This is a genomic window from Pseudoalteromonas rhizosphaerae (genome assembly GCF_028885455.1).
Lineage (GTDB): Bacteria > Pseudomonadota > Gammaproteobacteria > Enterobacterales > Alteromonadaceae > Pseudoalteromonas > Pseudoalteromonas rhizosphaerae.
In genome coordinates this window covers 864,658-922,328 of the sequence record NZ_CP118496.1, presented here as the reverse complement: position 1 = coordinate 922,328, position 57,671 = coordinate 864,658, and the positions used below count along the sequence as shown (strand labels likewise).

Sequence of the window (57,671 nt, the reverse complement as noted above, 5' to 3'; positions counted from 1 at the left end):
TGCAACGCCAGTAATAATACCTTTTGTTGATGGCGTAATTAACACATCGTCTAACTTTTGATTAGCCGTTAAGCCTTCAGGTAATTCTAATCCACAGAAATTACGTACACCTTTACTGTAATCACGCCACATGCTGCCCGTAATGTACTGACGAGCAATTGCTTCTACTTTTACTGTACTGGCTTTACGTACAATCCACACATACGGATGCGGAATATCAACAATGTGATTCCCTGCAAGGCCTGCCTGATCAAATAACTTAAACCAATGAGCAGCAACTGTGTTTAATGCGACCCCTTTACCTGGCACGCCATTTAAACCATTTTCGCCTTGCCATATACAATCAAATGCAGAGATTCGATCCGAAATAATCATGATGGCCAGCTCAGTACCCTTTGGTACTTGGTAAGCTTTTTCGCTGATCAAACGTGTACTGTCTTCGTCTGTTAACCAATAAACTGAACGTACTTTGCCACTGTGAACTGGGCCCTTTGTGCGTATTGGTAAGTCATCGTTTACGTCTAAAACTTTATAGCTAGTCATGCTATCTCCGAGTATATGGCACGCCCTGTAAGGGCGATCGTATGGGTATGGGGTTATAAGCTGCTAATAATAATCGAGACCGAAGGAAATCACAATTAAAGCGCCACGGCAAACTCCAAAAATCGAGGTAACTGCTTTGCATAAGTTAGGGTCTGTTTATCTTTTGAGGTTGATTTTGCAGTAGTGCGTTTGGTTTCTAGGCAAGGCAGAGCCTATATAGTGTGATTATTCACCATAAATGCTAAACGGACTATGCCTGGTGGCGATTAACTCTTTATTGCTTACATAGAGGTAAGTAAGCGGCGTGGGCGGAGCGCAGAAGCTTTGCTCGACTTTTACTTTGGCCACATTTCGCGCCGCGATGAAATCGCCCCTAGATTGAACAATCTTTAATCCTGAAAGGTCAACAGACCCAATATAAAAAAAGAAACTGATAATAAAGGTAATACAATTTTGCTGTTACATGAAAAAAAACGCTATAATATTCAAGTTATTCTAGGAGGTGCAATTGGATTATTTAGCAGCAACAAAGCAAAAAAAATATTTAATGTATATTTCACAAAATTATTCCTATGCTATTTTGCGGCCATTGCAACGTGAAATACTAGCTCATGATGGCCAAGTACGTTGGTTTTTAGAAGGCAATGATGTCAATCCCGATTTTTTAGCACCGGACGAGCAAACCCTCACGTCTATATCAGAAATAAAACAGTGGCAGCCTGACGCTGTTTTCGCACCTGCGAATATTATTCCTACCTTTATTCCGGGGTTAAAAATTGCTATTTTTCATGGTTTTGATGCGGGAAAGCTAAACAGTAGAGGCCAAAATGATCACTTCAAAATACGTGGCTGTTTCGATTTATACTGCACTCAAGGGCCCAATACAACGGGCCCATTCCAACAATTAGAGAAAGAACATAGCTTTTTCAAAGTGATCGAAACCGGCTGGCCAACACTTGATGCTTTTTTTAATCAAGTGTTTGAAAGCCCATATATTGATGCTAATGATCCACGTAAAACACTCTTAATTTGTTCTACATTTTCGAAACGCCTCTCCTTAGCCCCGAAACTTTATGAACAGATTAAATCTTTTAGCGAGCAAGGTAAGTGGCGTATTTTAATGCAGTTTCATCCAAAAATGCCTAGCGGGTTAGTCGCTAAATACCAAGCGCTTGAAAATAATAACCTGACCTTTATTGAAACCGATAATGTGTTACCACTGCTGCAGGCTGCAGATGTCATGTTGTGCGATACATCATCAATTTTACTAATGTTTATTTTGCAACGAAAACCTGTGGTAACTTTTTGCAATCAAGCCCCGGGCAAGCACCTAATTGATATCACTGATCCGGATAAAGTTGAAGCAGCTATAGATTACGCACTAACACACCCACAACCATTGATGGCTGAGATTAACGCTTTTTGCCAACAACTTCATCCCTACCAGGACGGCTTATCGAGTCAACGTGTACTTGCTGCGACCAATGAATTAATATTGACCAATCCAAAACTTAAAGCCAAGCCTCTAAATTTAATTCGTAATTTAAAGATGCGTAACAAGTTAAATTATTGGCGTTGGTAGAAATAGGTCGCAATGATAACCCTTACTGATCTAGTTTTTAAATGGCAAAAACAACAAATCAATCCAACCATCGCTATTAATTCCCTTGAGATTATACAGGGTGAACATGTGTTTTTGCATGGCCCTAGCGGCTGTGGTAAATCCACTTTATTATCGTTACTTGCAGGCATTAACCGCCCTACATCAGGCCAACTGAGTATTTTAGGCTGTGAACTGGGTCAATTAAGTAAAAGTAAATGCGATAAGTTTCGCGCTGAGCATATTGGGTATATCTTTCAAAATTTTAATTTACTACCTTACTTATCACCGATTGATAATGTCACATTAGGTTGCCAATTTTCAAAGCCACGGCAAAAAAAAGCATTAATCAATAGTCCAACCCTTAATCAAGAGGCCTCAAGGCTATTAAATGCACTGGGCTTAGACGAGCAATTACACCAACAAAATGTCGCTAGCTTGAGTATTGGCCAGCAACAGCGAGTCGCGGCGGCGCGCGCCTTTATTGGCAGCCCCGAATTGATAATTGCCGATGAGCCAACGTCTGCTCTTGATGCAAACAATCGCCAGTCCTTTATCAACTTACTTTTTACACAAGCAAATGAAGCGAATAGCACCTTACTTTTTGTCAGCCATGATACCAGCTTACAACCGCTTTTTAATCGCAACATTGATTTACTGTCGCTACAGGAGCAAGGTAAATGATCCTCTTAAAACTTGCTATTAGTAGCTTATATAATCGCCGCGCTAGTGCATTCTTAACTCTGTTTACTATTGCTGTTAGTGTCATGTTATTGCTGAGTATTGAGCGAGTACGGGTTGATGCCAAAAGTAGTTTTAGTAATACCATTTCTGGTACTGATCTAATTGTTGGCGCTCGTACCGGAGATATACAGCTGTTATTGTCTTCGGTTTTTCGCATCGGTCATGCTAATAATGGCGTTAGCTGGCAAAGCTACCAATATATAAAACAGCAACGCGGCGTCAACTGGACCATTCCGCTATCACTAGGAGATAGCCATAAAGGCCAAGCGGTACTGGGCACCTCCGCTGATTATTTTCAACATTATAAATTTGCTAAAAAGCAGCAGCTTAGGTTTAGCCAAGGCCGCGCCTTCGCCCATTTAAATGAGGTCGTACTGGGCGCGCAGGTAGCAGCCAAGCTAGGCTATTCGCTGGGTGATAGTATCGTTATTTCACACGGTATGGGTAATACCAGCTTTCATCATCATGATGATAATCCTTTCACTGTGGTTGGCATTTTAGATGCGACAGGCACGCCAGTTGATAAAACCCTACATATTCCATTAGCGGCTATTGAACTGATCCACAGCGGTAACCACACCAGCCATGAACATGAGCATGAACATGAACATGAACATGAACAGCATGATGATCTAACAGGCGAACCTAAGCAAATCACCGCGTTTTTAGTGGGTTTTGATTCTCCGCTTTATACGTTACAAGTAAGGCGTAATATTAATCAGTACAAACCTGAAGCGTTGCTTGCCATCATGCCTGGTGTAACTTTGCGTGAGCTATGGGAAATGCTGACAATTGTTGAAAAAATCTTGTTGCTGTTTTCTATCGTAGTGGTACTCGTGAGTCTGCTAGGCATGCTAACGACCCTATTGGCCAGCCTTAACCAACGCCGCCGCGAATTGGCCATTTTACGCTCTGTCGGTGCGCGTCCTTGGCATTTATTCACATTGATCAGCATAGAATCACTACTGATAACCTTTTTAGGTTGCCTAGTAGGTTGTGGGTTATTTTATTTATTAATGTCTCTTGCCACAGGTTACTTGCAAAGTAATGCCGGTATCACAATCACCATTGCGATGCTATCGAGCTATGAACTGGTATTGATCGGCGCTATTATGGCGGCCGGCTTTATCGTTGGTTTGATACCAGCCACCCGCGCCTATTTTTACTCATTGTCTGATGGCATGAGCATTAAAATTTAAGAGGAATATCATGCAGTACTTTCAAAAGCTCACTTTGCTTTGCTTAGTTATTTTTAGCTTTGGTTATAATTTTAGTAGTTATGCCAATGAACCAAAAGAAATTTTTTGGGAAGATTTAATTCCTAAGGGACATGTACAAATAGATACTCAAGATCAAGCTAGCCATGAAGGTACAGAGCAAAATTGGGTGCAACCTGATCTAGATGCACCAATTGTTAAGGAACTCAATGGCCAATCAGTCAGCTTACCTGGGTTTGTAGTACCTCTTGAAGGTGACAGCGAAATGATTACTGAGTTTTTATTAGTGCCTTACTTTGGTGCTTGCATCCACGTGCCACCACCACCACCGAATCAAATTGTTCATGTGACAATTAAAGGCGGCGTGCCAATTGAAAGTTTGTACGATGCCATAGTCGTTACCGGCGTCATCAGCACTGAAACCTGGAGTGGCGACATTGCACAAGTGGGCTATAAAATGACAGCCGTCGGCGTTGCACCGTTTGAGCTGTAACTCAGATACATACCTCAGGCGTGTTGTTCCCAGTGCTGCAAATAGCAGCTCTCAAGTGCAACATGCCTTAACTTATTTTTGGCATTGACTACAGTACACTGTACTACGTTGCCCTAAACGAATTTCTGTTAATGCTTTCTTACATACCATACATGGCTCACCTTTGCGGCCATAAACTAATAACTGTTGTGCAAAGTAACCTGGTTTACCATCACTTTGGGCAAAGTCTTTTAATGTCGTGCCACCTTGAGTGATAGCCGCAGCCAAAGTATCTTTAATAATAGGGATTAATTGCTGATAGCGCGCTTGTGATACTTTTCCTGCTTCACGTTTTGGATGAATACCGGCCTTAAAAAGAGACTCGTTAGCGTAAATATTACCCACACCAACCACCACAGCGTTATCCATAATAAATTGTTTGATTGGCACTTTCTTATTTCGTGACTGCTCATATACGCGCTTAGCAGTAAATTCATCAGTGAGTGGCTCAGGGCCCAGTTTGCTCAGTAAGCTATGACATTCTCCGGGCGCTTGCCATAAACAACAACCAAATCGGCGTGGGTCATTTAGTCTCAATGCTTTACCGTTGGCAAATATAAACTCGATATGATCATGCTTTTTTAATGGCTCATTTTGTTCAACAACTCGTAAATTACCCGACATACCTAAATGCAAAATAATGCTGCCCAGTTCACACTCAAGTAGCAAATACTTTGCCCTACGCTCAACAGCTAAAACAGCTAAGTTAGCGATTTTGTACACATCATCCGGCACAGGCCAACGCATATTCGGATTATGAATATTCACCTTTGTAACTGTTTGCTGCAAAATATGTGGGGTGATCCCCATTCGGCTAACTTCAACCTCTGGTAATTCAGGCATACTATTTAGGCTCACTTTGTGAAAAATTAAAACTAGGGAATAAACGCTGCGCAGTTGCTTTATCAAGTGATAACACGCGCTGGTTGCTTTTATCTAATAAATAATAGCCTTGTGGTGCGCTATATAATTGATACAACCAAGGAAGTTGCTCGCCTGCCAACCATACGGTTGCTACAGTCAAAGCTGAGGTATTGTGGAATGCTTGCTGATTATCAGCGACCGACAATTGCATGCTCTGCCATTCATTTACTAATGCCACAAGGTTTGCTGTTGTTGCTTGCCAAAAACTAGCAGGTGCATTATTGATTAATGCAGTGGCGCGCCAAGAAGTGCCTATGCGCTCTATTTTTTGATCGGGAAACTCTAGAGCTAAAATAAAGTTTTGCGCTGGCAATACACTTTGCACACTAGATTGTTCTGAACCACTGTTGAGTTTTGTATGTAATCCATTAAAAAAGAAAATCATCAACAGCATGGAAAAAATAACCACATTATTCCAGCCCCTGCGACCTAACTGCATTTGAGTTCTTCCTAAAAGATTCAATTAGTTAAAGTGTAACCAAAAACATATAAAAATGGCAGTTGAATTTTTTAACTACTGTTAAGACTGAATATTACAAAAAATCACCAACGCGAATGTGTCAAAGTTAAATTACTTTGCTAAAATACGGCAAAATTTAAGGAGTTCCGTCATGTCAATGTATGTAGTGGGTCATAAAATCCCAGATTCAGATTCTATTTGTGGTGCAATCGCACTCGCATATTTGAAAAACCAAATCGAAGAACCAGCAATTCCAACTCGTCTTGGTGAAATATCACCTGAAACGCAGTTTATTCTTGATAAATTCGGCTTTGAAGCACCAGAGCTAAAATTAAGTTATGCCGGTGAAGATGTTTACATCGTTGACCATACCGAAAAAACGCAAGCACCTGATGATATCGATCAAGCTCGCGTTGTTGGCGTTGTTGATCACCATAAACTAGGCGATTTAACCAGCTCTACACCTCTTGAATGCTGGATCCGCCCTGTTGGCTGCTCAAACACGATCATTAAAATGATGTATGACTTCTACAATGTTGAAATTCCAAAAGACATTGCAGGCATCATGATGTGTGCAATTTTAAGTGATACGGTTATTTTCAAATCACCAACCTGCACCACAGCTGATATTAAATGTGTTGAAGCGCTTGCTGAAATTGCCGGCATCGAGGACTTTAAAGAATTAGGCATGGATATGTTCCGTGTTAAGTCAGCGGTTGAGAATACTCCAGCGCGTGATTTAGTAATGCGTGATTTTAAAGACTTCAACATGAACGGTAAACTAGTTGGTATTGGTCAATTAGAAGTTATCGATCTAGCGGTATTTGATGATATTAAAGCAGACCTTGAAGCTGATATTGCTAAGCTTAAAGAAGAAGGTGGACGCCACTCGGTATTCTTATTACTTACCGACATCATGAAAGAAGGCTCACAAATGCTGATCGTATCTGACGATGCAACACTAGTTGAAAGTGCTTATGGTGTAACGCCCAAAGACGGAAAAGTATGGCTAGACGGCGTACTGAGCCGTAAAAAGCAAGTAGTACCACCACTGCAAGATGCATTTGCAAAGCTATAGGCGGTATGCTCTCCCCCCGATAAAGTAGACACGGGGTTTTAATTCATTAATTCGTATTGCATGGGACTCACATTGCCTAGCGTGCCATGCACTCTCACTGAGTTGTAGTAATTTTCAATATAAAAACGACTTTGTATCGTCATTTCACTACGACTCAGTTCATTTAAATTATTCATCCATTCTTTTTTATACTGAGCAAACTGATCCCTGCAGTTTCACTTTCTCGACATGCTAATCGTTACATGCCGTGCTCTTTATTACTTTTTTCAAAAAGTGAAGTAATAAGTCATTTTTGCTAGCTCGTTGGTTTAATGACTATTTCAGCCATTTGTAATAGCAGGCTTTAGACACCGACAGCCATATACATAATTTACATACCATCTTTTTTAGTATTAGCTGCTTGATAAATGTACTCAAACCTTATTCTTTTCGATTGTCGAAGTCGACCTTCGCCTTTTTTTAACACGTCGTTCTCCAACTTCGCATCCTATAGTTGCTTCTCAAGATTGCGTACTTGACGTTTCAGATCTTTATATTAATGCTTTGGGCCCTTTATTTTTAAGTGGTTTTGGTGTTTTACTTGAGGTCATTTTACTTCTCCAGCTAAATAGCATCTCGGGATGAATACCGTATTTTTTGCAACCATTTTGACTGTATCATGGCTAACTAACGACTCTTGCACCACTTTTCTTTTAAATTCTTCTGTATTTTTAGGAAACTCTTTTACTTTCATGGCACCTGGCTCCTAAATAGATGTCTACTTTTATGGAGCCTAATCAGTAAGCCGCAAAAAATAAAATAGAGCGAAGCTATATCAAATGCTTTTCATTAAACTGTGACTACATGTTCAGGTTGTAGTATTAAATCACGCTTAAGGCTTATAACTTCTCTTTCACTTTCAAACCATGTAAAATTTGCGCAATTTCTTAATTATAATGAGCTTTTATAATGTCTATCCCACACAGCCTTTTAAGCCAATTGGTTAAACTTGCCCTTGATGAAGATTTAAATTACCAAACAGCCGAACAAGGCGACATCACCGCGCAATTAATTCCAGCGGCGCAGCACGCTAATGCCAAAGTGATCACCCGTGAAGATTGCGTGTTTTGCGGAAAAGACATTATCTTAGAAGTATTCAAACAAGTTGATCCGAGTGTAGCAGTTAATGTATTGGTAAATGATGGTGATACAGTTAAAGCTAACGATACCTTATTTACAGCAATAGGTTCTGCCCGCGCTATTTTAACAGCCGAACGTACCGCACTTAATTTTGTACAAACCTTGTCAGGTACAGCCACCACCACAGCGCATTATGTAAAAGAGCTCAGTGGCACCAACACCCAACTACTCGATACCCGTAAAACTATTCCGGGCCTACGTGCATTACAAAAGTACGCGGTCAAATGTGGCGGTGGCGCAAATCATCGCATTGGCTTATTTGATGCGTTTTTAATTAAAGAAAACCACATTGCCGCCTGCGGTGGCATCGATAAAGCCGTAGCGCAAGCAAAACTTAATCATCCAACTAAACCAGTAGAAGTAGAAGTCGAATCACTTATTGAGCTAGATCAAGCCATTACAGCCGGTGCTGATATTATAATGCTGGATAACTTTAGCGTTGAGCAAATTCAACAAGCAGTGGTACTGACCGATAAGCGCGCTAAATTAGAAGTATCGGGTAATATGACCCTAGAAACACTGCGCACCTACTCACAGGCTGGGGTTGATTTTATATCCAGCGGGGCACTTACAAAAAATTTACAGTCAATCGATTTATCAATGCGCTTTGAGTAATAATCAAACTAAATAACAAATATTATGTTTCCCTAATGCGTTGACAAACTGATTAAAAAAGCATTAAATACGCCGAAAGGCTTACACTGTAACAAAATGTTAATTTTAGTGCTTTATATAATACGAAATAGTGCTAATGTAAGCTTCTAGAATGAATGAATTAACTTTCAACCAATTCTAAAGAACTACTTTCAGGTATTGTTTTACACCGCACGGCTACTTTGATGAAAGCTGTGAGTTAAATAAACAACATTAATACCAAGTAGTGGGTGAAGAAAGTTTTTAAAATTCGATGAAATGCAGTTAAAGCCGCTTTCAATCAGCTGTTTTAGTGCTAAAGTAGATCTAACAGAGTAATTTTAATAGTTGCTAAAACCTAACCAGCAGTATTTAGCTAGGCACTGGGTTAGGTATTAGTAATTTAACGATTTTAAAAAAACCGTAAGATAAAGCAGTTACAATAGCTAACGTGATTACACACTTTACTAACATAATTTATTTAGCTTACAAAAAACACTATCCTTTAGGAGAGGAACATGGAAAAAATGACACAACAAAGTCAAAAGGGTTTTACCCTAATTGAATTAATGATTGTAGTAGCAATCATCGGTATTTTGGCAGCAGTAGCGTTGCCTGCGTATCAAGATTATACGGCTCGAGCTAAAATGAGTGAAGTTATAACTTTCACAGCATCGGCTAAAACAGCTGTTAGTGAATGTATTATATCAACTGGGAGCTCTGCAAGCTGTACTTCCAATAAAGCGGTAGGGTTAGATGAAAATATCTCCTCTCCATATGTTACTAGTGTGGCAGTTGGAACTGCAGGAAAGATAACTACAACAATTAAAGCTATCAATTCAGATTTAACTGGAGCTACACTAACTTTAACTCCAAACACAACAAATAAAACAAACATTAGCTGGACTTGTGAAATAAGTGCAGCGACGTTAAACAAATATGTGCCACAAAACTGCCGTAAAAGCTAATTAGTTTTTAGTCAAAGAGAGGAGCTCTTAAAAGGAGCTCCTCAATCTATCAATATGATAAAAAAAATATCCCATACAATAATTCCCTCTGTATTTTTAATTTTTTGTTTAATTCCATTTATTGATGAGTATTTTTTGGGTCTATTTAATGAAAAAAGAGCCTTTCAATCTATACTCCTTATTTTATGTGCCTTACTTTATTTTCATTCATTCAAATTAGAAAAAAAATCGAAGCTGATTTTAGTTTCAGTTCTATTCATTGGTTTAATAAGCACACTTTTAAGCGAAAACTTATTATATTCAAGCTTGAGCTATCTTCACGCTACAATGCTAATAAGCCTTGTTTTTTTAGGTTATAAAATAAAAGATAATAACTCTATTTTATTTTATACGATATTTTTCTCTAACGTATTTTTAGTATCTTATTCATTACTTAATTATTCTTTTTTTATTCTATCAAGTGAGGCGCCATTTCCTGATGGCGTTTTATATGGTTTCTATAACATTCGATTTTTTAATCAATTTCAAGTCCTAAGCATACCCTTTGTCATCTATTTTCTTTCACACTCTAAGTTACATAGAGTTGCCAAAGTCACTCTGACTTTTAATTTCTTTTTGCTACTTTTCAGTAGCGCGCGAGGGGCTTCAATAGCAATTTTGATAACAACTTTAATTTATTGCTATTTCATAAATAGAAGCATGGTAAAAGAGATACTCTTTTATGTATTAGCTGCTATTTTATTATTTTTACTTCATTATTTTTATCTTAGTTTTTACCACTCATCCGAATATATAATAAGAACTGGTAGTTCAAAAAGATACGAGTTATGGCTAGAAGTTATCAACAATATAAGCTTTAAAACACTACTTATCGGTAATGGCCCTGGTGGGTATAAATCTGAGACTTTCGATTTTGGCCACCCCCATAATAGCATCCTTCAAATATTGAATAACTGGGGGGTAATTGTTTTATCTATTACTGTTTGGTTTATATATAAATTAATCACTCACTCACTAGCCTTCATTAAGAAAAACAAAGGTAACAATGAGTTTTTAACCTGTTTTACTTCATTCGTAAGCTTACTAATTTACTCACTAGTCAGCGGCGTGATAGTCATGCCAATTCCGCAGACTTTTTTATTTGTTTTAGTTGGGATTTTACTTGGGTATTTAGGTTATAATCTATTTGAAAGAAAAAATAACACACATAAAAAAATAGCACTAATTATTACATTCACAATATCTTTACTTTACGCGGCATTAGTTATACTGAGCTACAGCTGTTTAGACCCTAAACCATACGGCCCTAGCTTTTGGTCTAACGGACAATTATCTTTTGAAAATTGTAAACTTACTTACTTCGAGGATTAATAATGGCAAAGCAACCGGACAAAAAAGGATTTGATACTTTTGAATGGGTAGGCGTGAGTGCTCGCGGGAAGCGCCTTGAAGGCGAAATGACAGGCGCAAGTATAGCTTTAGTCAAGGCCCAATTACGTAAACAAGGTATCACACCCTCAAAAGTTAAACGAAAAGCCAAGCCTTTGTTCGGCGTGCGTATGCAGGCTATTACGCCAAAAGATATTGCTTTAGTTACGCGGCAAATTGCCACTATGTTAATGGCAGGTGTTCCCCTTATTCAATCAATCGAAATGATAGGCACCGGGTCAACAAACAAAAGCGTTACAAAGCTAATGGAAACCGTCGGCGATGAAGTAAAAGCAGGTGGTGCTTTATCTGATGCACTGCGTAAACACCCTCGTTATTTTGATGACTTATATTGTGATTTAGTTGCCTCTGGTGAACAATCTGGCGCGCTGGATAAAATATTCGACCGCGTTGCCCTTTATAAAGAAAAGTCAGAAGCACTGAAATCAAAAATTAAAAAAGCCATGTTCTACCCTATTGCTGTATTAGTAGTGGCTTTAATCGTAACCTCAATCCTGCTTATTTTTGTAGTGCCACAATTTCAAGATATTTTTGCTGGTTTTGGTGCAGAACTCCCTGCATTTACTTTAATGGTCATTGCCATCTCTGAGTTTATGCAAGAATACTGGTGGATTATATTGATTGCGCTCTTTGGTTTTGGTTACGCTTATAAAGAAGCACTACTAAAAAGTAAAAAACTACGCGATGCCACCGATCGCGCTATTTTAAAAATGCCGGTAATTGGTATGATTTTAAACAAAGCTGCAGTGGCACGTTATGCCCGTACGCTTTCGACCACTTTTGCGGCCGGTGTACCACTGGTTGATGCACTGGACTCAGCTGCTGGCGCTTCAGGTAACGCGGTTTACCGTTATGCTATTTTAGATATTAAAGCCGAGGTAAGCTCAGGTAATCAAATGAACTGGGCTATGCGTAATTCAAAAATATTCCCCGATATGGTGATACAAATGGTAGCCATAGGTGAAGAGTCAGGCTCTTTAGATGGTATGCTGGCAAAAGTCGCCACTATTTATGAGCAAGAAGTTGATGATGCAGTAGATGGCCTATCGAGCTTATTAGAGCCGCTTATTATGGCGGTACTCGGCGTACTGGTTGGCGGTTTAATTATTGCCATGTACTTACCTATTTTCCAACTTGGTGCAGTTATATAAAAGCTGTAAGCTGTAAGCTGTAAGCTGTAAGCTGTAAGCTGTAAGCTGTAAGCTGTAAGCTGTAAGCTGTAAGCTGTAAGCTGTAAGCAAGAATGCTCCTAATTTATATTAAGCAATGCAACATCTTTTTTATTTAAGTGATTTATTCACCACAGAGATTAAGAGACGCTGCGCTTTAGAGAAGTAATTGTAAAAATAGGTGCTAAGAAGTGGCTAGGGTGTATTCGAAGCCCTTGGCGCTTTTCTCATTTACTCTCATTCACTGCTCTTTGTGCAGAAAGGTTTTTGATTGTGGACATTACTTGTAGGCGAGAGGCTTGCCACCGCGAAAATAATCTCATTGTCGCGAGATAAACTCGCTGCTACCAATGCGTAGGCGCGGGGTTACCCCGCGCAATTAGATTCAAGTTCTATCAGTGATTAATTCACCACCGAGAACACAGAGAAGAAATAAGTGATTTTTTACTTTGGTCTCTCTGTGTAGCGCGCAGCGCCTTTGTGCCCTCGGTGGTAAAATAGATTTGTCGGTGTAAATGTATAAACAGTCGCGAGGTAAACTCGCTGCTACATACACGTAAGCGCGGGGTTACCCCGCGCAATAGATTCAAGTTCTGTCAGTGATTAATTCACCACCGAGAACACAGAGTTCACAGAGAAGAAATAAGTAATTTTTTACTTTGGTTTCTCTGTGTAGCGCGCAGCGCCTTTGTGCCCTCGGTGGTAAAATAGGTTTATCGGTGGAAATGTATAAACAGTCGCGAGGTAAGCTCGCTGCTACCAATACGTAGGCGCGGGGTTACCCCGCGCAATAGATTCAAGTTCTGTCAGTGATTAATTCACCACCGAGAACACAGAGTTCACAGAGAAGAAATAAGTGATTTTTTACTTTGGTTTCTCTGTGTAGCGCGCAGCGCCTTTGTGCCCTCGGTGGTAAAATAGGTTTGTTTGTGTAAATGTATAAACAGTCGCGAGGTAAACTCGCTGCTACCAATACGTAGCCGCGGGGTTACCCCGCGCAATAGATTCAAGTTCTGTCAGTGATTAATTCACCACCGAGTTCACAGAGAAGAAATAAGTGATTTTTTACTTTGGTTTCTCTGTGTAGCGCGCAGCGCCTTTGTGCCCTCGGTGGTAAAATAAGTTTATCGGTGTAAATGTATAAACAATCACGAGGTAAACTCGCTGCTACATGCACGTAAGCGCGGGCTTTTAGTAGTTTTTAGGTTTTAGGTTTTAGGTTTTAGGTTTTAGCGAATGCAAAATTTCTTTCTCGATATAATCACTGTTATGCAAAACCAATTATGGTTTTATTTACTCACTGTTGGCTTAGTGAGCCTGTGTATTGGCAGTTTTTTGAATGTAGTTATTTACCGGTTGCCGATAATGATGCAACGTGAATGGCAAACAGAATGCCGTGTTTTACTGGCTGACGATTTAAAACCCACAAAAGCTGATAATACAGAAGCTGAGTTTAATCTGGTCAAGCCTAACTCTACTTGCCCAAAATGCAAAACTGCCATTAAGCCTTGGCAAAACATTCCTGTTATTAGCTGGTTATTGTTAAAAGGTCGCTGCGCTAGTTGCAGTAACCCTATTTCAGTACGTTACCCAATTGTTGAAATGCTTACTGCGGTTTTAAGCTTAATAGTGGCCTACACCTTTGGCGCGACTGAGCAGGCACTACTGTATATTTTAATTACTTGGGTGCTCGTCGCCCTGACCTTTATTGACATTGATCATATGCTACTGCCTGACCAACTCACCTTACCTTTAGTCTGGTTAGCATTAATTGCTGCGGTAATGGGCATCACTATCTCCCCAACAGATGCCATTATTGGTGCAGCATGTGGTTACTTAAGCCTCTGGAGCGTATTTTGGCTATTTAAACTGATCACCGGTAAAGAAGGCATGGGCTATGGTGATTTTAAATTACTGGCGGTATTTGGCGCATTGCTTGGCTGGCAATCATTACTCACCATTGTTTTATTATCGAGTGTAGTGGGCGCTATTATTGGTATCGCATTATTGAGTATTCAAGGCAAAGATAAAGCCACGCCAATTCCATTTGGGCCTTATTTAGCCATTGCCGGCTGGGTTACTTTGTTATGGGGCACACAAATCCAAGTATTTTATTTTAATTTGTTAGGTTATTAATATGAATGCATCCACTCATAAAGCGATGAAAAATTGGGTGCTGGGCTTAACCGGCGGTATTGGTTGCGGAAAAAGCGCCGTTAGTGCCATGTTTGAAAAACTCGCTATTACCGTGGTTGATGCTGACATTATTGCACGCCACGTAGTCAAACCGCATAGCCCTGGTTTAGCTGCTATTAGTGAGCATTTTGGTGCCCAAGTGCTAAACCCCGACGGCAGTTTAAACCGGGCGCAATTACGTGAGATTATTTTTGCTGATACAGCGCAAAAAACTTGGCTTAATAATTTGCTGCATCCACTGATCCGTGAAAAAATCCTTACTGATTTACACTCTGCAAACAGCGCATATGTGGTGCTCGTCGCACCACTGTTATTTGAAAATGGTCTTGAGCAATATTGTGATCGCACTTTAGTGATTGACGTTCCTGTAGAAATACAACTCAAGCGTACTATCGCCCGCGATAACACCTCTGAGCAGCAAGCACGCAGTATTATCGCCGCACAAATGTCACGCGAGGATAAACGCCATCGAGCTGACGATGTGATTGATAACAACCGCCCATTGCATTTAGTTGAGCAGGATATAATGCAACTTCATCAAAACTACTTACAACTAACGGCTAAAGTTAACTAATAAAGATGATAACGGTTGTGATAAACAAAAACTTTTTAGCTTTTTGTTGTCAAATTACCTTAAATCGACAAGACTGATGTTATACCATTCTTTTTTCTGATAAATTGCTGGCTATGAAAGGATCTAACCAAGGTGCGCAATGAATATTAATTCACCATTACTTAGAAAGTTTATTACGCTTGGCCGTATTGACGCAGAAACAGTCAAACTCAAACAGCGTGAGTATGGCTCAACAGCAGAGTTGATCGCAAAATGCAGCGGTATTGATGGTCATGAACTTGCCGAGCAATGTATCGACTTATTCCGAGTGCCTTATTTTGATATACGTGAGTTTGACGTCGAGCTGATCCCAAAAGAGCTTGTTAAAGAAAAACTGATCAAAGATCATCATATTCTACCTTTAGTTAAAAAAGGCCGTAAACTCTACATTGCCGCGTCGGATCCTACTGATTATGGTGCTTTTGAAAACTTTGAATTCAGTACAGGGCTTGCTTGTGAGGTGGTCGTTGTTGATTATCGCCAGCTTGAAGCCAAAATAGATCAACTGCTTGATGCGTCGGGCAGTTTAAATTTAAGTGATGAAGAATTTAAAGAATTTAGTGATTTAGATACCGAAGGTCCTCGCGAAATACAAAACAATGGCGAAGACGAAAAAGACGATGCCCCGATTATCGTCTACATCAATAAAATTTTGATGGATGCAATTAAAAAAGGCGCCTCGGATTTACACTTTGAACCTTACGAACATAAATACCGCGTGCGTTTTCGTATCGATGGCATTTTACATGAAATGGCCAGCCCGCCGAACAGCTTAGCCACGCGTTTATCAGCGCGGATAAAAGTAATGGCACGCTTAGATATTGCCGAAAAACGCAAACCACAAGATGGCCGTATCAAACTTAAAATCACCGAACGTAAAAGTATCGATTTCCGGGTAAGTACGCTGCCGACTTTGTGGGGCGAAAAAATCGTAATGCGTATCCTTGATTCATCCAGTGCCATGCTTGGCATTGATGTACTGGGTTATGAACCTGAGCAGAAAAAACTCTATATGGATGCGCTGCAACAACCGCAAGGCATGATTTTAGTTACCGGCCCTACCGGCTCGGGTAAAACAGTATCACTTTACACTGGTTTGAATATTCTTAACCAACCAGAGCGTAATATTAGCACTGCAGAAGATCCGGTTGAAATTAACCTTGAAGGTATCAACCAAGTGCAAATTAACCCGCGCGCAGAGATGACCTTTGCTAATGCGCTAAAAGCGTTTTTACGTCAAGATCCTGATGTGGTGATGGTAGGTGAGATCCGTGATCTTGAAACCGCTGAAATTTCTATTAAAGCGGCGCAAACTGGTCACTTGGTATTATCGACCTTACATACTAACTCTGCACCTGAAACCCTAACCCGTTTACTTAATATGGGTGTACCTGCTTATAACGTTGCCAGCTCGATTAGCTTAATTATCGCACAGCGCTTAGCTCGACGTTTATGCCCTAAATGTAAAGCACCTGAAAGCTTGCCGGACGAAGAGTTACAACGCCAAGGTTTTAGCCCTGAACAAATAACTGAACTCACTTTATTTGCACCCAAAGGCTGCGATAGCTGCACTGATGGCTACAAAGGTCGTGTGGGTATTTATGAAGTAATGCAGATTACTCCAGAAATAGCGCAAATCATTATGCGTGGCGGTAATTCACTAGAAATTGCTGAAGTATCGTTAAAGTCTGGCTTTAATAACTTGCGTTTATCAGGCCTCAGAAAAGCTGCCGCCGGTATGACTTCATTAGCCGAGATAAACCGAGTAACTAGTTTTTAAGATCCTAAAACCTAGCTTTCTAGGTTTTAGAGTTATAAATCGTAAACAATATGTATGAGAAGATGTTATGCCAACAGTTGTAAGCTGCCCAACGTGTAAAAACCAAGTCGAATGGTCAGAAAAAAGTCCGCACCGCCCTTTTTGTTCAAAACGCTGTCAGTTAATTGATTTAGGCGAATGGTCGTTTGAAAACAATAAAATCTCTGCACCTATTACCTCTGCAGATGATTTAAGCCAAGATATGATTGAAGATATTGAAGCTATGCTTGCTAAAAACGACGATGATTTTTTCAAGTAAGCCTGAAGTAATTGAAAAATAGGAGCTAGGTTTTAGGTAGTAGCTAGGTTCTAGTATTCGAAGCTCGCAGCCCGTGGCGAGGTAAACTCACTGCTACCAATATCTAGCCGCGGGTTTACCCCGCGCAAACTCCAATTAACTACTTTGCTGTTAACCAAGCTTCCAAACCAAAAACACCAACGCAAAGCCAACTAAATAAATCAGTCCTAACCAGCTCAAGCTTTGTATTACTTTGGAATGCTGAATACTTGGCACTGAGCGAACTAAGCTGAAGTTCAGCCATGCAAAAATCGGCGTGGTCAAAAATGCTAGCGTCATGGCAAAAGTAAGCATAGGGCCAAGGGCTGATTTAAAGAATAAGATCACCGCCATCCCCGCCAAAGATTGTACTATCAACCAGATATTTAAGCTGTGCTTACTTTGTTTAAAACCTAATAACTTGTGTGATTCGTTTAATGTGCGGGCGTAGCCATCAAGCACGGTTAAAGTTGTGCCAAACATACACAAAAACGCGATAATTGAAACTAATGGTCGTGCCCATTCACCTATGGTAAGGGCATACATATCAATAAGCTGTTTAGCAAATGCCACGCCGCCGAGCTCTATATTCGCGCTTTGCCCATATTGCACTAGCACACCAAGTGAAAAGAATACTAATGCCAGCCCTGCGGTTAACCAATAACCTAAATTAAAATCAAACAACCCCTGAGCCTTAGTCACGCTTTGCTGACTTTGCTTTTCTTTAAGCCACAATGAGCTTAATGCTGAGATTTCAATCGGTGCAGGCATCCAACCCATCAATGCCACCATAAAACCCAGCATAGCAAGTTCATAGGGAGATGGGCCAACGTAATCAGCAGGTGCCATTGGGCCGTTACTAAATGCAATAGCTAGGGCAATGACTGTTGCTAGTGTAAGTAGCCCCATAATAGCCTTTGCGACGTTATCGAGTGCTTTAAAGTGCCCGAGTAATAAAATGACTAAGCAAACGGCGAGGATCAACCAACACAGTAAAGTCACTGAAATAGCAATGGGTAAAGCGTAGTGTAATAAACTGGCCGTTAATAGCAGCACACCAGCGGTATTGACCACCGCAGCAATAATATTTAACCCAATAAAACTATAAAAAAACCATGGGCCTTTACTTTGATAGCCTTCAACTAAGCTTTTTTTTGTGGCTAGCGTGTACTCGATACCAAAGCGGAAAAACGGATACTTAAGCACGTTAACAACGAGGATTAACCAAAATAGCTGCCAGCCAAAAATAGCCCCTGCTTGCGTTGATGCCACTAAATGTGAGCCACCAATTGCAGCGGTTGCCATTAAAATACCGGGACCTAGTGCGTTTAAACGAGTTTGCCAAATTGATACTGCTGACTGCATCTGTGTACTTATTACTTATGGTTAATAATAAGCAAGTTACAGCGTTTTAATTAAGAAATAAAGAGTAAAGCGGAGGTTTAGAGGACTAGTCCTTTAGATGTAAATCGCTAGATCCTAGTTGCCTAAGATCTAGCGTCTTTATTATTTAACGTAGGTCCATTTCTTGAATAATTTCATGAGCAATTTCAGGTGTAGTGCTCACCGGTTTTTCATGTAAATTGGCTTTAATTTGGCCTTTACGATGCTTTAGTGCTGCATCGAGTTTTTTAGCCGCGTTTGCAATAGCTGGATAAAGAACTTCGTTCTCACCTTTAACGGATAAACGCGCGCCTTCGTATATGGTACTGATTTCTGCTTGGAGCTTATGATGCTCTTTTGAAAGAATGATATCTAGTGCGATCAGAGATGGAAAATGACTCGCAATTTTTGAAAATTTTTCGTTGATGTGCTCTCTAATAGAGTCAGTAACGTCAACATGGTGACCAGAAAGATTAATTTTCATAGGGTATCCTTTTTTATGTTACCTCATAACTAGTATTGGGGGCTATTTAGATTAACACAAGGCAGAAAAGCATAAATATGAAATTTATTTGTTATTACAGCTGATGTAGATCAATTTAGTCACATTAAATATGCAAAAGCCCGCGCATGGCGGGCTTTCAGCGTGACACTTAATTTGTATGTTAAGTATACGAACAACAGTAATCAGCAAAGTCAGTCACTTTTACTTGAAAGGTAACGTTAGCATCAACATTAAAAGACTCCCCTGCTGACATCGTTTGCCATTTCGTCTCACCAGGGAGTAATACATCCCACTGGCCGCCGTTTAATTCCATCAATTCTTTTTTGCTCGTAGCAAATTCAAACTCACCCGGTTGCATAAAACCTAACGTTTTAGTGCTGCCATCAGCAAAAACTACGGTACGACTTGATACTTTACCGTCAAAATATACGTTCGCTGTTTTAACAACACTTACATTATCAAACTGAGACATCCTCACTCCTGTTCTTTGATTTATAATTTAACTGCGACCACATTGCCTTAAGGACGCATAGCATGCAAGTGTAGTGATGTGAAAAATACTCATGGGCATCTGATAGCTGACGGCTTAAAGCTTACAGCTCTGTATAAAAAAGCCCGCACTGCGTTTAACACAGTGCGGGCTTTTTACATTTTAACCTTTAAGGTTAAAACAATTCGTTTGCTTTGTTTACGATGTTTTCTACCGTGAAGCCAAAGTGCTCAAACAGCTCATTAGCTGGTGCTGACTCACCAAAGGTGGTCATACCTACTACAGCGCCGTTTAAACCTACATATTTATACCAGTAATCAGCAATACCTGCTTCTACGGCTACGCGGCGTGAAACTGCAGCTGGTAGTACACTTTCTTTATAAGCAGCGTCTTGTGCATCAAATACATCGGTCGATGGCATAGAGACAACACGTACTTTTTTACCTTGCTTACGCAGTTCAGCGGCTGAATCTTGTGCTAATTGCACCTCAGAGCCAGTTGCGATTAAGATAAGCTCAGGCTCGCCGTCACAGCTCAGCACATAACCACCTTTTTTCACGTCGCTTAATTGCTGCGCTGAGCGAGTTTGTTGCTCAAGGCCTTGGCGAGTAAAGATAAGTGATGTTGGACCATCTTGGCGTTCAATCGCTTGTTGCCATGCAATAGCAGACTCAACTTGGTCACACGGGCGCCAGTTAACTAAGTTTGGCGTTAAACGCATGCTAGCAATTTGCTCTACTGGTTGGTGAGTTGGACCATCTTCACCTAAACCGATTGAATCGTGGGTGTATACAAAAATGCTTGGCACTTTCATAAGTGCAGCCATACGAACAGCATTACGTGCATATTCCATAAACATTAGGAAAGTTGCGCCGTAAGGAATAAAACCTTTATGCAATGCAATACCATTCATAATCGCCGACATCCCAAACTCACGCACACCGTAATAGATGTAGTTACCGCTGGCATCATCGCGTGTTAAGCCTTTAGAGCCTTTCCAAATAGTCAGGTTAGAACCGGCTAAATCAGCTGAGCCGCCCATAAATTCAGGCAGTAATGGACCAAATGCATTCAGTGCGTCTTGCGATGCCTTACGTGATGCTGGGTTTGCTGGATTTGCGTCTAGTTGCTTAATATATGCTTGTGATTTTTCAGCCCAATCTGCTGGCAACTCACTACTAGTACGGCGTTTAAATTCAGCGGCTAGTTCTGGGTGTGCAGCGGCGTACGCGGCAAATTTTTCATCCCAGTTAGCTTCAAGTTGTTTACCCTTTTCTTTGCCATCCCATTGTGCATAAATATCAGCTGGGATTTCAAATGCTTCACCAGTCCAACCAAGGAACTCGCGTGCTGCTTTGATTTCGTCTTCACCTAGTGGTGCGCCGTGACAATCATGGCTACCTGATTTATTTGGTGAACCATAACCGATAACTGTTTTACAACAAATTAGTGTTGGTTTGTCGGTGATGCTGCGTGCTTCTTCGATGGCTGCGCGGATAGCGTCTGAGTCATGGCCATCAACGTCACTTACTACATGCCAACCGTAGGCTTTAAAGCGTGCAGGTGTATCGTCGCTAAACCAACCTTCAACTTCACCATCAATTGAAATACCGTTGTCATCCCAAAATGCAACAAGCTTACCTAGGCCTAATGTGCCGGCAAGTGAACATGCTTCATGAGAAATACCTTCCATTAAGCAACCATCGCCTAAGAAAGTATATGTGTGGTGATCAACAATATCATGACCTTCGCGGTTAAATTGCGCGGCTAATGCTTTTTCAGCAATCGCCATACCTACCGCGTTAGTGATCCCTTGACCAAGTGGGCCCGTAGTAGTCTCAATACCTGGCGCATACCCATATTCTGGATGGCCAGGTGTTTTTGAATGCATTTGACGGAAGTTTTTAATTTCCTCAATTGGTAAATCATAACCACTTAAATGCAATAGAGAATAAATAAGCATTGAACCGTGGCCATTGGAAAGTATAAATCGATCTCTATCTACCCACTCTGGATTTGTTGGATTGTGGTTTAGATAATCGCGCCATAGTACTTCTGCGATATCAGCCATGCCCATAGGGGCTCCAGGGTGGCCTGATTTGGCCTTTTGTACTGCGTCCATTGATAAGACGCGAATAGCATTTGCAAGTTCTTTGCGAGACGGCATGGATTCTCCTACCTTTACTGTATTTGCGCTGGTTATTGTGTGTATTCATTTGAAGATCCATTCTTACTTATTGTAGGGGCTGTATGCAATTAAAAACCTGATTAAATTGGGCATTATGAATTTTTTTTAAGAACAAAAAGTTATTAGTAATTTTATTTAGACGTCTAGGCGTAAAAAAACTATGCAACTATCGTTGTTTTAGATAAAATACGCCCCTAAATTTTTTAGCGCTCTTACCGACGTTTGTGAAGCGCAATATTTGTGAGCAAAGACAATGGCAAAACATTTATTTACTTCTGAATCTGTTTCTGAAGGTCATCCGGATAAAATCGCGGACCAAATCTCTGACGCGGTACTAGATGCCATCTTAGAACAAGATTCTCATGCCCGTGTTGCGTGTGAAACTTACGTAAAGACTGGTATGGTTATGGTTGGTGGTGAAATCACTACTAGCGCATGGGTTGATATCGAAGAAATCACACGTAAAACTGTACGTGAAATTGGCTACACTCATTCTGATATGGGTTTTGATGCAGACTCGTGTGCAATTTTAAACACGATTGGTAAGCAGTCTCCTGACATCAACCAAGGTGTTGACCGTACTAGCCCAGAAGAACAAGGCGCTGGCGACCAAGGCCTAATGTTTGGTTACGCATGTAACGAAACTGAAGTATTAATGCCTGCACCAATCACTTACTCACACCGTTTAGTGCAGCGTCAAGCGCAAGTACGTAAAAGCGGCGAGCTTAACTGGTTACGTCCTGATGCAAAATCACAAGTTACTTTTGCATATGAAAACGGCAAGCCAGTAGGTATTGACGCAGTGGTACTTTCTACTCAACACAGTGAAGACATTTCACAAAAAGATTTAGTAGAAGCTGTGATGGAAACAATCATCAAGCCAGTACTGCCTGCTGAGCTTATCACTAGTGCAACTAAGTTTTTCATTAACCCGACTGGCCGTTTTGTAATCGGTGGCCCAATGGGTGACTGTGGTCTTACTGGTCGTAAAATTATCGTTGATACCTATGGCGGCATGGCTCGTCATGGTGGCGGTGCATTCTCTGGTAAAGATCCATCAAAAGTTGACCGTTCAGCTGCGTACGCTGCACGTTACGTTGCTAAAAACATCGTTGCTGCGGGCCTTGCTGACAAATGTGAGCTACAAGTTTCTTACGCAATCGGTGTTGCAGAGCCAACGTCAATCAGTGTTGAAACATTTGGTACCAGCAAGCTTGAAGAATCACGTTTAATTGAATTGATTCGTGAACACTTTGACTTACGTCCATATGGCTTAATTAAAATGCTTGATCTTGAGCGCCCAATTTATCTACCAACTGCAGCTTACGGCCATTTTGGTCGTGATGAATTCCCTTGGGAACGCACAGATAAAGCAGACGCACTTCGCGCAGCAGCTGGTCTTTAATATCAGCCACTGTGTGAATACAAAAAAGCGCCAATTGGCGCTTTTTTTTATGCTTGCTGATTATATTGTTGTAAATGCCTAGGTTATTGTCGCGAGGTAAACTCGCTGCTGCCAGACGTAGGCGCGGGTTTACCCCGCGCAATTAAAGCTAGGTTCTAGAAAGTGATACCAATCGTGTTAAGTTACTGACCATTTATAGCGACAGATAAATACAGTGATAACAAGGCGTAAATTTTGACATGTAGTTGTTCTACTTGAAAAAATTATAACGCAGTTAGCGCTTTATTTAGCTCGCTAGAATGGTTAAATATTTAAGTCGATTGGTATAACTAGGAGCTTGGGTGTATTCGAAGCTTGTCGCTCAAAGCCAGTGACGTTTTACCTAACTTCCTAACCTATCAATGTAAGTATCTTTTCATACCCAGCCACAGCCCATACAATAAACAACACTATCAGTGCTAATGTTACAGCCGCTGAAGCGATATCTTTCGCACGCCCTGATAGCACGTGGTATTCAACACCAACTCGATCTGTTAATGCTTCAATTGCTGAGTTTAGCAACTCAACAATCAACAATAACAAAAAGCTGATTACAAGAAGTGCCCAGTGCTGCAATGATTGTGCTAGCCAAAATGATAACGGCAATAATACTAGCCCTAGCGCAAGCTCTGTGCGAAAGGCTGACTCTTCCTTAAATGCGGCTTTAAATCCTTTAATAGAACATTTGGTTGCTTTTAAAATACGCCCAACCCCTGTGCCATTGGGTTTGTTTACTAAATTAATCTCTGGTTTAGTCATTGTATAATCTTTTGCGTGTAAGTTTTGCTTATCTAGTGATGAATCAATCATATTACTTTAATCCATACCTTGAGTTAATAAATGCCAGGCTGTCGCCATATACTGGGTATATGCTTGCTCTGTCTGTGCATCAATTTCGACAAATTGCGGTGGTGTTGTCGGTAAAAGCTGAGTTTTATCCAGCTCATTGACCCTATAATACTCATAAAGTGCCGATAAATCACCACGCCAAAGCTGCTCATTGTGACGTATTGTTTGAAAACCAAATACCCTTCGATCTGGCGCTGTATTAAATAATGATTGTCCCATGCTATAAAACTGAGTATTTGCTGGCGCAATTAAATCTAATAATGTTGGAGCGATATCCATATGGCTTGCCACTTGCTGTGCTGGCACTAAATCTGCGCTAACACCTTTGCCATAAATCACCATCGGCACATGAGTTAACTCATATAAATTTGGACGCTTGTGAAAGTTACGACGACTATAATGATCCCCGGTAATGACAAATAATGCATCTGGATAGCGTTGCTCCATCTTAGCCACAAACTCACCCAGCATTTTATCTGCATACCACAAGTGCCCTAATACATACGGATCTAATAACTCCCCTTCTAATCTATTTATCTCTGCAGGGTAATCTGCAGCCGACTTATAAGGGTAGTTATATTTGTCTAAATCGAGATTAAACGGGCCATGATAACTACCCGAGAGAATCACATTAAAACTTTTCTGTGTGGTTTTTTCTGCCACTAAATCAAATAACTGACCATCATCAATGCCCCAGACTCCTGCACTACCTTTACCGCCAGCATCGGTAGCTGAATAGACCTTATCAGCACCTTGAGATAGAACGTACTCACCGACATTCTGCCATGATAATAAACCACCATAAAAAAACTGGCTGGTGTACCCTAACTGCTCTAATTGATTAAATAACGATAACTTGCTGCTTGGTTTTTGTGGCCCAATCAAACTCATATTAACCCCTGCATAAGGGATCCCAGATACAATACTGGATAGCGAATTCATAGTACTGCTAGCTGCAGGTAAAACGTTATCTAGGTAAATACCTTTACTAGCTAGATTTTTTAACTGATTGGTTAAATTAAGCGAAGCATACTTCTGTTGTAACGGCCAAGAATCATAGCTTTCCATAACAATCACGAACACGTGTGACGGTGCAGCTAACAAAGGTGCTGTAGTATATTGACTAAATGCGTTTAAAGGTAAGACATCAAGCACTGAGTTATGATTTAAATATGGATTTTCGCCGTCTACGCCATGACTTTGTAGATCGTTGTAATCTTTAATGGCATATAAAAAGCTGCGAAATGGATTGATCACTAAATTATTAATAAATGGGTCCGGCGTTACCGCAGACCACTTCCGTGATGCCGGACGTGACTCAAAAGAACCTCGAATAGCACAGATAAATAACACCACTATGATGCTAATTAACAACGTACGCTTCCATTTAGAGTCAGTAAAAATGCGCTGTAAAAAGCTATTCGACTGCTTATCAACGCGATGACATAACTTAAATGCAACCACTAACAGTGTAAATAACCCTAGTAAGCTTCCCCATGGCCGATATTGTTCAATCACGGTTAAAGCAATTGCTTGCTGATCATCGTGCAACCCTTCAAACATAAAGTAATTGAATTGACTGCCGTACTCTGAAATATACGTAATACTAGTTATACAGAGTAAAATAGCGACTACAAAAAAGAGTTTACCTGTAAAGTTACGCACCATTCTTACCCAATGACCTAAGCGCATCGGCTGTAAAATACAATTTAATAAAAAGGGGATGCTAAAACACACACCACTGGCTGCTGAGTCAAAAGCAAATCCTGTTTCTAAGGTGTTTAAAATGACATCAAGATCAATTGGTGTAGTGATTCGGTCATGAAAGTAGACTAAAAAGAAAATCCGAAAGCTCATAAACAATAAAACACCCGCTAGCCATAATGTAGCGATGCGCCAACTTTCGTTAACAAATGAAAACCAACGGCTTGAGCCTGCAAGTGATGAAGCTAACACTATACTGTCCTTAAAGTAGTATGTTCCCAGCGCAGGAATATTACCGATTTAAGTTACATTAACAATATTTTTTTTGTAATTATTTGTAATAAATATTTAATAAAAAAAGTAGCAAGAAATTAACTAGCCATCTAGATTATGTCGATTGTTAGCATTAATACGCTATTGTTTATTGGTATGACTACAATTACCAACTTGGCTTACTTGCTGATTTGTTTGATAGGTTTTATTGATTAAGCGTAATTTAAGAGCAAGCAAGGTATGCATCGCACTTTTTAATCCCACTTTATTGCTTAGCCAATAAGGAATTGCACCACCAGGATTGGCGTATATTTCATATGTTATGGTTAACAATGATTGCCATTCACTGCTATGTTGGGTTAATAACCAATGTGCTTTTAGATCAGTGATACGGATCACAGCTTGGCGCTTTGCAAGCTCCCCTGTTTTTGCTGCAATCGTTAACTTCGTCTGAGTGTCGTTCAGTTGTTGGTAACATGAGTAACTCACCATATCGCGATCAGCGAGCGGCCACGGCGAGTCAAACTCGGTATGTACAATAGTTTCTGAGGGGCTTAGTCGTTCCAACACTTTCACATGGGTAACATTATCAATCCATAACGGCGCGCTGTCAGTATCACTTAGCAATGTCATAAAGTCATTGGCCGTGACGCCTTCAACAGTGATCTCTGCCTGCACTTCAAAAATACCATTGTCATGTTTTTTGTAGTACACACTTGCACCATCACGCTGTTTCCAGAGTTGCCAATGCTGAACATCACTGAGCACATCGGCACTAAAGAGCAGCATTAGTAATAATACCCGCCGTACCATGTGTATTCCCTATGTACTGGCTTAAAGGCGATTACTGCCAGTAAGGTGATATTTTATATGAAGCTAAGCGGCTTTGTTCCATTGCGTCGACCAAGAATTCAGACTTTCTTTCAAGCCAGCTTTGAATTTTTGCCAGCTCATCATCATCTTGTCCTGCACATAACTGCTTTAAATACTCAAGCGTACTGAGCTCGTACATGCCGTGTGAAATATCTAACCATGGGATACGAAACTCACTGCGTTCATCTTTTTCGAATAACGAACCTAAACAGTTACCACTGAGTAAGCTGTTTTCTAAACGCATACGTAAATCTAAGTAATCCTTAACAGTCAGTGTTTTTTGTTCTGGCAGTAACTGATGAAGGTCTTGCCAATCTTTTTCAAATAATCGATTAGCAATCTCAGCGACTGGTTTTTCAGCTGCTTGAAACTGTACTTGCCCCCAACTTTTACGCCATTGCTTATCCACCAGCCAGGTGGTTAAAGACAATAATAAGCGGTTATAGCGAGCGCTATGAAACAACCGATTAATATCATCAATACTTGGCTGTAGCTCTTTTAAGTCATTAATAACTTGCGTTAACTCAGGTGCACTGTTGATTTTTTTATAGTATGCGTGGCGCTTAGATGTGTAGGTTTTTAGTTGAATCGCGTTTTCAACCCATGCTAATTCACTTAATAGCCATTTTAGCTCGGTGCGTAATAGCTCGGTGGTGCTTTTATCAACAATATCGTCAAACAACCAGAACGTATGACGGATTAAACTAATACCATCGGTCACTCGTTTCAGTGTCTTTAAACTCGGTTTATCGAAATAACACTGTTCATGTTTTTGTACAAAACGAATACCAAAGCCAATTGCGGCTATAAGTGCTTGCTCTTGCGTTGCATGTTTAGGTAATGACACAAAGCCAATTGATTTACTTGGCTTAAGTGGTTTTTCATCCGCAAGGCGATAACCACGAGCCGCTTTAGAATATAACCCTAAGCGAATATTACTTTGACTCACTAACTTATCTGCTAAAGCAAATAATTCATCGCGGCTGCCTTCAACCAGTTCAATTTCAAGCTCACAAATTGGCTCCATTAAACCCGATGCAGATACTTCGCCTTTATCTAACACGACCTCAATTTTAGCGCCACTGTCGGTTTCAATAAGCCAGGTACGACGAATAAAATTAGTACTAAAAATAGGATAAAGATTAGCGGCAATTGCACTTATTTGCATACCATGCGGCCAAATACTGGCATCAAATGCAGTTATATTTGGTCGGCTACTTTCCAGCGGTAAATTATATTCAGGTCGTTGATGTAACCCGCCCATAACTTCTCCAGCAAGCTTGATAGTTTGCTCACATTGATTATCAGCACAGCGGGTACGAAAACCGATATCGAGCGCTCTTAATTCACGGCTTGGCGTGTCAAAATAAGCATTTTGTAAACTACGCGAAGGTTTATTAGTAACCGTTTTTGCAAATTGAGTAATTAACGCGGGGATCAGTGGGATTACGGCGTCTGACACCAAAAACTTCAGTTCTATCTCAGTATCCATTAGGCTTGAGGATTACCTTTAAAATAAATAAGAGCTCAAAATAAACAAAGCTGCTCAACATTGCAAATTTTTTAGCTTATTTGAATCATGAAACAGCAGCCATGATTACAATATCAGTCTTGCTATTAGGGCGCTAAATCCATACTATCTCAATACTTAACTATGAATAATACGATTGCTGTCCCACAGACGGTTACATTAACAGGGTAGATTGATGTTTAAACATTCTTTATTAGCTTTGCTATTCGCGGCGGCCGCATTTATGAGTCACGCAGAAGAAAGCAATTCAGCTAGCGATGCAAACACCGCTTATATAGTCGATAATCTTTATACATTTATGCACTCTGGCGCGAGTAAAAATTACCGCATTGTTGGCTCTGTTGATGCTGGTACAAAATTAACCCAGCTATCTGCTGAAGAAAATGGCTTTGTTAAAGTTATTGATGATAAAGAACGAGAAGGCTGGGTAGAAGCTAAATTTGTTTCTAAAACTCCTGGTATTCACCAACAATATCGCACGCTCAGTGCTGAAATGGCATCAATGCAAGAGCAACTTCGTCAAGCACAAATTGAATTGCCGCAGCTGCAAGAGCAAAGCCAAACTTTAACTGATCAAAATAGTGCTCTATCAGAGCAGATTGCTAAATTAAAAAGTACCTTAGAAGTTGAACGCACTGAAAAACAACAAGCCGGTGCAAAAGAAAAACGTCAGCTACTAACTTATGGCGGAGCAATTGCCTTCATAGGTTTATTTTTAGGTATTATTTTGACTATCGTATTATCGCGCCGTAAACGTTACGACGGCTGGGCTTAATCGATAACCACTATATTTGATATTAAAAAAGTACCCTTGGGTGCTTTTTTAATGCGTGGGGTAAACCCGCGCCTACGTATTGGTAGCTGCGAGTTCAAATTTAAGTATCGAGTCTGAGCCCTGTGTCTTGTTTAATTTTTTCGATCACCATATAAGTGTGGTGCGTACCAACACCCGGTATATCGACTAAATCACCAAGCACTTGACGGTATTCATCCATATCCGAAACCCGAATCTTTAATAGGTAATCATAGCCACCAGCAACCATGTCGCACTCAACCACTTGCTTGATTTTTAAAATATGTTCACGGAACACTTTAAATACCGCAGTATTTGACGTCACTAACGACACTTGCACATGCGCCACTAAGCTTTGATTAAGTTTGGCTTCGCTCAACTTGGCAAAGTAACCTTCGATATAACCTTCTTGTTCAAGCCGTTTTACTCGGTCAAGACACGGGCTGGGACTTAAGTTAACCTGCTTTGCGAGGTTAACATTAGATATTCTGCCGTTTTTTTGCAGAACGTCTAAAATTGCTAAATCGATACGATCGAGCATGCGTAATCTATTCGGACTTGTCATAACAGAATTTTATGCGGATAAGTTTAAAGTATGCCCTGTAAATTATCGTAAAACGCTAAATTTAACCAGCATATTCTGCTGGATTTTAATTAGAATGCACGCATTACGTACATAAAAATCGGGCAGCGAAATTTTTTAGCTGCAAGACTCCATACACCAGAGGGTTGCTTATGTTATTTGACGGCGATTTGACAACAACGTGTCCAATCAGACAAAAAATCCGTGACTTTTATCGCATTGACGAAAATGCTGTAATTGATCATATTTTACCGCTTGCTGAAGTAGGCGTAAAAGCTCGCAGCCGTGCTTGGGAACGTGCTCGCCAGATAGTTCACACTATTCGTCGCGATCAAGATGGTCAAAGCGGTGTTGATGCGCTACTTAATGAGTTCTCACTCTCTAGTGAAGAAGGTGTGGTATTGATGTGCTTAGCTGAAGCATTGCTTCGCGTGCCAGATAAAGCCACTCAAGACACGCTAATTCGCGATAAGTTAGCCAAAGGCGACTGGAGCTCTCACTTAGGCAGCAGCGACTCACTATTCGTTAATGCGTCATCTTGGGGTCTATTAGTGACCGGTAAAATGGTTAACTACACTGATAAAACCAAAGAACAGCAGTTTGGTGTACTGAAAAAAACCATTGGTCGTTTAGGCGAGCCGGTTATTCGTAAGTCAGTAAACTTTGCCATGAAGATCATGGGTAAGCAGTTTGTTATGGGTCGTACAATTAACGAAGCCATCGAACGCGCTGCAGAAAAAGAGCAAAAAGGCTATGTATATTCATACGATATGCTTGGCGAAGGCGCTCGCACCATGAAAGATGCACAGCGTTACTTTAATAGCTATATGAATGCGATTCATGCTATTGGTAAAGCGGCAAATGGCCGTGGCCCAATTAAGAGCCCTGGTATTTCAGTGAAACTGTCTGCGATCCATCCTCGTTATGAGTTCACTCATAAAGAACGTGTCATGAACGAAATTGTGCCTAAGCTTAAAGAGCTGGCCATGGCAGCTAAAAGCTACGATATTGGCTTTACTGTTGATGCTGAAGAAGCTGATCGCCTTGATATTTCACTTGATGTAATCGAAGCAGTATTTAGTGATGATGACCTAGCTGGTTGGCATGGTTTTGGTTTAGCTGTGCAAGCGTATCAAAAACGCGCAATTTTTGTGATTGAATGGTTAACTGAGCTTGCCAGCCGTGTTGGTCGTAAAATGATGGTGCGTTTAGTTAAAGGTGCCTACTGGGATACCGAAATCAAAACCACACAACAAGATGGTTTAGAGCACTTCCCAGTATTTACTCGTAAGGCAACAACCGACGTATCTTACAAAGCATGTGCTATCAAAATGCTAGAAGCACGTGATGTACTTTATCCACAGTTTGCAACCCACAATGCCTACACTGCGGCAACAATTTTAGAAGTTGCTAAAGGTGATAACCAAGGTTTTGAATTCCAACGCCTGCACGGTATGGGTGAATCATTATTCGACCAAATCGTAACTGAAGAAAAAATTCAGTGTCGTGTTTATGCCCCTGTTGGTCAGCACGAAGATTTATTGGCTTATTTAGTGCGTCGTTTACTTGAAAACGGTGCTAACTCATCGTTTGTTAACGCCATTGTAGATACCACTAAACCTGTTGAATCGTTATTACCGGATCCGGTAGAAACACTGCAAGGTTTGCGTAACAAGTACAACACGCAAATTAAGATGCCAATTGATTTATACGGCGCTGAACGTGCTAACTCAAAAGGTATGGATTTAACCGATATCAATGTGATCACGCCATTCAAGGAAAATCTTGATAACTGGTTTGCAGAGCACCGTATTAGTGAAAGCGATATTCCTGAAGGTTCAATTGCAGTTAAAAACCCTGCCAATCATCAAGAGATTATCGGTCATATCAAGCTACAAAATAGCGATGATATGCTCACTCTACTAAGCAATGCAGAAACCGCCTTTGAGTCGTGGTCACAAACGCCAGTTAAAGAGCGCGCAAACCTATTACGCCGTATTGCTGATATTCTAGAACGTCATCACGACGAGCTTGTGGCTATCTGTATCAAAGAAGCCGGCAAAGTAGCACAAGATGGTATTGACGAAGTACGTGAAGCGGTTGATTTTTGTCGCTACTACGCTGCTCGCGCCGAAGAGCTAAGTGAAGATGAGCGTTTTGAAGCCCGTGGTGTGATTTTATGTATCAGCCCATGGAACTTCCCACTAGCAATCTTCTTAGGTCAAGTTGCTGCAGCAATCGTAACTGGTAACACTGTTATTGCAAAGCCAGCTGAACAAACTAGCTATATTGCACTGCGTACTATTGAGCTTATGTTATCTGTTGGTTTACCAGAGCATGTGGTACAGCCTGTTATCGCACGTGGTAGTGAAGTAGGAAAAACCATTGTTCCTGATGAACGCATTCAAGCGGTTATGTTCACAGGCTCTACTGAGACCGGTACCATCATTTCTCAAACACTTGCTGCACGTAATGATCTTCAAGTACCGTTGATTGCCGAAACAGGCGGTCAGAACTGTATGATCGTAGATTCAACAGCACTGCCAGAGCAAGTCGTTGACGATGTGATCAGCTCTGGTTTCCAAAGTGCTGGTCAACGCTGTTCTGCACTGCGTGTATTGTTCATTCAAGAAGATATCGCAGATAGCGTAATTGAAATGATCAAAGGCGCGTTAAAAGAGCTACACATTGGCGATCCATCATTACTATCAACCGATATCGGCCCTGTAATTGATGAAAAAGCCTTGAAGAACTTAAACGAACACGTTGAGTACTTAAAAGGCAACGCAACACTGCATTATGAGTGTGATATTCCAGATAACAGCGAAAACGGAGCGTATTTCTTTGCGCCACGTTTATATGAAATCAAAGATCTATCTGTACTGAAACGTGAAGTATTTGGCCCATGTGTGCATATCATTCGCTTTAAAGGCACAGAACTTGATAACGTGATTGACCAAATAAATAACACTGGGTTTGGTTTAACCATGGGTATCCATTCACGCATCGAAGAGCGTTGTGAATACTTAGCAAAAATGTCGCGTGCCGGGAACGTCTACGTTAACCGTAATATGATTGGCGCGATTGTTGGCGTACAACCGTTTGGTGGTCGTGGTTTATCTGGCACCGGACCTAAAGCAGGTGGCCCTAACTACTTAACTCGTTTAGTTAAAGAAAAAGCATCGCCTGAAAACGTGCAAATGACTAACTTGACGCCAGACGAGCTTGACACTCACCACTATTCAGGTGCTGCTGAGCAAGTCGAGAAGTTAATGGCAAATTCAATGCGCGATGAAAAAATTTGGCGCGCAACACCACTGAACGATCGTGTTTCAGCGGTACGTCAGCTATTAGCTAAAGTTGCCACAGTCGATATTATCGATGAACTAGCCGACGATTTAGCATTGACACTTGCCGATGCACGTGCCCAGCTTAATCGCCTTGAAAAGCACATGCGTAAGTTTACTACTTTGCCGGGGCCAACAGGTGAATCAAACACCCTTCACCTTGAAGCGCGTGGTTGTGTGGTTTGTTATGCAGATAAGAGTACCTCGTTTAACTTCTGGGCTATTTCGATCATCACAGCTCTTGCTGCTGGTAATACCGTGATCACCGTAGCATCTGAGTTATTCTATGACGAAGCGGTAGCCTTTAAAGATAAATTTATCTCAACTGGTATTGCTGAAGGGGTATTCCAAGTAGCTAAGCCGAATCAGTTACAAGCTATTTTGGCGCACCCTCATTTAGCAGGTGCTGTTGTTGCAGCGCGCTCATCGCGCTTAGGTTACTTCAGTCAACAGCTGGCACAACGTAAAGGAGCTATCTTGCCAGTGATCAGTGCTGAGTACTACGACACGCTAATCAAACGCTTAGTAACAGAAAAGACCATAAGTATTGATACAACTGCTTCGGGCGGTAATACATCACTAATGACTTTAGTTGAAGATGACGAGTAGAGTTTAAGTAGATATTAACAAAGGGCGCTAATTAGCGCCCTTTTTACTACTTATCCAGTAAAAAGTTTGCTAGTTTTGTAGTACGTTATTTATTATGAAGTAAACACATTGAAAATTATCCCAATCGATCAGCTTATGCCAGGTATGTTTGTGCATAGCGTAACTAAACAAACTGGTAAAATTAAAATCAAAAACCAAGGTTGGGTAAAAACGCAAGCAGGCGTGCAGCAGCTTATAAAAGCCGGTATCTTAGAAATCGAAATTGATCCTGATAAAACCATCGTTGAACTCACTCCTACAGCCACAACAAACGATATAAAGGTTGAACCGCCTAAACAACGTGATCCTTGGTCTACAACACACAGTGTTGAGCAAGAGATGGACAAAGCATTTAAGCTCTACAGCGAAGCAAAACAACTGCAAAGCAAAGCATTTACCGATATAAAAGCCGGTAACACTATAGATATTGCCCCCTTTAAAGAATTAGCTAGCGGCTTTATTGATTCGGTATTTCGTAATCAAGATGCCCTAGCATGCATCACCCGTATGCGTGAAAAAGACGCCTACCTACTAGAACACTCGATCAACGTCTCGATCTTAATCAGTATTTTTGCCAAACACTTAGGTTTTGAACGAGCGCTTATTGAAGAACTTGCCACCGGTGCGCTGTTACATGATATTGGTAAAATTCAGATACCGGATGACATTCTTAATAAGCCGGGTAAGTTAACCGATCAAGAATATAAAGTGATTCAGGATCATGCGCGCTTTAGTAAAGAAATTTTAGAACTGGCGGGCCTTAAAGGCATTGCTGTCGATATTGCAGGCTTTCATCATGAGCGACTAGATAGCACGGGTTACCCGTTTGGCAAGCGAGCTGATGAAATAAGCCAGTACGTGCGTATGGCATCGATTGTTGATGTCTATGACGCACTTACCGCAGAGCGTGTTTATAAGGCCGGCATGGAGCCAATCAAGGCCTTTAAAATACTCAAAGACGGTTGTCCAGATAGCTTTGATGGCGAGTTACTGACTAAATTTATTCAGTGTATTGGCGTTCATCCAGTTGGCACGTTAGTTAAACTGTCGAGTCAAAAAGTCGGCCTAGTGACCAAAAGCAACCCTAGCAGCCCTCTTAAACCTCAAGTGAAAACTTTTTACAATGCAAAACACGCTCACTACACACAAGTTCAAGATATAGATCTGGCGCACAACCGAACTCAAGATTCGTTAGAATCCGCCATTAAACCAGCGGATTTCAACATTGATTTAATTAGATTTTTCAAAAATTCAATTTTGCCGTAATAATCGCCGAAAACGAAATTGGCCTGCGCGAAGTAGCTATCTAATCTTCACTCGGGCCAATCTTGCAGCGCTTTTAAGCTAAATTCATAATCATCAAAGCTCAGCACCGTTTGCTCTGGAGTGATCTCTAATACTCTTAAGTCCCCAATGCTATCCCCCTCATACAACTCCCGATTATTGAGCTTAACCCAACGTTTATCAGGTGATGATGAGTAAATATGCGCTTGGTATTTAATTTCTGGCATCAATGCCAACAAAGCATCAGGTAGTAACTCAATCGGCTCAGCATAAGATGAATTTTTAGTGCCTTGCGTTACTTGATGAGATTGGGTGCTTTGAGTATCTTCGATAGCGCGAGCAAAGGCATTTTTAAGCGCCGTTGGCACAGTTTCAAGTTCTTCATCGCTTACCGTTGCAACCGGCTTTGATTTCTCACTAGTCGGTTCGCCAAGAGGCTTCCCCAATACTTTGTATTTACTCATATCGATATTGCTAGCGCTATTGTTAATCATTGGCTGCATTTGCACTGCATTAGGATTATATTGCTGCTGAGGCGCTGCATATACTTGCTGATAACCATTAGGTGTTTGCACCAGTATTGGCTGACCTTGCGGATAAGCTGGTGCAGTATTTACTGGCACTTGCACCCACTGATATTGCCCTGTTGCTTGTTGGTATTGCTGAGGTTGAACAAATTGCGGCTGAGACATCGGCTGCGTGCTAGCAACTTGCGCTGGGCTAGTTTGTACTGGATTTGTTTGCACAGGTATCGATTGCTCAGGCTTCACTGTGGCAGGCACAGGTGTTTTGTCACCAACAGGCTCCACTGATTGATCCTGAACACTCGTTACCATTTGTTCAGGGGTATTTAAATGATTTTTTTGTAACCATTTACCAATTGAAAACCCTGCCATCAAGGTCAGTAAAAAAGCAACCAACAAGCCAAGCGAAATCGCAATAAAACGATAACGCTGTAGTTCTTGCTGCTGTTTTAATTGCTCAGCGTTTCTGTCATGTGCTGACGCTTCATCATGTTGTTCTGATTGTTTTAAGGCATCTAATAAATACGACATATATGACCATTAATTAAAGAATGAACGACAAACCAATACCCAGACTGAGCACAGTTAAAAATGCCAACGGATAGAGCCAATTAAACGACGACTGCTGCTCTATGCTAACGGAACTTAATGCACTCGGCGGTAACGCTTCTTGTGCTGAGCGCATTACTATATCACTATCAATCATCGTTAGCTGCTTAGAAAAAGCTCCCATTAAACAGCGTTCACATAATAAATTTACTAAACGCGGAATACCTGCAGTAACTAAGTGAATCGTTTTTAACGCATCATTTGAGAATAGTCCCCGATCACAACCTGCAACATACAAACGATGTTTAACGTAAGCAAAAGTTTGTCCTTCAGTTAACGGTAGTAAATGATAACGAGCAGTGATCCGCTGCGCTAACTGACGCAACTCATTACGCTTTAATAAAGCCTGTAATTCTGGCTGACCAACCAATACTATTTGTAGTAATTTTTTATGATTTGTTTCTATGTTAGTTAATAAACGAAGCTGTTCTAGTACGTCAGGGGCTAAAAGCTGAGCTTCATCAATAATCAAAATAGTGTGGCCACCAGCTTGATGATTTGCTTCAAGATGCTTTTTAATTGCATCAGTTAAGGTTTTTAACGTCCCATTTTGCTCGTCATAAACAATATGAAATTCATCGCAAATACTCGCTAACAGTTCCAATTGTGACAGTGCTGGATTATGGATCAACGCCACTTGTGTGTTTTCAGGTAACTGCTCTTGCAAACTGCGGGTTAAGGTCGTTTTCCCTGTTCCCACCTCACCGGTTAACAATACAAACCCACCGGCTTCACCTAAGCCATAAGTTAAATGCGCCAACGCTTCTTTATGGCGTTCGCTTAAAAATAAGTACTGTGGATTTGGCGCGATTGAAAACGGTTTCTCTGACAAGCCAAAATAGCTTAAATACACCCTAAATTTCCTTACTGATTAAATCACGGCCTATAATGGCAAAAAAACAGCGTAAGTGAAAACCTTGTTAGCGTTTTATTAGCTAAATAACGTAAAATAGTTTGCACAGTTAATATTCAAGGGAAATTATGCAAGTTTATTTGGTCGGTGGAGCAGTTCGTGATGAGCTATTAGGGCGAATCATCAAAGAACGCGATTATGTGGTGGTCGGTGCAACTCCTGAGCAACTGATCAAACAAGGCTATCAACAAGTTGGTAAAGACTTTCCCGTTTTTTTACACCCAAAAACTAAAGAAGAATACGCACTAGCTCGTACCGAGCGAAAACAAGGCCAAGGTTACACGGGCTTTGTCTGCGAGTTTTCAGCAGATGTTACCTTAGAAGACGACTTACGCCGCCGCGATTTAACCGTTAACGCTATTGCAAAAGCACAAGATGGCAACTTAATTGACCCTTATGGCGGCAAGCAAGATTTAGACAACCGCATTTTGCGCCATGTATCTGACGCATTTAGCGAAGATCCACTACGTATATTACGCGTTGCCCGTTTTGCAGCTCGTTATCATTATCTTGGTTTTACGATTGCCGAAGAAACCCAGCAATTGCTAACACAGATGATCAACCAAGGTGAGTTACAAACACTCACCGCAGAACGCATTTGGCTAGAATGTGAAAAATCATTAACGGATGGCGCATTTGCTGAGTTTTTGAATATTTTAGCGCAGTTAGGCGCGCTTAGTGCAATCAGCCCTGCCTTAGCAGGTAACTGGAGCGATGAGTTATATCAACAACTAAAAAACCGTTACGCTTACGCACAAAGCCAAAATATAACCGATCAGGCATTATTGTTTGCACAAGCCACTGCATCATTGACGCAAGAAGAGATTAAAATTCTCAGTCAAACTATTCGTTTACCAAATGACGTACGCGATTTGGCATTACAACTTAATGCCCACCAAGCAACCTTAAGTAGCCAAACAATCACCGCACAGCAACTACTCCGTTGCTGCAATCAACTCGATTTATGGCGCCGCCCTGAACGGTTTGAGGCAGTTCTTAAAGCCGTTGAGATTAACCAAGCAGCATCACTGGCTAATCAAAAATTATTAACAGCAACCAAAGCAGCTAAAGCAATTAACCCGCAGCAATTTATTACGCAAGGCATTAAGGGCGCAGCAATAAAAACCGCGCTAGAACAAGCGCGGTTAGAGATATTGCAGCAGTATTTCAATTAACTAAGCTAGCTACTTTTCATAACGTACTAGACGTAGGTACACAAATGAGGTTTTATCGTGCAAACTGTTAAGGCCTCTGTCAAAGGTGTATACCCAAGCTGAAGTTTTATCGGCAATACCTGAAGTATTTGTCCAATAGTTTTCACTTTTATTACCTAAAAATACAGACTGATTAATACTTGGGGTAACACAGCTGTGCTCTAAAATACTAGCAAGCTCTTTATTATTAGGTACTTGCCAATCTGTATATGCACCTGTTCGGTCATTCACAGCGGCTCTTAGCGCCTCTTGCCAATTTACTTTTACAGCACTATTAATACAGCTGTTGGTGGCAACATCATAACCTTGTCCATAACTACAGGTTTGCCACATTAGCCCGGTTACACTGTCGCTAACGGTGCCATCAACACTAACTGTAAAACGGGTTGCGGGTGTTGTTTCGGTCACACCAGTGTAGCAAGTCTGCACAGCCATCACGGCAGGACTAAGTAGCAGTAAGCCAACTAATAATGATTTCATTGCGATGCTCCTGCAGTTCTAACCAAGCGCACAAAGGCGGTATTACCTTTTGGATAAGCCAGATCATTGCCGTTACTCATATCAAAAACATACGCTTGCGATAAACTGGTACCATCGGCCGAAGTTTGTGAGGTCCAATAAATTAGTCCATCCTCTAATAAGTTGCTATTAGGCGTATTAGGAAAATAATTCTCATCAAGCAATATTGATTGTCCATGCTTGCCATAATTAAGTAGCGTTAATAACTCTGTGTAAGTAGGCACTCGCCAGTTGGTACCACCACAATAATCGAGTGTATTGACGGCATTAATATACACCTGCAAATTACAGTTACTACTACTTGGGCAAGTACTATTCGGTGTCCCTTGTACACTCCCCGTTTGTACGCCATCGCCACTATTTAAATACCATGTGTAGTGATTTTGACCTTCACGCAACGCCGTATTTGGCAAAGTGCCTGTATTAGGGCTTTTTACTTCCCAAATCAAACCCGTTACGTTATCGCGAATACAACTAAAGTTGCTTGCAGAATCACTCAGTTCATCTGCGAACTCATTTAATTTAGTAAAATCAAAAGCCAATTCACCTTTACCGACTTTTTCTATATGTGTAGTTGCGACGCTGTCACGACCCAAAACAGCATCTTGGCGAGGAAAGTCAGGGCTCGTACAGGCTATTTCTTGGGTGTTGTTGTAACATTTATCCATACCGGTATCATTGAGCAAACCAAGCGGTTTTGATTTAACCACTATATTGACGGTGTCTGTATCTGTGCGCCCTTTGCTATCAGTCACGGTTACTTCAAAGGTATGCGTGTTAACCGCTTCGGTCGCTGGTGCAGTAAAAGAGGTAATGCATTGTTGCTGATTATCAAGTATTGCATTGCCAGATATTTGTTGCCAATAGCATTTAAAGGTGTCTGTTACTGTTTCTGAACCTGTAGCATCTAAGGTCACTTTTTCCAGCTCAATAGCACTCTGATCAATACCAGCATTGGCAATAATCACATCGCTGGTTTTATTTAAGGTATGTGAATATTGCGTGCTTGCTTCTCCCCCCTCATCATCGACAACTGTTAACAGCCAAGTGATCTGCGTGTTGGTATCAAGTAACGGATGAGTGAAACTAATTGTTGCATTGCTATTACTATCTACAGCAAGCGTTGGTCCTGCAATTTGTTGCCAGTTATAGCTATTAATTTGGCCATTTTCATCCGGATCAACTGAGCTGGCACCACTTAAGGTAATTGTATCTTTATAATCAGAAGGCAGTGTTTCGGGTGAAGTTTGAGTAACAATAACCTGAGGAAGCTGATTATTTGACTCAATTTCGATCAGTAAGTCATCACTTACTAATTGGCCATCTGTGGTTTGATAACTAACACGCAATAATAATTCGCTGTTTGCTTTAATATCGGGGGCGGTAATTGTTTGTAGTGCACCATCAAGGGGGAAACTGTCAATAATTGGTCCACTTACTCGCTGCCACGTAAAAGTACCATCAACAGGCGAACCTTTGGCTTCAATAGTAAATTCACTTTTTTCAATAATGCGCTGATCATCGCCAGCAAAAACGGATGCTGCAACCACGGGATTATCGTTGCCGCCTCCGCCGCCACCGCATGCTGTCAATACAGCTAATAACGGTAAAACTATCAAGGGGGATTTCATGCACTGATTCCTCATTTAAAACTGAAATTACATAGCCTTAATGTTAATAGCCACGCCAATCAATAAATTAAGCAACAACAATGCCAGATACAAAAGAGAGGATGTTATAAATAGCTATCTTGGTGAATACGGACAAATAACTTTGTGCCTATTTTACTATAATCTATCTTATACTCACGGCCATCTAACGCCTGAATAAACAGCAAGCGTTTCTCTTCACCAAATACATCAGCACTACCTATGTAAACCATATCGAGGTAGCGCTCTTTAGCTTCGCGACGGTTTTTTGGCAACTCTTCTTTAAATGGCTCTAAACCATGTTGAGTTACCTTGATTTTTGGGTGTACTTCAGAATTCACGATCACTAAATCGAGTTTTTTATCTTTATGGATTATGGTATTTCTGCCACTTTTAATAAAAGATCTATCTTGACTCATCGCTTCATCCTACTAACTAACGCCTATATTTAGGCGTTTTATTCTCTAATTGAGATGCTATAAATACGACAGGGTTATTCCGCCATGCATTTAAGCTGTGGCTAAAATCCCAAATACTTCTATCCAATACACTTGCAGGTAACAGTAAATCATATCCTGTTAATTGTCGTAGATGTCGCATTCTATTAGCAAACATGGCTATAAGGCCATTAAAACTGCGACCATTCACAGAAGTGTAATGATTATCCTCAACTAACCATTCTGATGGGCAATTGCCATTTTTGCAATGTTTTTGAATTACTTGCATAAATAAATGCCGTTGTTCGATCAATAATTTACCTGCAATTCTTGGTCCTAGTTGTAATAAAAATTCATCGGTGTCGTTAAGTTTGATACCTACAGCATTTAACTCAAGTTGCTCAAGTCCTTGTTCTACTTTAGGAATACCACTGTAATTTAGATTTTCTTGCTTAACACACCAGCAGCCATACTTATGCTGGTAAGTAAGCTCCTTTTCTGTAATAACTAAACTGTAAAATGGCTCTTGGGTTTTTAAAAACCCAACAAAAATGGCAGCCAAACATAAACTCACCAAGAAAATTTCGAAAATGCTAATTTCGTCGGGCCGCAGTAAATTAACTAGCATTATAAATAAAAGCCCAACCGCACCGACAGTGAGAGTTTCGATACCATTGCGCGCACCTTGTGCACGCAATTTCAAAACAGCGTTTTTGCGTTTAACCATAACGATAAAAAACAATATAAAAAGCATACATAATTATAGCCCAAATTATCAATTTACGTATTTTCATACAACGCGGACATTTACTCGTTAACTTCATAACTCTCTCACACACAAACATAAAATGGGAACAAACTGAAAAACAACTGAACTTTTACGCCTAACCTACAGATTTATGAGATACGCGGCCGCCAATTCACGCTGTAATTTTGTACACTAGAGGCAATTAATTCTCCGGTATTTTTAACAATGTATGCAAAGCAATCAGGCAAAGCGCTCTTTCCATTTATTATTACTCTACTTTTGGGGCTATGTGTTTATCTTTATTTACCAAGCAGCCAAGGTGAGCAATCTGACTTCACAGCTAATGCAACGCAAGTAACCGCTCACACTGTTGCAAGTGAAGAAAATGCTGTCCTCATTGAGGCTATCGGCAGTGCCCGCGCTAATCAAGCAATTTATATACAAAGCGCACAAAATGATTACGTAACTGACATTTATTTCAAAGACGGTGATTTAGTCAGTAAAGGTCAAAAGCTCGTACAATTGCAATCGCAGCAAGAAGAGCTCACTGTTAAAGAGCTGGCAATCAACTTACGCGAAGAAAAACGTCAACTTGAACGCTTAACAGAGCTTTCTCGCTCACAAGCAACTGCAAAGTCATTACTCGAAGAGCAACTTTCTCGCGTTGATGCAACCGAAGCTCAGCTTGAAAACGCCAAAACAAAATTATCTGAAATGACTATTACCGCGCCTTTTTCAGGTATTTTAGGTAAGCGTCAGATCTCAGTAGGTGCTTATGTAAATAACAGCACAATTATTACAAGCTTAGATGATATAAGCATTATTAAAGTCGATTTTAAAGTCCCAGAAAAATACCTTGCGCAATTAAACGTTGGCATGAAAGTAATGACCCAAAATGATGCTTACCCTGAAAAAACCTTCACCGGTAAAGTAACGCACGTTAGTGCTCGGATTGATTCAATCACCCGCAGTGTTGAAGTCACAGCAAGCTTCGCGAATAAAAGTGGTTTATTACGCCCTGGCATGTTGCTCAAGACCGCGTTACAACTTAGCTCGAATCAAGCGATGATGGTGCCAGAGAAAGCGGTGATCCCACAACAAGATAAACATTATGTTTTTCAAATTGAAGACGGAATAGCCACTAAAGTAGAGGTTCACGTTGCAGGTCGTCACAATGGCTGGGTTGCCATTGATGAAGGTATTAGTAATGGGCAACAAATTGTTACTGAAGGAATTATTAAAATTCGCTCAGGCAGCAAAGTTACTGTGAAGGGGTAAACTGTGAAAATTACTGATACCAGTGTCAAACGTCCCGTTTTTGCAATTGTAATTAACCTACTGTTACTAACCTTTGGCTTAGTGGCTTTTTCGATGTTACCGCTGCGCGAATATCCTGATATTGAATCACCCATAGTCAGTGTAAGCACTGAATATACGGGAGCGTCAGCCGAGATCATTGAAACAAAAATTACCCAAGTGCTGGAAAACCGTATTTCCGGTATTGAAGGCATTAAAAGCATTAATTCATCAAGTAGAAATGGCCGCTCAAATATTACCATTGAGTTTAATATCAGCCGTGATATTGATGCCGCATCAAACGATGTCCGTGAACGTGTTGCGCGCGCACTTGATAGTCTACCTGAGCAAGTACGCCCGCCAGAAGTATCTAAATCTAACAGTGATGAAAGCCCTATTGCATGGTTTTTACTCAATAGCGACACAATGGATTCATTGCAACTGTCTGATTATGCACAGCGCTTTATTGTCGACCGTTTAGCTGTGGTAGATGGTGTTTCCAATGTACGTGTTGGTGGTGAACGTAAATATGCCATGAAAATTTGGCTCAACCGCCAAGCAATGGCTGCTCGTGGCATAACCAGTAGTGACATAGAAAACACCCTACGAACTGAAAATGTTGAGCTACCTGCAGGTGAGATAGAATCTATCGACCGTGACTTTACAGTTCGAACAACGCGTAGTTACAAAGAGCAGCGTGATTTTCAAAACCTAGTAATTAAACGTGGCGACGATGGTTACTTAGTTCGTCTTGGTGAAGTCGCTGATGTAAAATTAGAAGCCGCTGACGATGAGAGCTTATTCCGAGGTAATGGCCGCAATATGGTTGGCCTTGGTATTGTTAAACAAGCTAAAGCGAATACACTTACCGTGGTTGATAATGCCCGTGCTGAACTTGAAAAAATCAAACGCAACCTGCCAGAAGGCACAACTATTCAAGACAGCTACGACTCGTCAATATTCATTAAAGAATCAATTAACGAGGTTTACAGAACCTTGGCTATTTCTATGGCCTTGGTGGTATTAATTATCTTCTTATTTTTAGGGAACATTCGCGCCACCTTGATCCCAGCGGTAACAGTCCCAGTTGCGCTGGTCGGTAGCTTTATGTTCTTATTGGCGATGGGTTACTCAATTAACTTATTGACACTACTGGCGCTGGTGCTAGCAATTGGCTTGGTTGTTGATGACGCGATTGTAATGCTAGAAAACATTCACCGGCGTATCGAACTGGGCGAACCTGCCCTACTAGCCGCTTATCGTGGCGCCCGTGAGGTTGGCTTTGCAATTATTGCCACCACCTTAGTTCTGATCTCGGTGTTTGTCCCCTTGGTATTTATGGATGGCCGTATCGGCGCATTATTTACCGAGTTTGCGATGGCCGTCAGCGCCGCGGTATTCTTCTCAAGCATTACCGCATTAACACTCTCGCCAGCGTTGTGTTCATTAGTACTTAAACCATCCTCAAAAGAGAGTAAATTCAGCCAATGGATGGACCGTATCTTTAGTAAGATTGAGCAAAGTTATAAAAACTCTTTACGCTCAAATATGACGCGTTCAGGTGGTTTAACAATCACCCTACTGCTGGCTGGTTTTGTTAGTTATTTACTGTTCCAACAAATTCCTTCAGAACTTACGCCAAAAGAAGACCGTGGTACTTTCTTTATCATGATGAGTGGCCCTGAAGGGGCAAGTTATGAAAATAACGCCGCCAACATGGCAAAAATTGAAGAACGTTTAATGCCTTATTCCGAAGCGGGCGAACTAAGTCGAGTGCTGGTACGCGTTCCTGGCTGGGGTGGCAGCGGTGGTGTGGCAATTGTTGGTATGGCAGACTGGGATGAACGTAAACGTTCAACTTGGGAAGTAATGGATGAGATCAGTGCAAAAATGACTGAAGTCACCGATGTGCGCGCGTTTGCTATTATGCGCCGTGGTATTGGTGGCGGTGGCTCATCACGGCCCATTGAGTTTGTCCTGCAAGGTAATGATTATGCACAATTAGCTGATTGGCGAGACCGGATCATTGAACGTGCAGAGAAAAACCCAGGACTGGTGCGTATTGACCATGACTACAAAGAAACCTTCCCGCAGTTTTTGATCAGTATCGATAAAAACAAAGCGGCGGATTTAGGGATTTCAGTTTCGGATGTTGGCCGCACCCTTGAAACCATGTTAGGCCAACGCCGTGTTACCACCTTTATTGACCGTGGTGAAGAGTACGATGTGATCTTAAAAGGCACTAAAGCTGATTTTGCTGATCCTACCGATATATCAAATATTTACTTAAAATCACGCAGTGATGAACTGGTTCCTCTAGATAGCTTAATTAGCTTAAAAGAAGAAGCCACTGCATCAAGGCTAAATCGTTACAACCGAATGCGTGCTATTACTTTGAGCGCTAACCTCGCCGATGGTTATACCCTTGAAGAAGCGCTTAACTTTTTAAATAAAGTGGCAATGGAAGAAAACGAAATTGATGGCGCCATTGATTATAAAGGTGAATCGCAATTATATTATGAAGGTGCCTCAGCGATGACGTATGTTTTCATTCTAGCGCTTACTGTTACCTTCTTAGTTTTAGCCGCTCAGTTTGAAAGCTTTATGCACCCCTTTGTGATCATGCTCACTGTGCCACTGGGTTTGATGGGCGCAATGTTTGGTTTATGGGTTGCAGGACTAACCATAAACATTTACAGCCAAATAGGCATTGTAATGCTGATTGGTCTTAGTGCTAAGAACGGTATATTGATTGTCGAATTTACCAATCAATTGCGCGATAAAGGCGTAGAGTTTAGTGAAGCTATTTTACAAGCAGCAACCCAAAGATTGCGACCAATTATTATGACCTCTTTGACTACGGTAATGAGTGCGGTGCCACTAGTGCTAGCCTCAGGCCCTGGTGCAGAGAGCCGTATGGTAATTGGTGTAGTGGTGTTTACTGGTGTTATTGTCGCAACCATACTTACGCTATTTGTTGTTCCTGCGGCGTACTATGCGCTGGCTCGCAATACTCAGTCTCCTGAGTTTTTACAACAAAAGCTCAACCAACAAGAAGCTGAAAGGCCGCTAAAAGAGCTTTAATCTCATCGTAGCGTTGCAAACCTATAGCAACGCTACTTTTCACTTCAACACACTTCCCTGCCGTAATTAAATGAAATAATAAACCTCCTTGCTCGTTCTTCTGTTACGCTAGATAATCCGTGTAATTTAACAGCTTTAAGGAACAACTAAATGAGTATAACAAATGAAACTGCAACATTTGGTGGTGGCTGCTTTTGGTGTATTGATGCCGCGTTTAGGCGCGTGAAAGGCGTTTTACAAGTAAGCTCTGGCTATACTGGCGGCGAAACAACTGAGCCTACGTATAAACAAATTTGCACTGGCATCACCGGCCACGCAGAGGTTGTACAGATTAAGTTTGACAGTAGCCAGATAAGCTATGAGACCTTACTGGCGATGTTTTTTACCCTGCATGATGCCACTCAGCTAAACCGCCAAGGTAATGATATAGGCACCCAATATCGAAGTGTGATTTATTATCATGATAGCGAGCAGCAAGCGCAAACTAATCAATATATTGCAAAATTACAAAGCCAAATACGCGAAGATATCGTCACTGAAGTTAGCCCTGCAACCACTTACTACCCAGCAGAGCAGTATCACCAAGACTACTACAACGAAAACCCTGAGCAACGCTATTGCAGTTTATTGATAGCACCTAAGCTGAAAAAGTTTGAGAAAGACTATAAACAGTTTTTAGTAAACTAAGCAAAGTGCTAAATAAGCATTTTCATCTGAATATAAAAAAGCCCGACAAACAAAAGTGTCGGGCTTTTTTATTTAAGCTAGAACGAGATCAGAGCTGGTAACTTGCGCCAACAAAGAAGCGACGGTCAACTGTATTGTAGTAAAACACTTCGCCAGTTGCATAATCCATACTTGAGTCAACCGCGTTGTATTGCTTATCAAATAAGTTTTCAACACGAGCAGAAAATGAAAGCGCACTGTTAAATTGATAATTTGCAGTTAAGTTCCATAACGTATAAGAACTAAGCTCTGTTACTTTACCTTTTCGATCACTACGGTACTGCATATCAAAACCGGCATCAAAATCGCCCCACTGCTTCGCAACAGACCAGTTCACAGTACGTGGTGAAACATAAGTTTGTGCTACACCCGTTTCGGTATTTTCAGCATTTAAATAAGTAAAATTAAACTGATTATCAAAACCAAGTACTGTATTGGCAAAGCTAAACTCAACACCCTCATGGCGTGCTTCATTTATATTTTCTGGCTGCCATTTACCAGCTGCATTAGGTGCCCATGCAATTAGGTTTTCAATATTATTTCTGAATATTGATATATCAAGCTTTGCCTGAGAAAAGTCTAAACTCAAACCTAACTCTTGGTTAGTTGATGTCTCTGGTGCTAAATTTGGATTACCTGGAGATAAAGGGTCAGGAAAATAAAGATCATTAAATGTTGGCGCTTTAAAGCCCGTGCTTTGGCTCAATCTAAGTGTTGCACGCTTATTTAAGTGATAACCAACAGCTGCGGCGTAAGTTGTTTCATTACCAAACTGCTCATCATCATCTAAACGCAATGCTAAATTTGCAATGAATTTATTATCATCAAAATAGCCCCCAAGAAATGCAGCTTTAGCTACTTTGCTATCCGCTAGATAAGCCTTACCATTAGTAAATATTTCATCTTTATACCAATTAAGCCCGCCATTAACGGTTAAAACTTGGCTTGCATTATAACTGCCGTGGTAATCAAATTGTTTACGTTTTGTTTTATAACTATTAGTAATAATCGCACCAGTGTAATCATAGCCTTTGTTGTCAGAATCGTCGGTTGCAATAGCAACATTAATTGAGTGCTTATGATCGGTAAAGGATTTATCCCAATCCAGCCCTAGCTGATAATTTTCAAATTCATTATTTTCTACGATACTATCAATAGGCGAGAAAGCATTGTCGTATTGTGCATTACCTTCACTGTATTGACCCAGCGCTTTAAGCTCACCTAACAGCTCATCTGCATAGCGAATATTAAATCCTAAATTTTTGTTCTCATAACCATCTTCATCCGATGCTACGCCTTGCAATACGTCAAAGCCATCCGTTTTTTCAAACCCAGCATTAAACGACGCTTTAACAGCATCAACTACCGTTGTACCTGCAACTTGATAATTTTGATAAGCATCAGTACCAAATGTTGCATCTAGGCTGACGGATTCCTTTGTACGAGTAATAATATTGATCACACCAGCGAGCGCGTCAGACCCATAAACTGCAGCACGAGAGCCTTTAACAATTTCAATGCGCTCTATTGAATTAAGAGGAATATTACTAATTGATTTATAACCAAGGGTTGCAGAGCCCGTACGTACGCCATCAATCAAAATAAGTGTATGTCGCGAGCTTGAACCGCGAAGTGACACGCCAGAACTTTGCCCAAAGCCACCATTGGAATTTATTTGAAAACCAACTTGGGTTGCTAGTAAACTCGGTAAATCACGGACATTACTTGTTTCAATATCACTGCGCTCAATAACAGTTACACTGGCAAGTACATCAGTAATTGATTGTTCAAATTTATTAGCGGTTACCGTCAGGCGTTCTATTGATTGCTCTGCAGACACAGAAAAAGACAACGCAGCGGCAATTGCTACGCATAGAGTAGATTTGTTTAACATGATATCCCCTGACCCGCGCCCACCGCACAAGTGATAGTAAATTGACTTCAAGGCCGGTCTCCGGACTTAACATAACTTGCTAATAAATTTAGCTAAAAGTATGTATCACCGTTGCGGGGGCAGTGTTGGACTTCGTTTATATCCTATAAACGCCACCAACTTCCCGATTATCTTGCTTTACTTAATCAACAACCTTGAAAAGTAACCACAAGCACCTTGAAAATAGGTCGCTATTGTGATTATTTTAAGCACAAAAGTCAATGGACGGCTATACATCTAAACACTCTAGGTTCTAGGAATAATCATAAGTTCTAAACTAAAAAAGCCAAACTACATTGCTGCAATTTGGCTTTTTCTAGCACCTAGAAACCTAGCTCCTAGCTTTCTAATCTCTAAAGTTTTTAAATTGAAATGGCTGCCCTAAATCGGCACTGCGCACTACTTGCATGGCTTCTTGTAGGTCATCACGCTTTTTACCCGTTACACGTACTTCTTCGCCTTGGATCGCGGCTTGTACTTTTACTTTAGAGTCTTTAATGGCTTTAACGACTTTTTTAGCCATATCTTTTTCGATACCTTGCTTTAGCGCAACATTACGGTAAACATTTTTTCCCGCACGTGAAATATCTTGCAGCTCTAAACTTGATACGTCCATACCGCGTTTTGATATTTTGCTCGCTAAAATATCAAACAACTGCATAACCTGTGAATCAGCTTCTGCTTTTAGTTTAATGGTTTTATCATTAAGCTCTATTGACGCATCAACGCCTCTAAAGTCAAAGCGAGTTTCAAGTTCACGGTTAGCGTTATCAACAGCATTTTTTGCTTCGTTCATTTCGACTTCCGAAACAATGTCAAATGAAGGCATAAGTCTCTCCTAACAAGATATTTTTAATTCAAATTTATATTGTCGATAATTATACTATATAAATTTTATAAATCTTTACACTTTTCTATGCTTTGTTCAGGTGCGATACGAAATTTGTTTGATATACTGCGGTTCTATTTTTAAACGATTTAGGATTTTTCGTGACTCGGCGTGTTTATCAAACTCTATTTTTAATCAGTATTCTGGTATTTACCTTTTTGTTTGCCCGCGATTTTAGGGGCGTTGGGGTATCGTCACTGCCTCATCTAGATAAGTTAGTGCATTTTATTATTTTCTTTGTTCTGGCAGCCGTCATGGTCAGAGCGTTCAAGCTACCTGTATTCGTTCACCTCGTGTTATTAGCATTTTATGGCATCGCTATTGAGCTAATGCAAAGCACAATCCCTTATCGTAGCGCATCTGTTGCTGATGTTGTTGCTGACTTTTCTGGGGCTGCTAGTTTCTTTTTGTTGTTCGGTATTTATTCTCGTTTTAAAAAGAATCAAAATGGCTAATATATTCGTCGTTGGCGATGGTGCCATTGGGCTGCTCTATAGCCATTATTTGAGTCAACAGCACAGGGTTACCCTACTTACCAAGCATGCTATTGACGAACCTCGTTTTTATCAACAAGCAAACGCGCCAAAACAAGCAATTAATTGCCAACTGACAAACCTGACTCAATTATCTGAGCACGGCCAAGTCGATGTTGTTATTTTTACTGTTAAAGCATATCAAGTTGCCACCGCATTTAGGCAACTAAAGCCTTTTTTAAGCGCTCAATGCCAATTGATTTTATCTCACAATGGCATGGGTAATGTAGATGAAATAAATAGCGAACTTACAAAACAACAAGGACTATATTTTTTAACAACACGTTTAGCGGGCTACAAAGATGCACCTTTTAGTGTGTTGCATACTGGTATCGGGAGCAGCATTTTAGGTGATTGTAACCAGCAAGCAAAAACACAACTCGCTGAAGTTAAAAATCTACTAAACGCTATTCCTGAATTAACAACCACAAATAATATACAACAATTACGCTTTGAAAAATTACTCGTTAATATTGCTATTAATCCACTCAGTGCGCTGCACAATGTGAAAAATGGCGCACTGACTGCACCACAGTTTAGTGGCATAATTTTAAATATCTTAAACGAAGCGTGTACCGTAGCAAATAAACTAGGTATTAATGTGCGACTTGCTGAAGCATTAGCGAACGCCTATCAAGTGATGAGTGATACCAAAAACAATTACTCATCAATGCATCAAGATGTCGCCCATAATCGCATCACAGAAATTGACGCGATGTGCGGTTATATTTGCCAAAAAGGTAATCAACTAGGTATTAATACCCCTCACAATCAATCTTTACTCGATGCTATCAGACATAAAAAAAGCGCGATTTAACTCGCGCTTGTTATTAATAACTATCAACCTTACAGGCGATAAACTTTAACATTGGCAAAGCCATTTTCATGTAAAATAAGCGCCTGTAGCTGACTCATTACACCTTTAGTGCAATATAAGTAGTAGTCTTTGTCTTGCGGTAGGTCTGCAAATTTGGTCGCTAAGCGGAAAAATGGCAAATGCACAACTTCTATCCCATCAATTTCAAGCGGTGCTGCATCTTCTTCTTCCGGCGAGCGAATATCAACAACAACTGCATCAGCTGGTAAATCAGAAACTGACTCTGCCTCTTTTAGCTCTTGTTTAGCTTCGACGTCAATGTCACGAATATCCATAATACGTGCGTTTTCAATAACAGTATTGAGCACATCAAAATCAAACTTTTGCTCTTCAGCTTCTACTACGGCAATTTTAGCTTTAACTGTAGGCTTTTTAGAAATCACACCACAGTATTCCGGCATAGTTTCGGCCATTTCTGCGGTGCCGATTTTACGAGCGATGTTTATAATTTCTTGTTTGTCGTGTTGGATCAGCGGGCGTAATATAAGCGTTTCGGTAACACGGTCAATCACACTTAAGTTGGCTAATGTTTGACTTGAAACTTGGCCTAGACTCTCACCGGTAACAAGCGCTTGAATCCCCATTTTTTCAGCTATTTGGCTGCCTGCACGCATCATCATACGTTTGAGAACTACACCCATTTGACTGTTTTCAACATTTTCTAAAATTTCGGCAACAACGGGGTCAAAGTCAACACTGATAAATTTAACTTTATGGGTTGAGCTAAACTGCTTCCAGATATAGTAGCTGGCTTGTTTAACTCCAATCTCGTGCGCTGCACCACCTAAATTGAAGAACAAAAAGTGCGTACGAGCGCCTTTACGGATCATTTGATAACTAGCAACGCCCGAGTCAAATCCACCTGACATTAACGACAAGACATCTTCTTGCGTTGGTAATGGGAAACCGGCCATACCATGATGGGTGTGCGTTACTACGTAAGCTTTATCATCTTTAATTTCAAGGCGAATAGTTACTTCAGGATTTTTCAGTCTTACGCTGGCGCCATCGACGTGTTGATTTAACCCACCCCCAACATAACGCTCTACATCGGTAGAAGTGAAATCATGCTTACCTTGGCGTTTACAACGCACACAGAATGTTTTGCCAACAACAGTGTGACCAACCATATCTAGCGCTTTTTCGTAAATATCGTGCAGGTTTTCGTAGTTAGTTTCGGTCACTTCAATAAACTGCACGATACCTGGGATCCGTTGTAAGCCATCGATAAAATCAATACGCATTTGCGCGTCATCTAATTTAGTTACGACGGATATATTGTCCCAGTTATTTTGTACTTGTACTTTTTCGTCAAGCTTGCGTAATACAATTTTAATGTTGTTCTCTAACAACTTAGTAAAACGTTTTCGCACAGAACGGCTTTTAATGGCTATTTCAGGATGGAGTTTGACGATAAATTTAAGCATAGTTTACTCGTTAGACAATATTTAGGATTCACGCACCCACGTGTTGGGCGCGGGATTATAACAAAAAATCTAACGTCTAGGAAATAAACAACCGCTGCGTTTAATTAAACAGGCTCTGCTTGTGCCGCTAATTTACTGTATTTTTCGCGTAACAAGTTAATTTTTGGGATACTTTGCTCGGTGCCAAATGCTTTAAAAAGTGCTAACACTTTTAAGATACCATTATAAATATCTTGCTGAATTAACTCACCGCTTAACCGTCTAGCTTTAATGTAAGGAGTCCAAAAACTGACAGTAATTTTTAGCATGTGAGCAAGCTCAACAGCATCTTCATCGTCAATTGCGATCATACCAACTTCACGCAGGCCAATTACAATTTCGCGCACTTGGCTTAACAAAGCTGCTTGGAACTCAATATAGTCTTTTTTCAGTACTTCGTCGCGAGATAAAATATCACCCAAATTGTCATAGAAAAAATGAAAACGCCACATCAACTCAAACAAAGCATCAAGATACCCAGTTAAGTGTGTCAATGCTTCATCCTGCTTTTCCATTGGCACAAACTGAGTGTGCAAATGCTTACTATATAATGCAAAAATATGGCGAATAATGTCTTCTTTATTTTTAAAGTGATAATAAAGATTACCTGGACTGATGCCCATGTGAGAAGCGATATGATTGGTTGTTATCGCGCGCTCGCCATGTTGGTTAAATAGCATTATGCTAGTTGTAATTATTTTATCTTTGGTACTCATATCCTGCGACTCTGATTATTTTTATTAGAGTAAATGACCATAATTTACTCAGTATTATTAGCCGCGCAGTATATACAAATATAATCCAATAAAATACTACCTTGAAAATTTCTAATCCATAATTCGTAGTTATTGTTTCTTATTGAAATAAACTCATTTACAAATGAAAATATGCAGTCGCAATTTGCAGGCTGATCTGGACAACAAAGACTGTTAATATAACCCTCAAAATAACACTAAGATGATATTTATGAAAGTCACCGCAATTTACCCTGGTACCTTTGATCCATTAACCAATGGACACACAGATCTGATCCAGCGGGCAGCTAAAATGTTTGATACTGTAATTGTTGCAGTTGCTCACAACCCTAGTAAAAAACCCTGCTTTAGCCTTGATGAGCGGGTAGCAATTGCCAATAGTTTACTCACTCATTTAGATAACGTCAGTGTTATTGGCTTTTCTGGATTATTAGCTGATTTAGCACGCGATCATAGTGCGAATGTGTTGATCCGCGGTATTCGTGCTGTGTCTGACTTTGATTATGAGTTTCAGCTTGCCAATATGAATCGTCGTTTAAATCCTGATTTAGAGAGTGTTTTTTTAACCCCAGCTGAAAAAAACTCATTTATCTCTTCAACCCTCGTTAAAGAAGTAGCCCGTCATAAAGGCGATGTCAGTGAGTTTGTACACCCTATTGTAGTAAAAGCATTGCAGGAAAAGTTACACGGATGAAGTTAAATATCTATTTAAGCGCCTTAATTGCCATTGCTACACCGGCGTTTGCAACACCTTGGATTGAAAGTGACGACCCTTTATTACGCGCTTCAATTGAAATGCTCTTTAACCAAGGTGTGATTAAACAACCGATCAATAGTTATCCCCTAATGTGGCAAGGTATTGCCAGAGATTTAAGTACAATTGAAAGCAGCAGTTTATCAACACAGAGTCAATTTGCTTATCAACACGTAAAACATGCCTTAGATAGAGCTAAACAAGGCAGTAGCTCTGGTGTCAGGCTTAACTACAATAGTGAGCCAGCTTTGCAACAAAGCTTTGGTAAGCGCGATCAACAAAAAAGTGGTATAAATAGCTATGGCTCTATCACTGGCGACCGTGTTAGCGCCAAAGTCAGTGTTAATTACGCTGATGAGGCACTAGATGATGAACACATAAACTATCATGGCAGCTACTTGGCAGTATTAATGGGCAATTGGTCTGTTAGCGCCGAACAAGTAAGCCATTGGTGGGGGCCTAGTAACGACAATGCGTTACTACTGTCAAATAATGCCCCACCAATGAAAGGGCTAAGAATTAACCGTGCTAACACACAATACGTGGGACCAAGCTGGCTATCATTCATTGGTAACTGGCAGTTAACTGGGATTTACGCAAAACAAAAACCACATTTAAGTAATGGTGAAAAAGGCGACTACTGGGCTATGCGCTTTGCCAGCACTCCACTTGCGGGGCTTGAGGTTGCATTTAGCTCAGCGGGCTCTGACTATTTAACCAGCACAGAAATAGCTCCCAATTCGCTCGAACTGATAACAACTAAGCAACGCTTAACCAGTTTAGATGCTAAGTACTCAACCAGCATCGCCAATCAACCGATTGCTTTTTATACTGAGCTAATGGGTAAAAATGACAGTGGTATTGCGCCCAGTGATCCTTTTTATACCCTTGGTGTAGAGAGTTTTTTTGGTGATCAAAAACAGTTATTAAAAACCTATTTTGAATATTCAAATACCCAACAAGATTGTACGGCCCAACTTAGCTGTAATGAGGCTAATGAAAGCTTTACGAACTATGCCCAAGCCTATAATCATAAAGACCGCTTAATTGGCTCTGCAACACCACAACAAAGTAAATCAGCAGTATTAGGTGCGCATTATCATACTATAAACGGTTATGGCGGCTATGCGAAGTTACGTTGGTTTAAAACTGACATCACCGACTTGACTCAAGTCGCTGAAACGTTTGAACGCTTACAATTAGAGCTTGGTTATCAGCAGGCTATTTTTAGTGGTTTATGGAAGATCAGCGGCTCAGTGTATAAAGACGAACTTGCTAACGAGTCTGATACCAACAGCGCATTAAAAACCAGCTGGGAATATCGGTTTTAAGTGTTCTAAACAAGGGCCTGATGTTTATTTAGGCCTTTGATTATCAGAGCCTTTCGTAATAATTTGCTTAAGCCTAAAAAATCTTTATTTATAGCTAAGGCTGTTATCATCATCACATCGCATATATTAACGCCAAAAGAATAAACTGACCAAAGCCACCAAGGCTCAGAATTTGATCGCACATAGATATCGCAATAAATTGCGGTAATTAAAATGGCATTTAAGATAAGCCCACACACAATATAGCAATTAACTGGAGAGGGGCTAATCTTTTGATATCTGATCAATAACCCAATGCATGTAAGAGTGAGTAAATCGTATATAAACCAGTTCAAATAAGTTGAATACACTAAATATAAGTGCTCGCTCGTTATATAAGAAACGGCCATTATAAATGAAAGTATTACTATGCTTTTATTGGGGTTATTTATGTACAGTACCCAATTTAATAAAAAGACCATTAAGAATCCCCACTCGATAAATACACCGATGTACGGACCAACTACGTCATTTATAAACATAAGCTAAATGGAGTGTTTTACGTGATGTGTTTTAAATAATGCTTTAATTGCATTTTTAAGCCTAATTAAACCTAAAATGTCACGATCGACAATCAAGGCTACTATCATTGTAAAATCAATGATATTCACACCGAAAGAATATATATCCCACAGGAACCAAGGTTCTGTATTTTCAATAATATGAAGATCGTAATACATACAAAAGAAAAGAAATGTATTCGTTGAAAGACCTGTTATAACATACGTAAATGCTGCTGACTTTAAGCCTGAACGAGCCAAAAGAGCACCAAATATAATTACTGCCAATGTTGCAATATCATAAAGCGCCCATTGAAGATAAATTCCCGAAGTTTCAAACCAAGTAAATAGATGATCACTTATAAAATAAGATACAAAAGCAACAAAAGATGTAATTAATAAAACATTATCTCTTTTTAAATCAGCTACCCATAAAAAAAGATTGAAAAAGAAAGCCATCATGAAACCCCAAACGACAAGGGCACCTAAAGATAAACCAAAATGTTCTGTTAAATACATCTGTCACTCATAGTTATCTATCTAGGGCGTTTATCAGGATCTAATACGATAATCCCACCACCGCGTTGAATTTCAGCTTCGCCTTTTGATGCTAACAAAGCCTCATTAGATATAGACACTGTATCAGATTGTAGGGTTTTATTACTAGCGCTTTGTTCAAGTGCTGGCTTTGATTGTTGCATATTATTATATGCTTGCATTTGTAATTGGCTGTTAGCTGTAACTTGCATAAGATTAATCCTTTCAATAAATGTTGAATAAAATGACTTATTAAATAAGCCACTGTTTTTAACGCTCTGATAACAGCTTGGCGCTTTTAAAGATGAACTCACGCTGAGCCATCTTACACCTAAGTAATAAGCAATTACTGATCCAACATTTAAAAAAACGATCTTTTTTGATCTTTTATTTGCTACAGCTAACCAATACAACAGGTCATACCAGATGTAGCAAAACATAAAAAAACGCACAGGGATAACCGTACGCTTTTTATATCCAGGGATTTTAAGCCACGTTTTTACACGGGATCTCCGTACTCGTACTTAGCTTTAAAATAAATTCCATTGCGACTTCGTCACAATTGTCTCTGCGTAAACACAGTTCACAATCTTTCATTACCTTTTCCGGTAAGCTGTCTTTAGTACAGAATGTGAAACCTTGTTTCTCAAAGAAATCAGGTACTCGCGTCAAAACAATGATGCGATTGAGTGCCAATTTTTTGGCTTTAACTAATAAATGTTCAACTAACTGACGACCTTGCCCAGTAATACCTGTTTCAGGATCTATCCCTAGTGAACGAATTTCAGCAAGACCAGTATCATAAATATACAATGATGCGCAGCCCGCGACTTCTCCAGCGACTTCGGTAACTGCAAACTCATTGATTGAATGTACCATGTCGCTTTTAGCACGCGGTAAATTTTCACCTACCGTAGCCCAGTGCTGGATCAATTTAGCAATTGACTCTACATCGTCAAGATTAGCGTCACGAACTGTTATTTGCTGTTTTTTTTTGGCATCTTTAACTGCAACTGTAACTTGCTCTAAAGATGTACCACCA

Annotated in this window: 50 protein-coding genes, 1 pseudogene and 1 riboswitch (2 of these 52 only partly in view); of the genes and pseudogenes, 25 read left to right on the top strand and 26 right to left on the bottom strand. The window is 40.5% G+C overall.

Features of this window, described 5'->3' with window-relative positions; translation table 11 throughout:
* Positions 1-543, bottom strand: the beginning of a protein-coding gene (locus PVK79_RS04080; RefSeq protein WP_145234716.1) for a phosphoribosylaminoimidazolesuccinocarboxamide synthase. It extends 564 nt beyond the left edge of the window; the window shows 543 of its 1,107 coding nt (coding positions 1-543); its start codon is at positions 541-543; the stop codon falls past the left edge of the window.
* A 508-nt stretch (positions 544-1,051) separates the two neighbouring features.
* Between PVK79_RS04080 and PVK79_RS04075 the strand changes: the two genes are divergently transcribed.
* Genes PVK79_RS04075 through PVK79_RS04060 form a run of 4 tightly spaced genes read left to right on the top strand, consistent with a single transcriptional unit; the run spans position 1,052 to position 4,597 of the window.
* A complete protein-coding gene (locus PVK79_RS04075) occupies positions 1,052-2,125 on the top strand; it encodes a CDP-glycerol glycerophosphotransferase family protein (protein WP_257325353.1) in 1,074 nt (357 codons plus the stop codon).
* Positions 2,126-2,137: 12 nt separating this feature from the next.
* A complete protein-coding gene (locus PVK79_RS04070; protein ID WP_145234714.1) occupies positions 2,138-2,827 on the top strand; it encodes an ABC transporter ATP-binding protein in 690 nt (229 codons plus the stop codon).
* Positions 2,824-4,086 carry an ABC transporter permease gene (locus PVK79_RS04065; RefSeq protein WP_182819856.1) on the top strand — a complete coding sequence of 421 codons (1,263 nt, stop codon included), beginning with the start codon at positions 2,824-2,826 and terminating at the stop codon, positions 4,084-4,086. The genes PVK79_RS04070 and PVK79_RS04065 overlap by 4 nt, the downstream gene beginning before the upstream one ends.
* A 10-nt stretch (positions 4,087-4,096) precedes the next feature.
* Entirely contained in the window at positions 4,097-4,597 is a 501-nt protein-coding gene (locus PVK79_RS04060; RefSeq protein WP_149983159.1) for a DUF3299 domain-containing protein, read from the top strand.
* A gap of 72 nt (positions 4,598-4,669) precedes the next feature.
* Here PVK79_RS04060 and mutM read toward each other — a convergent pair whose 3' ends face one another.
* Positions 4,670-5,479: a bifunctional DNA-formamidopyrimidine glycosylase/DNA-(apurinic or apyrimidinic site) lyase gene (gene mutM, locus PVK79_RS04055; protein WP_145234708.1), complete on the bottom strand. Its 810-nt coding sequence runs from the start codon at positions 5,477-5,479 to the stop codon at positions 4,670-4,672.
* Between the two features lies 1 nt (position 5,480).
* The gene (locus PVK79_RS04050) at positions 5,481-5,999 is read right to left on the bottom strand and encodes a hypothetical protein (protein WP_145234706.1); all 519 of its coding nucleotides are present in this window, start codon (positions 5,997-5,999) and stop codon (positions 5,481-5,483) included.
* Between the two features lie 172 nt (positions 6,000-6,171).
* Here PVK79_RS04050 and PVK79_RS04045 point away from each other — a divergent pair, with 172 nt between their 5' ends.
* Entirely contained in the window at positions 6,172-7,098 is a 927-nt protein-coding gene (locus PVK79_RS04045; protein WP_145234704.1) for a manganese-dependent inorganic pyrophosphatase, read from the top strand.
* Between the two features lie 38 nt (positions 7,099-7,136).
* Here PVK79_RS04045 and PVK79_RS04040 read toward each other — a convergent pair.
* Positions 7,137-7,831 (bottom strand): annotated as a pseudogene (locus PVK79_RS04040) (transposase).
* Positions 7,832-8,046: 215 nt separating this feature from the next.
* Between PVK79_RS04040 and nadC the strand changes: the two are divergent.
* The 8 genes from nadC to yacG all read left to right on the top strand — a co-directional run bounded on the left by nadC (position 8,047) and on the right by yacG (position 17,383).
* Positions 8,047-8,892: a carboxylating nicotinate-nucleotide diphosphorylase gene (gene nadC / locus PVK79_RS04035; protein ID WP_145235208.1), complete on the top strand. Its 846-nt coding sequence runs from the start codon at positions 8,047-8,049 to the stop codon at positions 8,890-8,892.
* Between the two features lie 536 nt (positions 8,893-9,428).
* Positions 9,429-9,878, top strand: a complete 450-nt coding sequence (locus tag PVK79_RS04030) for a pilin (protein WP_257325352.1) — start codon at positions 9,429-9,431, stop codon at positions 9,876-9,878.
* Positions 9,879-9,932: 54 nt separating this feature from the next.
* Positions 9,933-11,249, top strand: coding sequence for an O-antigen ligase family protein (locus PVK79_RS04025; protein ID WP_257325351.1), 1,317 nt, complete (start codon positions 9,933-9,935; stop codon positions 11,247-11,249).
* 2 nt (positions 11,250-11,251) lie between these two features.
* Positions 11,252-12,478 carry a type II secretion system F family protein gene (locus PVK79_RS04020; RefSeq protein WP_257325350.1) on the top strand — a complete coding sequence of 409 codons (1,227 nt, stop codon included), beginning with the start codon at positions 11,252-11,254 and terminating at the stop codon, positions 12,476-12,478.
* A 1,254-nt stretch (positions 12,479-13,732) separates the two neighbouring features.
* Positions 13,733-14,632 carry a prepilin peptidase gene (locus PVK79_RS04015; RefSeq protein WP_274804052.1) on the top strand — a complete coding sequence of 300 codons (900 nt, stop codon included), beginning with the start codon at positions 13,733-13,735 and terminating at the stop codon, positions 14,630-14,632.
* 1 nt (position 14,633) lies between these two features.
* Positions 14,634-15,266: a dephospho-CoA kinase gene (coaE, locus tag PVK79_RS04010; protein WP_257325349.1), complete on the top strand. Its 633-nt coding sequence runs from the start codon at positions 14,634-14,636 to the stop codon at positions 15,264-15,266.
* A gap of 139 nt (positions 15,267-15,405) precedes the next feature.
* Positions 15,406-17,085: a type IV-A pilus assembly ATPase PilB gene (gene pilB, locus PVK79_RS04005; RefSeq protein ID WP_145235193.1), complete on the top strand. Its 1,680-nt coding sequence runs from the start codon at positions 15,406-15,408 to the stop codon at positions 17,083-17,085.
* A gap of 67 nt (positions 17,086-17,152) precedes the next feature.
* Positions 17,153-17,383, top strand: a complete 231-nt coding sequence (gene yacG / locus PVK79_RS04000; protein WP_182735849.1) for a DNA gyrase inhibitor YacG — start codon at positions 17,153-17,155, stop codon at positions 17,381-17,383.
* A 150-nt stretch (positions 17,384-17,533) separates the two neighbouring features.
* Here the strand turns inward: yacG and PVK79_RS03995 are convergent, their stop codons facing one another.
* The 4 genes from PVK79_RS03995 to tkt all read right to left on the bottom strand — a co-directional run bounded on the left by PVK79_RS03995 (position 17,534) and on the right by tkt (position 21,946).
* Entirely contained in the window at positions 17,534-18,706 is a 1,173-nt protein-coding gene (locus PVK79_RS03995) for an NRAMP family divalent metal transporter (RefSeq protein ID WP_145235524.1), read from the bottom strand.
* Between the two features lie 205 nt (positions 18,707-18,911).
* Positions 18,912-19,268, bottom strand: a complete 357-nt coding sequence (hpf, locus tag PVK79_RS03990) for a ribosome hibernation-promoting factor, HPF/YfiA family (RefSeq protein WP_145235189.1) — start codon at positions 19,266-19,268, stop codon at positions 18,912-18,914.
* A 181-nt stretch (positions 19,269-19,449) separates the two neighbouring features.
* Positions 19,450-19,761, bottom strand: a complete 312-nt coding sequence (gene ppnP, locus PVK79_RS03985) for a pyrimidine/purine nucleoside phosphorylase (RefSeq protein ID WP_145235187.1) — start codon at positions 19,759-19,761, stop codon at positions 19,450-19,452.
* 193 nt (positions 19,762-19,954) lie between these two features.
* On the bottom strand, positions 19,955-21,946 hold the full coding sequence (gene tkt, locus PVK79_RS03980) for a transketolase (protein ID WP_257325348.1): 1,992 nt from the start codon (positions 21,944-21,946) through the stop codon (positions 19,955-19,957).
* 274 nt (positions 21,947-22,220) lie between these two features.
* Between tkt and metK the strand changes: the two genes are divergently transcribed.
* The gene (gene metK / locus PVK79_RS03975) at positions 22,221-23,372 is read left to right on the top strand and encodes a methionine adenosyltransferase (RefSeq protein WP_149981353.1); all 1,152 of its coding nucleotides are present in this window, start codon (positions 22,221-22,223) and stop codon (positions 23,370-23,372) included.
* Positions 23,373-23,762: 390 nt separating this feature from the next.
* On the opposite strand, the gene PVK79_RS03970 is transcribed toward metK, so the two are convergent.
* The 4 genes from PVK79_RS03970 to PVK79_RS03955 form a co-directional block, all read right to left on the bottom strand.
* Positions 23,763-24,170: a diacylglycerol kinase gene (locus PVK79_RS03970; protein ID WP_257326432.1), complete on the bottom strand. Its 408-nt coding sequence runs from the start codon at positions 24,168-24,170 to the stop codon at positions 23,763-23,765.
* Between the two features lie 57 nt (positions 24,171-24,227).
* Positions 24,228-26,216, bottom strand: a complete 1,989-nt coding sequence (locus PVK79_RS03965; protein WP_257325347.1) for an LTA synthase family protein — start codon at positions 26,214-26,216, stop codon at positions 24,228-24,230.
* Positions 26,217-26,378: 162 nt separating this feature from the next.
* A complete protein-coding gene (locus tag PVK79_RS03960; protein WP_257325346.1) occupies positions 26,379-27,050 on the bottom strand; it encodes an START domain-containing protein in 672 nt (223 codons plus the stop codon).
* Positions 27,051-27,081: 31 nt separating this feature from the next.
* Positions 27,082-28,602 carry a CYTH and CHAD domain-containing protein gene (locus PVK79_RS03955; protein ID WP_257325345.1) on the bottom strand — a complete coding sequence of 507 codons (1,521 nt, stop codon included), beginning with the start codon at positions 28,600-28,602 and terminating at the stop codon, positions 27,082-27,084.
* A 214-nt stretch (positions 28,603-28,816) separates the two neighbouring features.
* Between PVK79_RS03955 and PVK79_RS03950 the strand changes: the two genes are divergently transcribed.
* Positions 28,817-29,416, top strand: coding sequence for a TIGR04211 family SH3 domain-containing protein (locus tag PVK79_RS03950; RefSeq protein WP_257325344.1), 600 nt, complete (start codon positions 28,817-28,819; stop codon positions 29,414-29,416).
* 100 nt (positions 29,417-29,516) lie between these two features.
* Here PVK79_RS03950 and PVK79_RS03945 read toward each other — a convergent pair whose 3' ends face one another.
* Positions 29,517-29,999 carry a winged helix-turn-helix transcriptional regulator gene (locus tag PVK79_RS03945; RefSeq protein WP_145235173.1) on the bottom strand — a complete coding sequence of 161 codons (483 nt, stop codon included), beginning with the start codon at positions 29,997-29,999 and terminating at the stop codon, positions 29,517-29,519.
* 170 nt (positions 30,000-30,169) lie between these two features.
* On the opposite strand from PVK79_RS03945, the gene putA reads away from it, so the two are divergent.
* Positions 30,170-33,973 carry a bifunctional proline dehydrogenase/L-glutamate gamma-semialdehyde dehydrogenase PutA gene (gene putA, locus PVK79_RS03940; RefSeq protein ID WP_145235170.1) on the top strand — a complete coding sequence of 1,268 codons (3,804 nt, stop codon included), beginning with the start codon at positions 30,170-30,172 and terminating at the stop codon, positions 33,971-33,973.
* Positions 33,974-34,081: 108 nt separating this feature from the next.
* Positions 34,082-35,278: a cyclic di-GMP phosphodiesterase gene (locus PVK79_RS03935; RefSeq protein WP_257325343.1), complete on the top strand. Its 1,197-nt coding sequence runs from the start codon at positions 34,082-34,084 to the stop codon at positions 35,276-35,278.
* Between the two features lie 47 nt (positions 35,279-35,325).
* Here the strand turns inward: PVK79_RS03935 and PVK79_RS03930 are convergent, their stop codons facing one another.
* Positions 35,326-36,351, bottom strand: a complete 1,026-nt coding sequence (locus PVK79_RS03930; RefSeq protein WP_182731767.1) for a general secretion pathway protein GspB — start codon at positions 36,349-36,351, stop codon at positions 35,326-35,328.
* Positions 36,352-36,364: 13 nt separating this feature from the next.
* A complete protein-coding gene (locus PVK79_RS03925; protein ID WP_257325342.1) occupies positions 36,365-37,282 on the bottom strand; it encodes an ExeA family protein in 918 nt (305 codons plus the stop codon).
* Between the two features lie 128 nt (positions 37,283-37,410).
* Between PVK79_RS03925 and PVK79_RS03920 the strand changes: the two genes are divergently transcribed.
* A complete protein-coding gene (locus tag PVK79_RS03920) occupies positions 37,411-38,517 on the top strand; it encodes a tRNA nucleotidyltransferase/poly(A) polymerase-related protein (protein ID WP_145235163.1) in 1,107 nt (368 codons plus the stop codon).
* 9 nt (positions 38,518-38,526) lie between these two features.
* Here PVK79_RS03920 and PVK79_RS03915 read toward each other — a convergent pair whose 3' ends face one another.
* From PVK79_RS03915 to PVK79_RS03900, 4 genes are all read right to left on the bottom strand, one after another.
* Positions 38,527-39,036 carry an Lcl C-terminal domain-containing protein gene (locus PVK79_RS03915; RefSeq protein ID WP_145235161.1) on the bottom strand — a complete coding sequence of 170 codons (510 nt, stop codon included), beginning with the start codon at positions 39,034-39,036 and terminating at the stop codon, positions 38,527-38,529.
* Positions 39,033-40,706, bottom strand: a complete 1,674-nt coding sequence (locus PVK79_RS03910) for an Lcl C-terminal domain-containing protein (protein WP_145235158.1) — start codon at positions 40,704-40,706, stop codon at positions 39,033-39,035. The genes PVK79_RS03915 and PVK79_RS03910 overlap by 4 nt, the downstream gene beginning before the upstream one ends.
* Positions 40,707-40,810: 104 nt before the next feature.
* Complete coding sequence (locus PVK79_RS03905; RefSeq protein ID WP_257325341.1) at positions 40,811-41,143, bottom strand: hypothetical protein; 333 nt, start codon at positions 41,141-41,143, stop codon at positions 40,811-40,813.
* 16 nt (positions 41,144-41,159) lie between these two features.
* Positions 41,160-41,888 carry a DUF2982 domain-containing protein gene (locus PVK79_RS03900; RefSeq protein ID WP_257326431.1) on the bottom strand — a complete coding sequence of 243 codons (729 nt, stop codon included), beginning with the start codon at positions 41,886-41,888 and terminating at the stop codon, positions 41,160-41,162.
* A gap of 246 nt (positions 41,889-42,134) precedes the next feature.
* Between PVK79_RS03900 and PVK79_RS03895 the strand changes: the two genes are divergently transcribed.
* The 3 genes from PVK79_RS03895 to msrA all read left to right on the top strand — a co-directional run bounded on the left by PVK79_RS03895 (position 42,135) and on the right by msrA (position 46,976).
* Positions 42,135-43,187, top strand: a complete 1,053-nt coding sequence (locus tag PVK79_RS03895; RefSeq protein WP_182760239.1) for an efflux RND transporter periplasmic adaptor subunit — start codon at positions 42,135-42,137, stop codon at positions 43,185-43,187.
* A gap of 3 nt (positions 43,188-43,190) precedes the next feature.
* Positions 43,191-46,289 (top strand): efflux RND transporter permease subunit, encoded by a 3,099-nt coding sequence (locus tag PVK79_RS03890; RefSeq protein WP_257325340.1) that lies wholly within the window; start codon positions 43,191-43,193, stop codon positions 46,287-46,289.
* A 150-nt stretch (positions 46,290-46,439) separates the two neighbouring features.
* Positions 46,440-46,976, top strand: coding sequence for a peptide-methionine (S)-S-oxide reductase MsrA (gene msrA / locus PVK79_RS03885; protein WP_257325339.1), 537 nt, complete (start codon positions 46,440-46,442; stop codon positions 46,974-46,976).
* A gap of 88 nt (positions 46,977-47,064) precedes the next feature.
* Here msrA and PVK79_RS03880 read toward each other — a convergent pair whose 3' ends face one another.
* Both PVK79_RS03880 and PVK79_RS03875 read right to left on the bottom strand, forming a co-directional pair.
* Positions 47,065-48,909 (bottom strand): TonB-dependent receptor domain-containing protein, encoded by a 1,845-nt coding sequence (locus tag PVK79_RS03880; RefSeq protein ID WP_257325338.1) that lies wholly within the window; start codon positions 48,907-48,909, stop codon positions 47,065-47,067.
* A 34-nt stretch (positions 48,910-48,943) separates the two neighbouring features.
* Positions 48,944-49,121: riboswitch (cobalamin riboswitch) on the bottom strand.
* Positions 49,122-49,294: 173 nt separating this feature from the next.
* Entirely contained in the window at positions 49,295-49,777 is a 483-nt protein-coding gene (locus tag PVK79_RS03875; RefSeq protein ID WP_145235145.1) for a YajQ family cyclic di-GMP-binding protein, read from the bottom strand.
* Between the two features lie 161 nt (positions 49,778-49,938).
* Between PVK79_RS03875 and PVK79_RS03870 the strand changes: the two genes are divergently transcribed.
* Positions 49,939-50,292 (top strand): VanZ family protein, encoded by a 354-nt coding sequence (locus tag PVK79_RS03870; RefSeq protein WP_145235143.1) that lies wholly within the window; start codon positions 49,939-49,941, stop codon positions 50,290-50,292.
* Positions 50,285-51,187, top strand: a complete 903-nt coding sequence (locus PVK79_RS03865; RefSeq protein WP_145235140.1) for a ketopantoate reductase family protein — start codon at positions 50,285-50,287, stop codon at positions 51,185-51,187. Before PVK79_RS03870 ends, PVK79_RS03865 begins: the two co-directional genes overlap by 8 nt.
* A gap of 29 nt (positions 51,188-51,216) precedes the next feature.
* On the opposite strand, the gene thiI is transcribed toward PVK79_RS03865, so the two are convergent.
* Positions 51,217-52,674, bottom strand: a complete 1,458-nt coding sequence (gene thiI, locus PVK79_RS03860; protein ID WP_257325337.1) for a tRNA uracil 4-sulfurtransferase ThiI — start codon at positions 52,672-52,674, stop codon at positions 51,217-51,219.
* 104 nt (positions 52,675-52,778) lie between these two features.
* Positions 52,779-53,429, bottom strand: coding sequence for a TetR/AcrR family transcriptional regulator (locus PVK79_RS03855; RefSeq protein WP_257325336.1), 651 nt, complete (start codon positions 53,427-53,429; stop codon positions 52,779-52,781).
* Positions 53,430-53,679: 250 nt separating this feature from the next.
* Between PVK79_RS03855 and coaD the strand changes: the two genes are divergently transcribed.
* Together coaD and PVK79_RS03845 are read left to right on the top strand one after the other, a co-directional pair.
* Positions 53,680-54,162, top strand: coding sequence for a pantetheine-phosphate adenylyltransferase (coaD, locus tag PVK79_RS03850; protein ID WP_145235133.1), 483 nt, complete (start codon positions 53,680-53,682; stop codon positions 54,160-54,162).
* Complete coding sequence (locus PVK79_RS03845; protein WP_257325335.1) at positions 54,159-55,553, top strand: capsule assembly Wzi family protein; 1,395 nt, start codon at positions 54,159-54,161, stop codon at positions 55,551-55,553. The genes coaD and PVK79_RS03845 overlap by 4 nt, the downstream gene beginning before the upstream one ends.
* Before the next feature lie 524 nt (positions 55,554-56,077).
* Here PVK79_RS03845 and PVK79_RS03840 read toward each other — a convergent pair.
* From PVK79_RS03840 to argH, 3 genes are all read right to left on the bottom strand, one after another.
* On the bottom strand, positions 56,078-56,611 hold the full coding sequence (locus PVK79_RS03840) for a hypothetical protein (protein WP_182735351.1): 534 nt from the start codon (positions 56,609-56,611) through the stop codon (positions 56,078-56,080).
* Between the two features lie 17 nt (positions 56,612-56,628).
* Positions 56,629-56,841, bottom strand: a complete 213-nt coding sequence (locus tag PVK79_RS03835) for a hypothetical protein (RefSeq protein ID WP_182735352.1) — start codon at positions 56,839-56,841, stop codon at positions 56,629-56,631.
* A gap of 274 nt (positions 56,842-57,115) precedes the next feature.
* On the bottom strand, positions 57,116-57,671 hold the end of the coding sequence (gene argH, locus PVK79_RS03830; protein ID WP_182735353.1) for an argininosuccinate lyase. The gene runs 1,310 nt beyond the window's last position; 556 of the gene's 1,866 nt are visible here — the last part of the coding sequence; its start codon lies off the right edge, out of view; its stop codon occupies positions 57,116-57,118.

Coding starts and splice junctions, on each gene's coding strand:
- pilB (WP_145235193.1), top strand. CDS start 15,406: ATGAATATTAATTCACCATTACTTAGAAAGTTTATTACGCTTGGCCGT.
- putA (WP_145235170.1), top strand. CDS start 30,170: ATGTTATTTGACGGCGATTTGACAACAACGTGTCCAATCAGACAAAAA.
- PVK79_RS04060 (WP_149983159.1), top strand. CDS start 4,097: ATGCAGTACTTTCAAAAGCTCACTTTGCTTTGCTTAGTTATTTTTAGC.
- PVK79_RS03835 (WP_182735352.1), bottom strand. CDS start 56,841: ATGCAAGTTACAGCTAACAGCCAATTACAAATGCAAGCATATAATAAT.
- PVK79_RS04020 (WP_257325350.1), top strand. CDS start 11,252: ATGGCAAAGCAACCGGACAAAAAAGGATTTGATACTTTTGAATGGGTA.
- PVK79_RS03930 (WP_182731767.1), bottom strand. CDS start 36,351: ATGTCGTATTTATTAGATGCCTTAAAACAATCAGAACAACATGATGAA.
- PVK79_RS04025 (WP_257325351.1), top strand. CDS start 9,933: ATGATAAAAAAAATATCCCATACAATAATTCCCTCTGTATTTTTAATT.
- PVK79_RS03910 (WP_145235158.1), bottom strand. CDS start 40,706: ATGAAATCCCCCTTGATAGTTTTACCGTTATTAGCTGTATTGACAGCA.
- PVK79_RS04030 (WP_257325352.1), top strand. CDS start 9,429: ATGGAAAAAATGACACAACAAAGTCAAAAGGGTTTTACCCTAATTGAA.
- PVK79_RS04070 (WP_145234714.1), top strand. CDS start 2,138: ATGATAACCCTTACTGATCTAGTTTTTAAATGGCAAAAACAACAAATC.
- thiI (WP_257325337.1), bottom strand. CDS start 52,674: ATGCTTAAATTTATCGTCAAACTCCATCCTGAAATAGCCATTAAAAGC.
- coaD (WP_145235133.1), top strand. CDS start 53,680: ATGAAAGTCACCGCAATTTACCCTGGTACCTTTGATCCATTAACCAAT.
- PVK79_RS03950 (WP_257325344.1), top strand. CDS start 28,817: ATGTTTAAACATTCTTTATTAGCTTTGCTATTCGCGGCGGCCGCATTT.
- PVK79_RS03945 (WP_145235173.1), bottom strand. CDS start 29,999: ATGACAAGTCCGAATAGATTACGCATGCTCGATCGTATCGATTTAGCA.
- msrA (WP_257325339.1), top strand. CDS start 46,440: ATGAGTATAACAAATGAAACTGCAACATTTGGTGGTGGCTGCTTTTGG.
- PVK79_RS03920 (WP_145235163.1), top strand. CDS start 37,411: ATGCAAGTTTATTTGGTCGGTGGAGCAGTTCGTGATGAGCTATTAGGG.
- tkt (WP_257325348.1), bottom strand. CDS start 21,946: ATGCCGTCTCGCAAAGAACTTGCAAATGCTATTCGCGTCTTATCAATG.
- PVK79_RS03855 (WP_257325336.1), bottom strand. CDS start 53,429: ATGAGTACCAAAGATAAAATAATTACAACTAGCATAATGCTATTTAAC.
- PVK79_RS03905 (WP_257325341.1), bottom strand. CDS start 41,143: ATGAGTCAAGATAGATCTTTTATTAAAAGTGGCAGAAATACCATAATC.
- PVK79_RS03880 (WP_257325338.1), bottom strand. CDS start 48,909: ATGTTAAACAAATCTACTCTATGCGTAGCAATTGCCGCTGCGTTGTCT.
- nadC (WP_145235208.1), top strand. CDS start 8,047: ATGTCTATCCCACACAGCCTTTTAAGCCAATTGGTTAAACTTGCCCTT.
- mutM (WP_145234708.1), bottom strand. CDS start 5,479: ATGCCTGAATTACCAGAGGTTGAAGTTAGCCGAATGGGGATCACCCCA.
- PVK79_RS03900 (WP_257326431.1), bottom strand. CDS start 41,888: ATGGTTAAACGCAAAAACGCTGTTTTGAAATTGCGTGCACAAGGTGCG.
- PVK79_RS03865 (WP_145235140.1), top strand. CDS start 50,285: ATGGCTAATATATTCGTCGTTGGCGATGGTGCCATTGGGCTGCTCTAT.
- PVK79_RS03970 (WP_257326432.1), bottom strand. CDS start 24,170: ATGACTAAACCAGAGATTAATTTAGTAAACAAACCCAATGGCACAGGG.
- PVK79_RS03955 (WP_257325345.1), bottom strand. CDS start 28,602: ATGGATACTGAGATAGAACTGAAGTTTTTGGTGTCAGACGCCGTAATC.
- PVK79_RS03895 (WP_182760239.1), top strand. CDS start 42,135: ATGTATGCAAAGCAATCAGGCAAAGCGCTCTTTCCATTTATTATTACT.
- PVK79_RS04015 (WP_274804052.1), top strand. CDS start 13,733: ATGCAAAATTTCTTTCTCGATATAATCACTGTTATGCAAAACCAATTA.
- PVK79_RS03995 (WP_145235524.1), bottom strand. CDS start 18,706: ATGGCAACCGCTGCAATTGGTGGCTCACATTTAGTGGCATCAACGCAA.
- hpf (WP_145235189.1), bottom strand. CDS start 19,268: ATGAAAATTAATCTTTCTGGTCACCATGTTGACGTTACTGACTCTATT.
- metK (WP_149981353.1), top strand. CDS start 22,221: ATGGCAAAACATTTATTTACTTCTGAATCTGTTTCTGAAGGTCATCCG.
- PVK79_RS04050 (WP_145234706.1), bottom strand. CDS start 5,999: ATGCAGTTAGGTCGCAGGGGCTGGAATAATGTGGTTATTTTTTCCATG.
- PVK79_RS03915 (WP_145235161.1), bottom strand. CDS start 39,036: ATGAAATCATTATTAGTTGGCTTACTGCTACTTAGTCCTGCCGTGATG.
- PVK79_RS03845 (WP_257325335.1), top strand. CDS start 54,159: ATGAAGTTAAATATCTATTTAAGCGCCTTAATTGCCATTGCTACACCG.
- PVK79_RS03840 (WP_182735351.1), bottom strand. CDS start 56,611: ATGTATTTAACAGAACATTTTGGTTTATCTTTAGGTGCCCTTGTCGTT.
- PVK79_RS03875 (WP_145235145.1), bottom strand. CDS start 49,777: ATGCCTTCATTTGACATTGTTTCGGAAGTCGAAATGAACGAAGCAAAA.
- PVK79_RS04045 (WP_145234704.1), top strand. CDS start 6,172: ATGTCAATGTATGTAGTGGGTCATAAAATCCCAGATTCAGATTCTATT.
- PVK79_RS04065 (WP_182819856.1), top strand. CDS start 2,824: ATGATCCTCTTAAAACTTGCTATTAGTAGCTTATATAATCGCCGCGCT.
- PVK79_RS03960 (WP_257325346.1), bottom strand. CDS start 27,050: ATGGTACGGCGGGTATTATTACTAATGCTGCTCTTTAGTGCCGATGTG.
- ppnP (WP_145235187.1), bottom strand. CDS start 19,761: ATGTCTCAGTTTGATAATGTAAGTGTTGTTAAAACAGCGAACGTATAT.
- yacG (WP_182735849.1), top strand. CDS start 17,153: ATGCCAACAGTTGTAAGCTGCCCAACGTGTAAAAACCAAGTCGAATGG.
- coaE (WP_257325349.1), top strand. CDS start 14,634: ATGAATGCATCCACTCATAAAGCGATGAAAAATTGGGTGCTGGGCTTA.